Source organism: Bacillus sp. FSL L8-0152, from assembly GCF_038006365.1.
In the GTDB taxonomy this organism is placed as follows: domain Bacteria; phylum Bacillota; class Bacilli; order Bacillales; family Bacillaceae_G; genus Bacillus_A; species Bacillus_A cereus.
The window spans coordinates 417,844-475,514 of the sequence record NZ_JBBOVB010000001.1 but is presented as its reverse complement, the minus strand read 5'-3'; the positions used below and the strand labels follow the sequence as shown (position 1 = coordinate 475,514).

The following is a 57,671-nucleotide window of genomic DNA, read 5'->3' as shown; positions in this document are numbered from 1 at the left end:
TTATTAAACAAACTGGTAAACAATTTAATGCTGTAAAAAGTCAGCTACTTAGAAAAGATGTAAATGAAATTATTGTAGCAACAGACGCTGGACGTGAAGGGGAATTAGTCGCACGCTGGATTATCGATAAAGTTAAGCTAAATAAACCAATCAAACGTTTATGGATTTCTTCTGTAACCGATAAAGCAATTAAAGATGGTTTTGCAAATTTAAAACCAGGTAAAGCCTATGACAATTTATACGCTTCAGCAGTTGCGCGTTCAGAAGCTGACTGGTATATCGGTCTTAATGCAACTCGTGCTTTAACGACTCGCTTTAATGCCCAGTTAAATTGCGGCCGTGTACAGATGTATCCCGTCAATAGTTAGGGTGAAATTAATTTTACTAGTATTTATAAGACTTGTATGATTTCCTCCCAAATTTATATGGTTATAATGAGAATTTTAAGTAGAAAAAACCTCGATTTGCTTGTAAAACACCTCCCTTTTTATTAACAGAGTATTCCCGCAACTTAAAAATTGATTAAAAAAAGTTTGTAATTGCCACATAATAAAAAGCACCCGTTATGGATGCTATACTTATATTATTGTATAGATACATTCGATTTTACTTCCTGCATACTCCATCCCCTTTATGTATTTCAAACTCACTCTATAAACTCACCTACGGTTTCATTCGCTTCACTAAATCAAATTGATATGTCCTATTTCGCTTTTCAAGTGCTGAATCAATATAATACTTAGGATTTACCATAAAGTCATTGAAAGCTACTAGAGAAATATAATTATCTTTAGCAGAGTTCCATCTTCCTTCTGTTGGACAAGATTTATATGCTTTTTTGACGTTTAACATATTTTTTCGCACTAAGTTTTCAAAATCATTAATGGTCGTAACTTCGTCAGTTTCAGCCGAAATAACATAACTTTTAGCTTCTGGTGTATAAAGTGCAATTACTCCCTTAGTGCGATTCCCAATACGGTCTTCTAATGAATATCGTAATTCATCATAAAGCCAATCATCATAAACATTTTTATTAGACCATGTTTCAATATCAAAAACTTGCTTTGTATTGTAATTGATCGCATTTGGTGTTAATACAACTACCGTCAATGAACAATCTTCAAGTTTTTCATAAAGATATTTTTGAATAGTATCTTCACTCATATTCGAGCGGTCTTCACCTTCAGACTTATTGATTGTGTAGTCGAGCTCGGCAAATTTTTCAACAAGCTTATTTTTATAATATAGTCCATCAGAAAATCTAAAGGACACAAATACATTACTAGCCATAGAAACCTCCTTAGGGTTTAAAAATAAAAAGTAAAACTATTGTAATTAGTGTGATACTCCCATAAGACCATTTAAGGATAGGTCTCATGGCAGAACACATCACTTTTTCTGTGAAAATCGGTGTCATTCCAAAATCAATTTGGCTATCATTTTTGTTTCGCACTTCTTCATATAAATTCCTAAAACCACGCTCCAAATGCAAATAATAAGCGTCATGGAACCAGAACAAAAGTACAACACCAAAAATTAAAACTAACATCCAGTAATTACTTTTAGTAAGCCAATAAGCATACATTGCACCGATTGAAGTAACCGACCATCCTTTGATAATAAATGAGTTGGAACCCATACGAGTGATAACACCCTGAATCATTTCCATATGTTTATGTTTATTGTCGTTAGCCATCAATCCATAACCTTCACTTTCTCCTCGCTAAAGGCAAATTCTTTTTTACCAAATTTGTACTCATAAATCTGTTTATTTATCATACACCCCTCCAAATAAGCGATCATTACCACTATTATACTATTATTCTAAATAAAGTGGGTAATTAGCAAAAAGGAGCCACAAGTAGAGCCTCCCAAATATATTGTGATTATTCCCTGTTTGGGGTACAGACCCATCGCTATCAAGCTAACAAAACAAAATACCCCCTAAAATAAAAAAATACGCTATTCTTTCTATAGAATCAAAGGAAGAGTTAGAAGAATTATTTGACTCATCAACTGAAGTTTTTAATAGATTTGAAAATGAGGACAGAAGTACTATGAGCGAAGACACGATTCAGGAATACCTATACGAAAAACTGAAAAAAACCTCTGTTACAATTGTATTGTTAACTCCTAAAGCTGTTTCCAATCAGAAGGATATTTTTGGATCATATGATGATTGGTTTGTATGATGAGTTAAAATATTCTTTGGAGGATCGAAATGAGAATCGTACAAACGGTGTAGTTGCTGTTTACACAAATGAAAGTAAAGGCTTAATATTAAGTAAAAGCTCACATACTTGTAGTGTTTGTAATCAAGAATCAAATTGTGGGGTAATACTGGATTTTGATAATCTTGTGAGAAAAAATGTCCTAAATGTTAAAACTACCTATAAATCTAACCCTCGTAACAATCTATTTGATGAGGATAAAGGCTCTTATATTTCACTAGTCAATATAGATGATTTTAAGAAGGATTATGTGAAATATATTGAAGCAGCAAAAGAAAAACGGGACAGAAAAGATGAATTTGAACTAGTTAAGAAAATGTAAATCTAAGCTAATTTTTTATGGGCTTCAGCTTATTGAGCTACTAATCGATTGGAATACAGCAACAATTCATTTTTTCTGATGTCATAAAACATTAATTAGGAATTTAATAAGAAATCTCACTACGTTTTCCATTCGTCTATTATGTGTAGTTGTTTGATAAAATTACATATAGCATTGGAATAAAGTTTAATTAAATTAACCTAATAAACCTGGATAAAAGAGGAAAATAGAAAAGCGTGTTTTGAAAAAAGATTGATCAAAACACGCTTTTTCTATATTCAATTGAATCATCCTTTTATAAAAAAGTTTGATAATTTTTGTTATACTTGCTCCATTAAAGCGCCTTATAATGGAATAACTAAAACATGCTCTTCTAATTTACATGATTAATATACTTGCGACCCTATTACTTCAAATGCCCTTTGATAATGAAGCCGAAGAATTTCCATCTCACCATTTTATTTCTTTTTCAGCCTACAAGCCCATTTTATCAAGTATATCATTAGCCAGTGCACTGTAATCAAGGCTAACCATTAACTCATGATTAAACTCCGACGGTAAATCGTTTAGATTTTGATTCCAATCATCTGCATCCATCTCTGCAGTAATTTCTGCCGTTCGTCCACCAGCAGATCCTATAAGAAATACAGGCAGGCGTCGAGATCTTGCTAGTTTAATTTCCTCATCAATACCCGGAGGGATGCCGTGCCTTTTTGTCTTTCCTCCAATGACCACCATACACAATGCGTCTGGATCATCAATCATTGATTTTCTCATAGCTGATAAACTTTTGTTCCTATCTTTGTCCACTTCATCGACAGGCATAACTGTCGCATGTTTTCTACTTCCGATGACATCTTCCTCCTTTACGAAATGCCTTGAAACATACATCTTAACTGCGTCTTTGTAAGACTGTGAATTTATTTGTTTGGCCATGTCAAATATTAAATGTTGAAACGTTGGATGTGCCCCAAAAATAACCTTGCTATTACGAGTAAGTATAGCTTGAGTAAAAGCTCGAACCGCATCCGTTATATGTTGCTGATGTTCTGGTTCACAATCCGGAAAAGCACCTGAGATGATTATCCCTTTCATACTAGTTTGACTTTGTATAGGAAACCGAACATAATGTTCCAGACAATTTAAATACTCATCACAAGAATCAACTTTATGTGGTTCCTCTAATAATCTTTCATCATGTTGGGAGGCAATTGGAGCAAGTATTAAAGCCGTATCGTATATTGTTCCAAGTTGTGGGTGAGGCTCATAACCATACCTCGCCACACTTTTCAAAAATTGTTCATGTTCATGCTCTTTTGGTAACCGTCCATAAAAGCTAACAATATGAGTCATTGGACGTTGGAAATATCGAAATCCATGTCGAGGGATTTCGATCTGATAAGTAAAATATTTTTTATTCAATTCTGTCAGTTTTATAGTACCCCTTTTTGCTAATGCTCGAATTCGCTTCAAATGTCCTAAAACTTCTTTTGCATGTGCTCGAGAAATCTCGAAGGCTTTATGAATCACTTCGTCTACAATCTCAGGATCCACATATTCATCTAATGATTCAATATTTGGAAAATGAAAATGAGGTACTTCTGCAGGCTTAAACCAAAAATCTTTAGCACGTCCTTCTTCTGGACCAATACGTACCCATACAATCGGAACCCCCCTTGACAAAGCAACCTCTAATTCAAGAGCAATCCACTTGGACTCACCACTTCTTGGAGTGTCCAAGTATACAACGGCATCACATTGACGAAGATTCTCTTCTATCACTTCCTGGGCATCTTCTCCCACTAATACTTTATTGAGATCCCGAAATGCTTGTTGCGCTCTTAAAGCAAATGCATCGTAAAAGGCCCCGGCAATTTTTTCCCCATCAATTCGTCGATGACTTAGAAATAGGTACATATTATTTTTAGTAAGAGTTGGTTGGAGGATCGATATAACGGTCCTCGCTAACACAATTGCCACAGTTTCAATGTAGGATTCTGAAAGGCTACGTTGTCTTAGTTGTTCATTAACATCAAAACTTTGCGCCTTCTTCACGCATGAAGGCGGCACCCGATCATCTCTTCTCATAGCAACAGGTAGCAGTTCACTCCCTGCCGCAACAGCATCTTCTAAAAAGTCAATCACGAACACTGGATAATTCTGATTATTATTAAAAAATATCACTACATCTTCTTTTTGAAGCGTTATTCCTTCCATAACTTCATCAGTCAAGATGTTTTGAGTCGGGACGTGTTGTAATAATTCATCCAGACACTTTTCATAAAAACGGACAGCTTGTGGCGTTTCACTAAAAGTGATTTTGGGATGTATGATATAAGCAGTCATAACGAGTACTCACTTTCTTTGGGGAAATTTGTATACTTCAAATAATAACCATAATAGTCAAAATAAACGTTAATTGGATATTAGCTCTTATACTATTTTTTAAACGCTAACATGAATATCGATAAGTTTATGTTTTTCATACAGAATATCTAGCGCATGAGAATCTTCTTTTATATTAAAAGCCTTTTGCCATTCTAAAAGGTCATTTTTATCTATTTCAAACAGATGGTCAAGATCCAACTTATGTTTAACAGTTAATACTTGGGCATTTTCAAAATAATACCCCTTTTTTATTAAAGTAAATCTATTAGGTTCCTTCTTTCTAAGTACATGTGTCGTAGCTATTTCATGGAAAATCCAGGGAGATTTTGTTTGATTAATAACTTCATTAGTCTCAATGGACTCAGGAGTATTTAAGAAAATTAAACACTCAGTTTTGTCCATCATTTTAGTTAGAGCACCTGAAAGCATCATATGAACATGACTTGTAGAGAAATTTCTTTTTTCATAACTGTATGTATTACTGTGGGTATTCTTACAGTAAATATCATCAATTTTTTTAAGGAGATTATCTGCATATCCCCATACACAAGAATCAATAAAAACTCTTAATCCAAATGTATCATTTAACCAGCCAGCTAAAGCAATAGCCTTATTTTTATCACCATGGGAGTGAGAAAGAAAAATGTCAGTTTCTAACTGTGGAAACCAATCTTCTTGCAATCTTGTCCCATCAATACTTCCATCACTTAGAATAAAGCTATCAAGCTCTTTTTCAATATGTTTCTTACTCTCATTAAAGATATTATTCCCTTTATTACTATACAAAGAAATGAAATCATCATCCAAATCTGTTAGATTAAAACCAGCAAACATACTACTACCTCCCATTAATTGTTATTAGTAATTTATCAAACAAATACTCTTTTGTCAAAAAAGGTCAAACTCACACGAAATTTTATAGAAAGTAATATTTTGTCTCACCACATGCCCATTAAACTAAGGTAAACAATTACCCCATAGGAGGAAATACACGGTATCATTTAGATAAATCATCCAGTGTATCTACGAAAGAGAGGTACTGTATCATTTCGGAAAAATGGTGTGCCTAGACATATTACTAAAATAGTATAGCCGACCCTTTGTACGTTAAGGAGTCGACTATACTATTTTTAGCGATGAACCTTGTTCCGCAATATGGCCCGATTGTTGAATAACATGACTGGCGTTTTTTAAACAACTTTATTATATTTCAAACGACTTTATTGTAAATTAAGCAACTTTATTATCTTTGTACATTTTGATAAAATCACACAATATAATTATCAAACGGGCACAATTATGGAGAAAAAGTAAAAGGGTGATACATATTGGTCATGTATCACCCTTTATTTTTTATGGCCTCTTACAAATTAGGTCTTGATAAATTACAAGTGTCCAAAATAATTTAGAAAGAATGGAAAAAATACTGCAACTAAATAATAAATTTAGATAAAAAAGCTAATTCATGTTGAATTTCTTGTATGCTCAGACTTTTTGTTAGTCAAACTTCAATCCTTTTAATGCTTCTGCCAGTGCATTATTAAGCGGTTCTTCTTCTTTTTTCTGTTGTTTCATATATTTTTGAACGTCACGTTTATCAGCTTTGTTTCCAGATTCTTTTTTACGTCTCTCTTGGAATGTCGATAATTTCTCGCGATAGCCACATTTGCATGCGAAAATTTGGCCAGCGCCTTCACCACGTAATTCTAGTTTCTTCTTACATTGCGGACAACGAGCATTTGTTGTACGAGATACATTTTTACGGTGACCACATTCACGATCTTGGCAAACAAGCATTTTTCCTTTTTTACCATTCACCTCAAGCATAGGTTTACCACAGTCAGGGCATGACTTTGTAGAGATGTTTTCATGTTTGTATTTTTTGTCACTTGATTTAATTTCCTTCACGATGTCTTTAGCATGCTGTTTCATTTCATTAATAAAGGCATCTTTTTTCAGTTTGCCTTTTGCAATTAGTTCAAGTTTTTGTTCCCACTCTGCTGTCGTAGCTGGTGAACGTAATTCTTCTGGAACTAATTCTAACAGTTGACGACCTTTTGCTGTGATGTAAATATCCTTGCCACCACGTTTTTCGATTAGGAATGAATTAAATAGTTTATCAATAATATCTGCACGTGTCGCTACAGTACCTAATCCACCAGTCGATTTTAATGTATCAGCAAGTTGTTTATTTTGCGTATCCATATATTTTGTAGGATTCTCCATTGCTGAAAGTAAGGTTGCTTCATTAAAGCGTGCAGGTGGCTTTGTTTGGCCTGATGTTTGCATAATTAGTTTTATATTCAATGTATCGCCTTTTTCAATGCGAGGTAAAATCTGTTCTTTTACGTCATCAGTTGCATCATCGTCTTCAAAGCGATTTTCGTATACTTCCTTCCAACCAGCATGTAAAATTGTTTTTCCGCGTGCAATGAACGTTTCATTACCAACCTTTGTACGTAACGTTAGTTGCTCGTATTCGAATGCTGGGAATAAGACAGCTAAGAAACGTTTTACAACTAAATCATAAATTTTACGTTCTTTATCAGTGAAAGTTGAGAAGTTAACATATCCTTCTGTTGGAATAATTGCGTGATGATCGCTTACTTTACTATCATCAACAAATGATTTATTAGATTTTATCGGTTTATTTAAAATTTTATGTGCTAGAGAGCGGTATTCTCCTACACCACATGCCTTTAGACGCTCTGGAAGTGTTCCGACGATATCAGATGAAATGTAGCGTGAATCCGTACGAGGATACGTTAGCACTTTATGCTGTTCATACAACTTCTGCATAATATTTAATGTTTCTTTAGCAGAGTAACCGAACTTTTTATTTGCATCACGTTGTAGCTCAGTTAAATCATAAAGACCAGGAGAGAATGACTTCTTCTGCTTTTTATCAATCTCCACAACAGTAGCATTTTGCTTATCTAGGCTCTTTACGATACTATCAATTTTTTCTTTGTTAAAGCTTCGATTATTCCCGTTAGTGTCTTGCCAAGTTATTTTGACTGAATCAGTTTGTGCTTCAATGCCATAGTACACTTGTGGTTTGAAGTTTTTAATTTCATCTTCACGTGCAGCTATCATGGCTACAGTAGGCGTCTGAACACGCCCACAATTTAACTGTGCATTATATTTGGTCGTTAAAGCTCTAGTAGCATTTAGTCCAATGTACCAATCTGCCTCAGAACGAGCTACTGCAGCAAAATATAAGTTTTCGTATGCTTTACCAGGTTTTAAATTATTGAATCCATCTTTGATTGCCTTATCTGTTACAGATGAAATCCATAAACGTTTGATTGGTTTATTTACTTTAGATTTGGCAATAATCCAACGGGCCACTAACTCACCTTCACGCCCCGCATCTGTTGCGATAATGATTTCATTTACGTCATTACGATTCAACTGTGATTTAACGGAATTAAACTGTTTACCGGACTGTTTGATTACTGATAGTTTTAAACGATCAGGTAGCATTGGTAAATCTTCTAAATTCCACTTTTGATATTTTTTATCATACATTTCTGGATCAGCTAAGGTTACTAGATGTCCTAGTGCCCATGTTACGATATATTTATCGCCCTCTAAAAAGCCGTTCCCTTTTTTATTACATTTCAGTACATTCGCAATATCACGAGCGACTGATGGTTTTTCTGCTAATACTAAGCTTTTTGCCATATCTTCATGCTCCTTCAATATCTTGTACTTATACTATAACACAGTTCGAATTCATGAAATATGGTGTGGATTTGAAATAAAGTCACGATGTTTATAAGAAAGACGTTATGTTTTGAAGGAATTTATGACGTTTATAAAAAAGATGCGATGCTTCTTCTCTTCAATCAAAGAACTCTCAATGAGTTTTGATTAAACTTTTTAATAAAATTGAACGTTCATTTAAAGAGAAAAGGATTGATTTTAATTAAACGCAGAAGGCAGAATAATAAAAAAAGCATGGACCTGATTCCTTTGCCAAAAGGGTATGGACCATGCTTTTTTATGCAGATTCTACTTTATAAAACGGAATCTAAAACGGCTTTGATCTTACGAATAGCTTCTTTTTTAATTTTAATTCCATTTTCAGTTCCTAAATCTTGAATTTTCACTAAGGCATCAAAAGCTTCAACGGCTTTGAAATCACTCATTAATTCTTCTGGCACACCATCTATTTTTTCCCTATAGTAAACCCGATTAAACCAATTACAGCTGTAAATGAACTCTTTTCCGTCAACACATAGTTCGAATTCGTTATTATCGTAAGCTTGTGAAATATCATTTACAATATCCACAAACTCATCGATGCGTTCTGTCGGGATATGAAAAATTGATTTCTCTTCTGAAGTTCGTGAAAAATTAGCTTGAATAAGTTTAGCTTCTAAAAGTTTGAAGAAGCTCGAATATTTGCTGCCTTGACTTCTTTTTTGATATTCCGATACAAAAACTTTATCATTTTCGAAATAAACATAACAAAACCTAGAATATCCATCAATAAATTCTGCACTGTTATGATAAATGTGAAAGTTTTTTCTGGCTGTAACTAAGGTATCAAATCTACGGAATTTCATCTTCAATGGCTCAGGAAAAGCAGTCGCTTTTCCACCTACCAACATCGATCTCGCAGGCCCAGCATTAGAGCTTGAGGTAAATCGAGAATTCGAGCGATAAATAATGACTTTATCAAGAAGTAATTCAGTATCCGATTTAAGGCCTTGTTGTGTGAAAAATTTTGGTGTATCTCCAACTTTAAACATTTAATCACCCTCTGATTCGTTTTGTTAATTAACAGAATGCGTTCTATTCATTATAATAAATAACAGAATGCATTTTGTAAATAGTTGATGTGTTTTTTTGGAAAATAAAAAGCATATCTGTTTCTTACCGATTAAGGTAAGAAACAGATATGCTTTTTGTTAATAGATCATAAATAAACATAAAACACTGGTTTATCAATGTTTTCACAAAAAAAGATACCGTATTTTAATCAAACTTTATTTCAAATCCACATATGGATAAGTATTAGTTCTATTTTGAGGTCATTATTGTCATTGCTTGTTTAAGTATTTCTACTTCCTGTTTTAAACGTTTATTTTCTTTTTGAATAGCACTGAATTCTTTAAAAGAAATAGCCGATTCATCAGCATATAGTTTTATCCAAGAATAGATTGCTGTGGGTGACACTTTATATTCCTTACCCAGTTCAGTTGTTGCCCTTCCTTCAAGATGTAGTTGAACAATTTTCTTTTTAAAACTTTCGTCATATTTCTTACTAGACATAAAAAATCTCCTTCAAAAAATGTTTATTAATATTGTAGCATCACCTCTTTGTGATGACTATAGTCGGTCGATTAAATTAGTAGATTTCTTAGTTAATTAACTAAGAGGTGAGCTTATGGAGATATCAAAAGCTTTTGGTACCGTGTTAAGAAAACACAGAAAACTAGCTGGTCTTTCCCAAGAACAATTGGCGTTACAATGCGACCTAGATAGAACTTTTATTGGATTACTAGAACGCGGACAAAGACAGCCTAGCATTACTACGATATTTATTATTTGTGGGGTACTAAAAATAATGCCCCATGAATTGATTAAAGAAGTTGAAAGTTTATGCGTTATTTAAATGATGTATTTCACAAAATACATAGGGAAACTGAAGAGCGAATATACTATACGAAAGCATGCCTAAATTAAGAGAACCCATGCTAGTTGAGTAAGGTTCTCTTAATTAAAGCAAAATATATTTTTTATTTTTCCTCTTTATCGGAAGACTATAGATCTAAGTCTTCGATAAGTGTATTTTTTATCTTCGTTATTGTTACTACATTATCAATTGTATTATCAGTATTAAGCTCTAGTATAGCCTTATTAGGCCGTTCCTTAAATATATCCTTAAATAGTTGTTCCACTGTAGCAGATCTAGTTTTTCCAGTTGTAATTAAGTTTATTAAATTAAGATCTTTAACGCTTGATAAATTTGCCCATTGGAAAAGAACATTTTGATAGATTTCGTTATTGTCCTTAAGATTTACAATCTCAGCCTTAAGTTCGGCGATTTCTTTTGTCATCTTAGCTTCTTTTTCTTTGAGTTGATTGTAGCGAGTAGATATTTTACGATAGCCATACTCATTTACCTTCAGTTGATTAATAATTTTCTTTTTAGTAGCTGGAGTGTCTTGTGATAATCTGCTTATAACATCATTTGTTGAGATAATTTCAATGTATTGATCATTGTTTTCTATTAAAGCGCTTCTCTTTTTATTGATTTCATCAACGAGCAATTTTCCTTGACGACGAGGTTTTCTCCAAAAATCTTCACTCAGTTTAAAATCTAATATTCCTTTGTTATATTCCTCTAGCGCATAAAGAAAGATTTCTTTATATCTTATAATTTGAACATTTGCCTGATTTCTTAAGAAATCATCAATAATCTTTAGAAGAATATCTTTAGGATATATTTTAGGCTTACGCCCTCGACTTTTCATACATTTCAAACCTTTCCTTTAGTTTTGCCAATTGGTATAATGCATCTTTTACTTTCTTAGAACTTTCAATTAATTGATAATTGAATTGTGAATTTTTTTCATCATATACATCATTTTTATGATGTATGAGACCAGTTTTATGAAGCGCTAATAATTTATCAATGCATAATTTAAGAACAGACTCTTGATTAACAAGGATGTTTTGTAACTTATCATAATGTTTTTGGTAATCGTCTAAGGTTATTCTCCAATGCTTACAGAGATAGTGTTCATCTACGGGACAGTCTTGTAAAGAATCTGTACAATAACCGATTTCTAATGGAATTTTAACAACTTCAGAAACTTCCGTAGTGATAGTCATCGCATTTTTGAAAATAATTTCTTTGAAAAATTCGTTTGAAAGGTTACCTAAGTGTCTTTTTTGATTCGTTAATAATTTTATTAAATCTGAATCAACCCAATATTCCAAGTGGTTATGATAAGTCATTTGAGAATAAACAGAATTGTGTCCCCCTAATCTAGCAATCTCACTGGGATGATAACCTTGCAACATTAAATTCAAAAATGCAAAATGGCGAGTATCGTTTGGTCTTATTTTCCTATAGATATTGTAAGGTGATTGGGTATGGGGATCTGAACTGTTCTCTAATAATTTGAGACCATACTTCCCACAAACAATTTCCCTATAAAATTTGTCTAATAAATTCCTGAAATTTCTGTAATTAAAGATTTCTGGTTTTATATTTCGAACTGTACTAGACGTTTGTAATAATGTTTTAGACGGTTTAGCAGAATATATTTTTTGTTGATATAATTCGATTGATTTGGCAATTTTATCCGAAACCAAAATTTTGTCATAAGCGATTTTACGATTCCTTAAATTTTTGCTTCGAGGTAAAGATAAAAAATACCCTTCTTTATTAAAAGTTAAACAATCAAATTTCAAATTACAGAATTCGTTAATACGTACTGGGATAACATTTGTTAAATTCCACCATAAATAAATTGGATAGTAATCCAAATATACTTTATCAATGTCCTCATTAGAAAAGTATACTTCAACTATTAAAGAAAATTTAAGAACATCTTGGCTTGATGGTAATTTCCTTATTGCTGCTGAATTCTGTGTTTGATAGTATCCTAAAATTAGTTCCAGATACTCTTCTGGCACTATCAGGTCTTGGCAAAAATCTAGAAATTCTAATAGTAGAGATGCTTTATTTTGTAGAGTACTAGGTTTAAGATCTTTAGAAAAATAGTTCAGTTCAAATTCATCTATTGCTCCTAGATTAAATCCTTTACTTAGGATCAATGCATCCTTTGCCCTTCTGGTTTTCTTTGCTAAATGATGAAAACTGTTACCACCCTCTAAAAGTAGAATAAACCAAGATTTTAATAGCAAGATAAATTGTTCAGTATCAAACTTCTTTGATGAAAAAGAATCGAAGCTAAAGTCTACCAAATATGTTTGTGAAAAATATTCATCATAAATATTCCACCTGTTATTGGATGCTTCGGCTGTAAGATTTACACCCATGCCTTTAAGACTGTTTATCCTATCTTGTAAAGTGCCACGGAGGCTCTCATTATAATGAGTTGAGGTAGACGAAAAATCTAAACTATGGTTATTCTCCATATTAATTGCCTCCAATTATTAGATTTTCACTTATACTATCTAAGCTGCGTATGTTATTTAAGAAATCTGAGTAGTCCTTACCTAAAAATGAACTTAGTACATTTTCTCCAAATTGTTTTTTAGCAGTACTTATTAAGGAAATGTTTTTGTATAATAAATTAGCTAATCTAACCCTTTCGCCTTTATAAGAAATGTTTTGAATCTGTTCTAATTTAGGTATCAAATTATTTAGGTTGTGAACAGTCTTTGTTAATACATAGAAATGTGGGATTGCAAATGGGCAACTGTTACATTTTCTATCTAGATATAAACAATCACCAAGAATACATTGCCAAAAGGATTCTTTGGCCGGCAATTGATTCATATTTATTAAATCTAATACTTCTCTCTGTTGTTCTTGTGATAAACTCTTAACGAACTCGTATAAAGGTTTCTTTTGTTCTTCAATTGCATTTAACATTATGGATAAATTTTCAATTTTATATATGTCTCCAAAAACTGTGGCTAACAGATTTTTTTCATTGTTTTCCATAGAATTATTTTGAGATTCACCAATAACAATTTGTTTTAAATAATCGTAGGTATAGCCAAAATAGCCTTTATCAAATAATTGCTTACTAATTTTATTTAGATGTTCTTCATTTACATGTACATATCTGTTGGTAGTGTCTAAAGAATCATGATTTCTAATGAATTTAGTAATCTCCAAAGGATTACGATTGGTTTTTTGTTTTAGGATTGAATTCACAAAAGTTATAAATGTGCTGTTGGCCATGAGCGATTTAAATTTAAAATTATTTATAGGAAAAGTTTTGAAAAACTTATCATGCATGCTAGTATTCAATTCGTTTGAATTACCTAAATCAATCAAGTTATTTCTTTTTGAATTTATTAATTGGGCCTTAAGTTCACATAAAACGATAGCATTAGCTACAGGTACAATCATATCTTCAGAAATAAAGAAAAAAGCCCTTTTACCATTTTTGTTATGATAAACATTCATTAAATTCGATGTTAATTCCCAGATAATTTTTGTAGATTCTTCTAAGGTTAAATTGTAGTTTTCAAATGATTTATAATCCTGCACAGGGATAGACAAGGGGATACGAGGTATCTTTTCAATAAAATCAGTACTTCTCCACCCGTTATTTAAATGAAGCATTACGTATAACCAAATGGATTCATAATTCCCCTTTGTCTCACACATTGGTTTTTTCTTATATTCAGAAAGAGCATTATCTTTATGGCGTTGAATGTCTTTAACATAGTCCAGTAGTGTTAAAAACTCATTAATCGAATAGATTTTCTTATTGTGTTTAGAGTTTGCTAAACGCTCATTTTTTTCCACATATGGGTTATTAAGCTCTGAAACCAAGTACTTACAATTAGAAAACCTTAAAAGTAAGTGATTAAAAAAACTATATAAAACTTCTTTGTAAGTACTTGGAACTTTATTGTTTAAAAATACGAAATTAATCTCATTAGAAGTCATGTCCATAATTTCTTTTGAAATTAATTTTGACTGTAGTAATTCTGTTATTTTAATAAATCGAACAAAAAGTTTCTTGATCGTTTTAATATTTCCGTTTGAACTTAATAATTTTTTTGAAGCAAAATTATGCCATGCTGTTTCTGTCTCTTTAACTAAATCCAGAAAATTTAAGTCCAATTCTTTGACTACTTTTAAAAAAATTTTATCTGGAAGAGTATTATATTCTAATTCATTTTTATATCGTTCGATTAAATCTGAAAATTCTAACGATTTTAAGTAAATATCAATAACTTTCTTAGGATATACGTATTTAAGTTTTTTTAGGCGACCAAATCTTAAATGAGGTGGTATTTGAACCTTTTCTCTATTTTTATATAATACGGTGCTAGGGACTTTTGCAATTGCTTCAACATGAGTATAGTTTAAACCTAATAAATTGTTTTGCTCTTCACATAACTTTTTTAAAAGATTAGAACAATCCTCTAGCAAATAATAATTAAGATTTCCGTACTCCAACTTTAAGATGCGAAAGTGTTCGTTATTTTCATCAAACTGTTTCTTTGAATAGTCTAATTGGATTATTAAATCTTTTTCGGAAATTATGGTTTTAATTTTGTCATTTATAGAGGGCGTTGAATAGTTCGCTATTTCTTCTAAAATTTGTACGATTTTTTCATCATCTAAATGCCCAAGTACTTGAAGTGAACTCTTTATTTCTGAGGTGGTGTTTGAATTATGTTGTGTATCATTACTAGATTCTAAAACATTGATCGTTTGATGATTAGTAGTACTTTGTCTTTGTTTATCATTGATTTTTGCAAAAATGTTATCAATTTTATCCTTTGGAAAACCTAAATGAGATTTAGTGAATTTATTAAACTTTACCTCAATCGGTAATTCTTCAGCAGTAATAGGAATGTTAAAATCTGAACAAATACTGTAGAACTTACTTATGCTACATCCTAGTAAATATTCCACGTCACTAATTAAATAATAATTCGAATCGTAGTAGTTATATAGGTCATTTCTTCTTTTAACAAAATCATCAACCTCTTCCTTGTGCCAATAATTTTGACGTGATAAAGGGATTTTTATAGGGGAAATTCTAAATTTATCCATATACCTATTAATATTATTTGGTATATTGAGCAATTCCATTAATTGTTTGGAAGTATAATATTCAGTTAAAACATTATTAGTTTCAGCTAGATCGCGATATTGTTTCTTTAAATCGAGAAATTGTTCCTTATCATAGAAAATAACGGCGTTCGCAAACTTATATACGTTATCAATAGGTCTTGTGTGGATAGGGGTTAATTTACGAATAAGTTTTCTAGAATATCCTAAGGCTTTTATTTGACCACTGGTTATTTTGGTTTCAAGGTTATGTTCATAATTTTTATCTATAATATTTTTCAGGGAATCTATATTGGACTTGTCATAATAATTAATTTCATATTTCCCATTTGACGTTAATGTGATGCCATATTCTTGAATCATTTTTTTGAACTTTTCAGTATTTTTATAGCCCAAATGTTCTTTAGCATCCTTTTCGCAGATAGTATGATTTAGAAATTTTTTGAATTTTAATTTCCTCTCCACTTCGGTTTTATCATAAAAGGCAAGTCCCCCAGCTTCAGCATACTCATTAATTCTATCGATAGGTTCTGCCTTAACCTTTTGAAATACTATTCTATCATTTTTTTTAAATCCTAGTTCCTGCATTTGCTGAGTACTCAAACGATTGGCTTTATTGAATGAATACCTTTTTTTAACCAAGTCAATAAAGAACTTTATATCTGATTCCTTATAATACTTGAAGGAACTATATCCTCTTTTTACTTCTTTAATATTACAATCGTTTAATGCATGTTGAAGTTGTTGGAGTGTTTTAAAACCCACTAATTCCATTATTTGCAAAAGTGATAATAATTCAGAACCACAGCTTTTAGATGCTAAATATGCATTTACTTCTAATTTGTCATAGAAATAAGAGACTCCAGTAAAAGTCCTATATCTATCGAAAAGCGAAGTAGGTTCGCTCTTAAGAATAGCTCTATCGTGTCCAGTACATCCTAACGTGATAAGTTCTTTAGGAGTATATTTATTTAAGCAATTGTCTTTATATCTTTTTTCAAGAATATCCCGTAAATTATTTATAACATTGGTATCATAAACAATTTCTCTAGAATTATTAATACCTATTTTTTGTAGTGAGGCTTCTTTAAGAAATAATCTAGTTTGATATATCGATAAGTTAAGGAGGGTTGAAACCTCTTTTAATGTCATATGATTAGGCAAGTCCTACACTTCCTTTAGTATGTCAAAATTATTGATTGCTAAACTCATAGAGCTAAGTAATGTATTTTCATCTACATAACTTAATGCAGACTGTAAGCTTCTATCGCCTCTAGCTAATGCAATTTGGGTAGGAGTTAGACCCAAATCTATTAATATGTTCGTGAAAACGCCTCTGCCAATATGCGTAGACCATTTATTGTTTGTTAACAGTATATAATCTTCGACTTGATTTTTTGCTAGTAAGTCATTTAAAAACTGTTGTTTAATCTTATCAATTTTTGCTGAATATCTTTTGCCCCTTAAAGCTTTAAAATTCCTCGCTGAGATAAAAAGTGCTTCGGAAGTTCCTTTAGTTAATTTGGTTAGCATTTTTAGGTGTTCTTCATACAGGGGCTTTATAATTTCAGGGCAAATACATATTTGATCTCTTGGATATTTAACTTGAATATCAGCCTTATTTATTGCATCTGCAAATAAGATGTTTTGATTGTCTCTAATCTCAATTATTAGGTTACTATTAGCCCACTTTAAACTAGAGCATTTTAAGTTAATGACCTCAGAACGTCTTAATCCTCCAAAGAATTGTAAAGCTATACCTAATGCCATTAATGGTTCAATACGCTTTGCTGTCATAATAAAATCTATAATTAGTCTATTTCTATTTTTACCGAAGTCTTTAATAACATTATTTTGAATGGAATTTCTTATTGGTAAAATAATATCTAAGTCATTAGTGTTTTCAAAAATATTGGTCTCAATTTCCCGGCTTTTTCGACCGTAATAAACAGTCTGGTAATTTACACTAAAGACCTGGTTAATTATTTTTTCTGATTTCAACCAATGGAAAAGTTTGTTTAGATACTGTATCTCAGTTTTTACATATTCACTCTTTAATTCACCTGCTCTACTTTTTAATGATAAATAGGAGATATAATCCGCTCCATGTTGAAGAGTTAAACTGCTTAGTCCCCCTATAATTAATTCAGGATAATTATCTTTATTTTTATATAAATAATTTAAAAATCTTGTTATTGCATAAGCTACATTTCTTTGGCTATTAATAGACTTTCCTTTATTTTTATATTCTCTTTTTATAAAATTTGAAAGAGGTGAGGGAAATATTAGATAGCTATTTTCTTTAATTCCAATACCAATACTACTGAATATTTCTCCATTTCTTGAAGTTTCATCAAATTCCCTTACAACAAATCTCATAGTTTCCTCCCCTAAATTCTATTACTATGCTTATTTATTTTTTATACCCAAAATAAAAATGTACATGGGTGAAATTATTATTGATATCATTACTATTAAAAGAATATATTAAATTTCGCCCTAAAAACAGTATACATGTACAAACCCCTACTGTTGCTATGATTGCTAGTCGTGAGGATGAAATAAAGAACTTCAAAGCTCAAACTTACTACGGCATCGAAGCTCAAACGATGGAGAAACTCAAACTTACTTGGCAAGATGCAAATGGCAATAGCCGTAGTTTTAATAAAGAAAAAATTGATGGTATTGTAAAAAGTTTAGATAAACAACATGCTACTGTTGTGGAAATTGATAAGAAACAGAAGAAGTCATTCTCTCCTGGTCTTTACGATTTAACTGAATTGCAACGTGATGCAAATAAAAAGTTCGGTTACTCTGCTAAAGAAACATTAAATATTATGCAGAAATTGTATGAACAGCATAAAGTGCTAACGTACCCTCGTACAGATTCACGCTACATTTCATCTGATATCGTTGGAACACTTCCAGAACGTCTAAAAGCATGTGGTGTTGGAGAATACCGTCCCTTCGCACATAAAGTATTACAAAAGCCTATCAAACCTAACAAATCATTTGTTGATGATAGTAAAGTAAGCGATCATCATGCGATTATTCCAACAGAAGGATACGTTAACTTCTCAGCATTCACAGATAAAGAACGCAAAATTTATGATTTAGTTGTAAAACGTTTCTTAGCTGTTTTATTCCCAGCATTCGAATACGAGCAACTAACATTACGTACTAAAGTTGGTAGTGAAACGTTCATTGCACGCGGAAAAACGATTTTACATGCTGGCTGGAAGGAAGTATACGAAAATCGATTTGAAGACGATGATGTAACTGATGACGTAAAAGAGCAGCTTCTTCCTCGCATTGAAAAGGGCGATACATTAACTGTAAAGTTAATTATGCAAACATCAGGCCAAACGAAAGCACCTGCACGCTTTAATGAAGCAACTTTACTTTCAGCAATGGAGAATCCTACAAAATATATGGATACGCAAAATAAACAACTTGCTGATACGTTAAAATCGACTGGTGGATTAGGTACTGTAGCGACACGTGCAGATATTATCGACAAACTTTTCAACTCTTTCTTAATTGAAAAACGCGGCAAAGATATTCATATTACTTCAAAAGGCCGTCAGTTACTTGATTTAGTACCAGAAGAGTTAAAATCCCCTACACTAACTGGTGAATGGGAACAAAAACTTGAGGCTATCGCAAAAGGTAAGCTAAAAAAAGAAGTATTCATTTCTGAAATGAAGAACTATACGAAAGAAATTGTTTCTGAAATTAAATCGAGTGATAAAAAATATAAACATGACAACATTTCAACGAAGTCTTGTCCAGACTGTGGTAAACCGATGCTAGAAGTAAACGGCAAAAAAGGAAAAATGCTCGTATGCCAAGACCGTGAATGTGGTCATCGTAAAAATGTATCTCGCACAACAAACGCTCGTTGCCCACAATGTAAGAAGAAACTAGAATTACGTGGTGAAGGTGCAGGTCAAATCTTTGCATGTAAATGTGGCTATCGTGAGAAACTTTCTACATTCCAAGAGAGACGTAAAAAAGAATCTGGAAACAAAGCTGATAAACGTGACGTCCAAAAATATATGAAACAACAGAAAAAAGAAGAAGAACCATTAAACAACCCGTTCGCAGACGCATTAAAAAAATTAAAGTTCGATTAAACAAAAAGGTTCCTACCGCTCTCGGTAGGAACCTTTTCTTAGTGAATGATTTTACTTCCTTTTGCATTCTCAACAAATTTTTCACTTGATTTGTTAATTGGTGTTTTCAGTAATAACGCAGCAACAATCATAACTACTACGAAAACACTTAACACAAGTAAGTCTCTTATTACGATATCCCAAAGCATTCCGCCAACCGTTTCACGAATTGCACTAATTGCGTATGTGAACGGTAAGAACGGATAAATTGCTTGGAAGAACGCTGGTGTCATTTGGATTGGGAATGTTCCGCCCGATCCTGCTACTTGTAGTACAAGTAAAATGATCGCCATCGATTTCCCAACATTTCCGAAAATAGAAACGAGTGAGTATACGATACAAACGAAGACTCCACCAATAAATAAACTAAATAACACAAACCAGAACTTATCGACTACGTACGTACCGAGTAAGAATATATCTCCCATCGATACGATAAACGCTTGTGAAAGACCTATCGTTAAGAATGTTAATAAACGTCCGAAGTAAATTTCATGGCTCTTATAATTCGCGCCCTCTTCGTGTACTTCTACTGTTAATAATGAAACCATTAATAATGCGCCTACCCATAATGCAAGCACTGTATAGAATGGTGACATTGCTGAACCGTAGTTCGGCATCGCAAATAATTTATTCTCTTTTAAATTTACTGGATTCGCAAAGTAATCACTTTGCTTTTCAACATCATTTTTCAATAAACGTATGATGTCTTTTAAATCCTCTTCAGATTCAAAATCACGAATTTTATCTGCTAATTCTTTAATCTTTTTCTCAGTAGCTGGCATTTCAGCTTTAATGTCTGCTAATTTCTTTTTACCATCTACTAAGCCTTTTGATGAATCTTCTAGTAATTTTTTAACATCTGGAAGCTTTTTGTCTGCCTCTTTTAAAATTTGAGATGTGTTTTTAGACATCTCTTTTGTGCGAGCAATTGCTGCATTGAAATTTGGAGTGATTTCTGAGTCATATTTAGCTAAAATGTCACCAATTTGACCCGAAACACTTTTAGACACTTGATTAATACTTTCAATAACATCAGCTGCTGGTTTTTGACCTTTATTAATAGCGTCAATTCCTTTATCAGTTAACTCCATTCCTTTTTGCAAACCATCTTTTGCTTTATTTAACTTAGAAATTGTACCATTAAGGTTTTTATCACTATTCACATCAGCTAACACTTTATTTGTACTTTCCAGAACTGGAATCATGTCATTAACTAAATTCCAACTTGCTTTAAACTGCCCATTTAATTCATTTAAGGCTACTTTTGTAGAATCTAAGCCGTTAACACCTTTATTACTTAAATCTTCTTTTGCCTTTTCAAGACTGGTTTTTAGTTTTGCATAATCCGCTACAGCCTGATCATAGTTCTCTCTACCATTGTTTAATATCTCATTAGCCTTATTTATATCTTGATTTAAATTGCCTCTAAGCTGCTGAGCATCTTCTTTTACATTGTCAGCCTTATTTTTCAATTGCTCAGCTGTGCTTACTGCTTTTTCAAAATCTGCTACAAACGTCGCATTATAATCTGCTTCTGCTTGATTTACCAAGTTATTTATTGCATCTAACTTTTTATTAGCAGCATCTCTGACATCTTGTTTCACTTCTTGCCCTGTACCAATAATATTAGCGATATCTTTAACGCCGCCATTTGCATTTTCTATAGCTGATTTAAGATTCGTTAATTTATCTATTCGTTTTTGGAAGAAGTCTTTTCCAGAATCAGTTGGTGCAAATTCCTTAAATTTAGTAAAGACATCAATTAAATATGAAACACTATCTGCACGACCTTGAAGATTTTCAGAAACCTTATTAAGGTCTTGTTTTGCTTTTTCTGGATCAAAATTACCATTTTGCAATCCGTTTATAACGCCTTGTGCATAAGTTGTTCCGACACGTATTGAACTAAAAACATTATTTACAGTTTGATTAATATTTTTAGCAATATTTTTATATCCCTCGCCATTCACTTGCGGTAACTCTGGAAGTGTTGGTATTTGCGGGATGGTTATATTCGGTAAGTCTGGGAACTTGGATGGATCTGGAAGTGCCAGATTGAAATCCAATGATGGATTCTTTAAGAAATCCGTAATTGCCGCGGCACCATCTAAACCTTTTTGCATTACCATTAAATTATTCTTAATAGTTCCCGGAGCGCGATTCAATGTTTCATCATTTCTCGCAAAGAATTTATCTAAATTCCCTAACGCTTCTTGCCCATCATTCATAACAATCTCTACAACTGGCAACTCTTTTTGCGCTACTTTCACAACATCTTCTGCTCGAGTTGCATCATCTAATGCCTTATCCATAAGTGTATTCATTTCTGGGAACTGCGCTTCTAACTTAAATACAAGATCTTTTACTTTTTCGATACTTGGTAAGTTTGTTTCTAAATCGATTCCAAGGTCATTGAAAATTTTAAAAATCTCACCGTTTGCTGTTTTTACAAAGTTTTTACTAATTTCTTCTGTAATACCTGATGCACCTTTTGCTGTAATCTTCGGTGCAATCGCGTTTACTTTTTCATTCACATAGTAATCCAGTTCTGGTTTTTTAGGATTTTCATCCAGAACAGTTGCAATTTTTTCAGAGAAGTCTTTTGGAATCGTAATACTTGCATAATAATCCCCACGCTCAACTCCGTAAATCGCTTGTTTTTCATCTACAAATTTCCAGCCAAGATTTTTGTTTTTCTTAAGGGAGTCTACAATCTCTTTCCCGATATTAATATCTTTCCCTCTTAAATTAGAACCTGCATCTTGGTTAGAAACTGCAATGGGAACCTCTTTTGTATTTCCATACGGATCCCAAGAAGCTTTAATGTTAAACCATGCATATAACGATGGTAAAATCATTAATCCTAAAACAATAACAATTGCAGCCCAATGTTTGGCTACATTCCGTAAATCTGTCTTATAAATACGCCAAATCTGTTTCATAGAAGTTATCACCTAATTATATATTTTTCCTTCTTTAGAAAATGATACATGCATTTTGCAATTATATCACTTTCTACATCGTGTATTAACCAAAAACGTACTATTTTTTCCCATTAACTTTCACTTACTTTATTATATAACGAAGTGAGTCAAAGCATGAATACAAAATGACCAAATCGGTTTTACATTCAATAATAACAAATATATATGAAATGTCATAAAAAATACAAGTATTTTCTCTTGGAAATACTTGTATTCCTAAAAAAAATCCTCACAGCTTTTATTCTCTGTGAGGATTTCTTCTATTATATATCCAATTGAACCTCTACACCGAAATGATCTGAAATTACATTTCTGTTTGTACCATTAAAAATAACTTTTGAAGAATGAACTTTTTTACTTTGGTTACACAATATTAGATCTATTCGCAAATTATGTTTATTTTCATCCCAACCAGCAATCTCGCCTTGGACAGTCGTTCCTTCATCCTTCTCTATTGCTAATTCATATGTGTCATACAACCCTTTTTGCATCATATACTCATAACCTTCGCCTTCCAAGCGAGCATTGTTATTAAAATCCCCCATTAAGAAGGCGAGCTTATTGCTATCTACACGCCCCATCAAACGATTGATTTGACCTTTGAATGACTCTTCTTCATCATTCCACCAACCGAGATGGCAAGAGTAAAACGTTATATCTTTACCATTATAAGCAATTGTTGTACTTACAATTTTACGTGTTTTCCAATACGTTGTATCCTCGTTTTCTGAAATGAAGAACGTATCTTCTTTTATAATATTATGCTTCGTTATAATCGCTAATCCTTCTTCATACACGTCATAACCAATATGAGAGAAATCCCAAGTAATATTGTAATCTTTTACATGTAGTGCTTTTAACTCTTCTAATAGTAAAAGTCCAAAATTATCTTCTTTCTTGTTACCGCATACATTTTCAGCTTGTATGGACTGACTTACTTCTTGCAATGCGATGACATCGTACTCTTCTTCTTGAATTACTTTAGCAAGGTATTTTATCTTTTCTATTTGATTCTCTTCTTGCCAAGAATGACAGTTTAAAGTTAGCAATTTCATATTATTACGCACCTAACATATCTTGAATGTCTGACTTTAATACGTCAGCTTTCGGACCATATACCGCTTGTACACCTTTATCTTTTACAATAAGCCCTAAAGCACCATTTTGTTTCCACTGTGCTTCTGGTGCAACAACATCTAAGTCTTTTACTGTTACACGTAAGCGTGTCATACAAGCATCTACGTCAGCAATATTTTCTTTTCCACCTAATAAATCGATAACTTTTGTTGCTAATGAACCATCTTGTACATTTCCTGTTCCTTCTGATGCCTCATCTTCATTATCAATATAGTTACCTGCACGCCCTGGTGTTGGTAAGTTGAATTTTTTAATTAAGAAATTAAATAGTGTAAAGTTAAGACCGAAGAACACTAATGAAACAATAACAAAGTTGATTAAGTCTCTTGTTAAACCTGCGTTAACCATCATTGGTGTACGAGTAATTAACTCAATAAATCCAAATGCATGAACACGTAAGTTAATTAAATCAGCTAACGCGAATGCAAGTCCTGTTGTAATAGCATATACAACATATAATACTGGAGCAATAAACATGAACATGAATTCAATTGGTTCTGTTACACCTGTTAAGAATACTGCTAATGCTGCTGATAAAAACATTGGTTTATATTTTGCACGCTTTTCTTTATCAACGTTACGGAACATCGCAAATGCAATCCCCATTAACGCTGCTGTTGAGCCGATAACTTGTCCAGCTTTGAAACGAGCTGGTACAACGTTATTTAATAAATCGTTATATGCCTTCGTATCTCCATTTGCCAATAAATTATTTAAATCTGTAATCCATGCAAGCCATAATGGATCTTGTCCTGCTACAACTTGTCCAACTTTTGAACCAGTTAGCATCGTATATGTTCCGCCTAGCTCTGTATAGTTCATCGGAATCGTTAACATATGGTGTAAACCAAATGGTAATAATAAACGCTCTAACGTTCCATATACAAACGGTGCAACAACTGGTGCACTATCTTTTGAAGCTGCAATCCAGCGACCAAATTCATTTAACCCACTTTGGATGAATGGCCATAGAAGTGATAATACAATCGCAGTAACCGTAGACCAAAGAATTACAACGAATGGTACAAATCGTTTTCCATTAAAGAATGCTAATGCCTGTGGCAGTTTATTATAGTTATAATATTTGTTATATAGATTAGCTCCTAAGAAACCTGTGATAATCCCCACGAAAACTCCCATGTTTAATGCTGGTGCACCAAGTACAGAAGTAAAGTAATCTTTTACAAGTAAATCTCCTGCTATTACTGAAGAAACTGTCGCTTTTGAATCCGCTAACATTTGAGCGTTTACGCCAAATATAGCTCCTGTAATTCGGTTTGTTAAGACGAATGCTAATAGCGCTGCAAATGCACCACCTGCACGATCCTTCGCCCAAGATCCCCCAATTGCTACTGCGAATAAGATGTGTAGATTTGTAATGATTGCCCAACCGATGTCTTCCATTACGCGAGCAATTGTATGAACTGCGTTAACATCCCCAGCAGACATACCAATTAACTTACCGATGGAAATCATTAAACCAGCTGCTGGCATTACGGCTACAACAACTAATAACGCTTTCCCGAACTTTTGCCAAAAATCAAAAGACGTAATTTTCATCTGTTCTTCCTCCCCTTTATTTATAACAACATAATGATTTAAATTATAATTTCTGTTCCCTTTATGAAAACGATTCCTTATGTTACTTTATTTTTATCTTTACGCAACCGTTTTCATAAATCTATTTTAATAAAAGCGTTTTCACTTTGCAATAGAAATTTATTTTTTTTCATAAAAAAAGGATGCTCAAAGAGCATCCTTTTTTATTATGAAATGCGATAAACCCTTGTTTCATAAGGTTTTAAAGCAATTGTTGTTACTTCTTCATGTTCCGCAACTTCATAGTTATTTAAAAGCAAACGTTTGCGTTCTAGTGCAAATAAATCCTCATTATACACTGCTTCCTCTTTTGAGATATTACTAATTACAATGACTTTTTCATCCTGTAACGTACGTGTATATGCATAAATTTGTGGATCGTCTTCTAAAAGTAAATCGTACGTACCATAGTTCAGTACATCGTGCTCTTTTTTCAGGGCAATCATTTTCTTATAGAAATTGAAAATAGACTTTTCTTCATTTTTTTGCTTTTCAACATTAATTTCTTTGTAATTTGGATTCATGCTAAACCAAGGTGTACTTGTTGTGAAACCAGCATTCATCTCATCATTCCACTGCATAGGTGTACGTGAATTATCGCGGCAAGAAGCCCATATAATCTCCATCATATCTTGATGTGGTACGCCCTCTGCAATTTTCTCGCGATATAAGTTTTTAATTGCTACATCATCGTAATCTTCAATATTTGGTAACTGAACATTTGTCATACCAATTTCTTGTCCTTGATAAATAAACGGTGTACCGTGCATAAAGAAATACATCGCTCCTAGAGCTGTTGCACTTTCACGCCAATATTGTTTATCATCTCCCCATGTTGAAACGATACGTGGTTTATCGTGATTTTCAATATATAAAGCGTTCCATCCTTTATTCTCTAATCCTTTTTGCCATTTCGTTAATACTTTTTTCAATCCTACAACATCAAGGTCTTTCTTCTTCTCTGCATCCCATAAACTTAAATGTTCAAACTGGAATACCATATTGAACTTACCTTGCTCTTCTCCAACCCAAAGCTCAGCATCTTCAATCTTAACGCCATTTGCTTCACCAACAGTCATAATATCGTACTTAGAGAATGTATTTTCTTTTAGCTCTTCTAATAAAGGTTGAATACCTTTCACATTCATATGTTTATCAAAAGATGGCACATATTTTAACTCTTTTGGATTTGGCATATCCTTAAGGCCTTCTTCTTTTTTAATATGACTGATCGCATCAACGCGGAAACCATCAATACCTTTATCAAGCCACCAATTAACCGTATCATATAGTACTTCGCGAACTTCTTTATTCTCCCAGTTCAAATCTGGTTGTTTACGTGAGAATAGATGTAAATAATATTGTTCTGTTTCTTCATCATATTCCCATGCCGAACCATTAAAAATACTTTCCCAGTTGTTTGGCTCCGCACCATCTTTACCATCATGCCAAATATACCAATCACGCTTCGGATTATCTTTAGATGAACGTGATTCAATAAACCATGGATGTTCATCACTCGTATGATTAATAACTAAATCAATAATAAGCTTCATATCACGCTTATGAACTTCATCTAGTAAAGCATCAAAGTCTGCCATTGTACCAAACTCATCCATAATATCTTGATAATCACTAATATCATAACCATTATCATCATTAGGTGACTTATACATTGGACAAATCCAAATTACATCTATACCTAAATCTTTTAAATAATCCAGTTTTGCAATAATACCTTGTAAATCTCCAATACCATCACCATTTGAATCCATAAAGCTTCGTGGATAAATTTGATAAGCAACTGCTTCTTTCCACCATGTCTTATTCATAGTCCTTCTCTCCTTTTGCATCCCATCGGAATTTTATGCAAACGTTTTCGTAACACTATCATAACAAAATATGAACAGTTTGCAACTGTTTTCATTGAACTCTATGTAGATTCTTTATTCTTATGCTTTATTTATTTCTCACAAAGGTAAATCTCATTCTCCACCTCTCCTTGTCCACGCGTATTACAGACATTTTTCATATATTAATAAAAAGCTCTGATTATTTTAGAAAGGAGTAATAAATTGAAGCAAACAAAATTAACAGGTCGTATCGTTGTTCCCACAGATCCTGACTACAATGTAGCCCGAATGAATTTAAATTTAAGTATTCCAAAACTCCCTTGTATTATTGTTTTTTGTCAAAATAGCAAGGATATCTGTAACGCCTTAAAATGGGCACGTGAACGTCATATACCATTTCGGTTAAGAAGTGGACGTCATAGCTATGAAAATTTTTCTCTTTTAAATAGAGGACTTATTATTGATGTGAGTGAAATGCATCGCATTACTGTTAATACAGAGAAATTAACAGCAACAATTGAGGCTGGTGCAAATCTTGGCACTGTTTATAAAGAACTTTGGAATTACGGTGTTACAATTCCTGCTGGTACAAGTTCAAGCGTTGGAGTTGTTGGATTAGCACTTGGCGGTGGTATTGGTATGCTTTCGCGCTTATTTGGATTAACATGTGATCAATTAATGGAAGTGGAAATGGTACAAGCGTGTGGAAAATTTGGTGCAAAACTCATTCGTGCAAATGAACAAGAAAACTCTAACCTTTTTTGGGCATGCCGTGGTGGCGGTGGTGGAAACTTCGGAATTGTCACTTCCTTAACTTTTCGAGTCCACCCGATAAAAAATGTATCAATTTTCTCAATTACATGGGAATGGGAAGACTTTATTGCTGCATTTCAAGCGTGGCAAAACTGGGCACCTTATATAGATGAACGTCTCACTTCATCGATCGAATTATTCGCCAAGCAACGAAATAAAATTGAAGCACAAGGCGAGTTTGTCGGTTCTCCCTCTGAACTCCATTCCCTATTATCCCCTCTTCTTGAAACTGGTAGCCCCTCTCTCTTTATAGAAGAAGTTCCTTATATAAAGGCTGTCGAATTTTTTAATGGCGGTAACATCCCTGAAAATTTCAAGCGCTCTGGTTCCTATGTCTATAAACCTATTCCCCTTAAAGGCATTCAAATCATGCAATACTTTCTTTCTCATGCACCAAATAAAGATGCTAGTATTTGGCATCAATCGCTCATAGGTGCTGTTGAAAATATTTCGCCGAATGAAACGGCTTATTTTCATCGTAAAGCAATTATTGCTCAAGAATACATTACCTCTTGGAAATGCGATGATGAAGAAAATCAAAATATACGCTGGGTTAAAGATTTACGAGAAAGCTTAGATCCTTATACACTAGGTGACTATGTGAACTGGCCCGATATCGACATTAAAAATTGGCAAACTAGTTATTATGGCTCTAACTTTCACAGATTGCGTAAAGTAAAAACCATGTATGATCCTTGTGATGTTTTTCATTTCCAACAAAGTATTCCTCCTTTTCATACGTGAAACAAGGGGATAACATAAAAAATCATCCAATATACCGTTACCTTGCAGTATGTTGGATGATTCAAGTTGATTTTCTATATCGTTTCAAATTATTGCTCCTACTCATAAACTTTTACTTACAGATTAATTGTACTTCGTATCATTTTCATGCAATAAATGTAATTTAATATCTGGTACTTTATCTTTTTCAATACCATTATTATAAGAAACAGGAACTTGAAATTCGAATTGTTTTGTCTCGTGTTTTTGTAAATAGACTGGTTTCGGTACTGGATAGCTTTTTGAATTCTCGTTTGCATTATCATATAAAACAACTTTTAATGCTTGTGAATGATTACGATAATTTTTTAAAGTAACAATGCACTTCGGTTGGATATTATCTCCATTTTTCTCCATACTACACTGGCTATCTTCTTTTTTATATTCTATTGCTTCTACCCCTGTTTTTCCTGCGTAGTACCATGTTTTATTCAATGTCTGGATGATGTTATTTAAAATAAACGGCATCATTACAATCAATATACTAATGCCTACTACTTTTATCTTATTCATTTTTCTAAATGTACTAGACTCCTTTTTTCCTAGCCATTTTAAAAATAATATAAATGCAATTACATGTAGTATGAAAGAAACAATCAATATATTTGAGACTTTATAATTCATATAAACATACGTATGTATCGGAACCTTATAGACATTGAATAGTTTTTCCCCAATTAATTCATTATCATTTGGAATTTTTAATAATAACAAAACCCCTATACTGTAACAAATAGCTACTAATCGATCATACTCAATACGAATCATTCTTTCTCCCCTTCACTTTGTTTTTTATTATCGATTTTAGCTATTATTACCATACTATACAATCTTTTTATAGAGGATAACGTAAAAAAGTTCCTTATAAATATATAAAGAACCTTATTAATATACATTATGAATTAAAAAATTAATATACAATTTTCACATTGAGATTTCTTCAAAATATGTTGGATTGTGTATTGTAATTTTTTTATCTAAAATTGTAACAATGCTATCATTTTTTAATTGTTTTAATACGCTGCTAACTGTCTCTCGAGATGTTCCAGATATTTTGGATATTTCAATTGTTGTAAGTGGACATGAAATTACAATCTTTTCCCCACTCTGTTCTCCTAAATCCTGCATTAAATAATTTAACGTTTGGATAACACGATCTTGTGCATTAGGAATTGTAATATTTTGCACTCGATTTTCATTCAATTTTAATATAGATGATAATTGCTGAACAACGTACATCAATTGCGTTCTGCTGGATTTTACCATATCTTCAAAGATTACCGTTGGAATATAATATACCTCCACATCCGTCATTGCTTCTGCTGTATAGCTATATCCTCTGTCTGTAAACATACCACCATAAGGAAAAATAGAATACCGCTTTACATAGTCATCGTATAATAAGTTCCCATTTTGATTAACCCGCTCTAACTTTACAAAACCATCTAACATGAAGTAAATTCTTTCCCTTGAATCCCCTTCTAAAAATAAAAATTGACCTTTTTTATAAGTTCGCCAATAAACAAACTCTGTTAAGCCTTTCAATTTTTTTTCTGTTAAATGAGCAAATAATTCGAACTGCTTTAAGTCTTTCACTACGTTCCGTCTATTCATAAAATTCCCTCTCTCTTGCTGTATGTTGGAGCGAAAAATCAAGAAAGCGTATTCAATTTGAATTTTATCATAATTAACTTGTATATTCAGATTTCATCATGAAAACTTTATGAACAATGAATACAAAAAATATTAATAAATAAAAAGAATGAAGTTACTAACTCCATTCTTTTTTAATACTAAGTAGCGTACATAATAATTTTAAACACACATGCATACATTCTGTTTTGAAATAATAGTACCGGCTTTTTCTTCTAGTGCTTCATATACTTTTTCTAAAGACGTAATAATTGTTTTTCTTTTTGGATTTGTATTAACAAAATTAATAGCAGCTTCAATTTTTGGAAGCATGCTTCCCGCAGCAAATTGTTGTTCTTCAATATATTCTTCTAATTGATTTACTGTGACATACTCTAATTTTTTTTGATTCGGTTGATTATAATTTACATACACATGATCAACTGCAGTTAAAATAACGAGCGTATCGGCATCTACTAATTCTGCTAATTTCTGCGCAGCGAAATCTTTATCGATAACCGCTTCAGTTCCTTTTAACCCTTCTTCAGAATCAATTACTGGAATTCCACCTCCGCCCACAGCTATCACTATGTTTCCATCTTCGACCAAAGAATTAATCACTTTATGTTCATGAATACTTACAGGCTTCGGTGATGGAACAACACGTCTCCATCCTCTACCAGCATCTTCTTTAAATACTGCTTTTGTTTCATCCATTAATCTTCTGGCCTCTTCTTCTGTATAAAAAGGACCAATTGGTTTAGTTGGATTTTTAAATGCCTCATCTTTTTTATCCACAACAACACGTGTTATAACCGTTGCTACATCTTTGTTTATATTCCGTTTTTTCAATGCCTTTTCAATTGCATTTTCCATCCAATATCCAATCATCCCTTGGCTCATTGCCCCACAAGTATCTAATGGCATTGCAGGTGTCTTTTCCGTTTCTGCAGCTTTTTGCTGTAATAAAATATTCCCCACTTGCGGGCCATTTCCATGCGCAATTACTATATCCACATCATTTTCCATTATTTTCACAAGTTGTTCCGCCGTTTTTTCCAACGCTTCTTGCTGCGCTCCCGCAGTAGCCTCTCCAGACTGTATCGCATTTCCCCCTAGTGCAACTACAATTTTTCTTCGTACCATATTTCAGCCCTCCAGTTCATTTCGCTTTCACAGCGCTTTATAAAGTAATACTGCCTGTAATTAATCCATAAATCGCAAAGAATGCTAAAGCACCAATTGCTACGGATGATGCTAATTCCACTCGAGTAAATATTTGCTTCGAACTCTTTTGCTTTTGAACATTGTAAAAAATAAAAATACCTGGCGCATATAAAGTCATTGTTAATAATAAATACTCTAAACCGGCTGCATAAACTAACCACACGCCATAAATACTTGCGATCAAGCCAATTATTATATTTTTATTTCGATCTGCTTCTTCAGACTTTAAGCTATGCTTCAGTTGATAAAATGCTGAAAAAGCATATGGGATTAAAATAGCTGAAGATGCTAAAGAGAATGCAAAGTTATACGCCTGATCAGAAACGACGAATGTTAACAAGAATATTTGTATTAAACCATTTGTTATCCATAATGAATTTACTGGAGCCTTATTTTTATTTTCTTTTGCGAACCATTTTGGAAATACTCCATCTTTAGCCGCTAAATATGGAATTTCAGAAGCGAGCAAAGTCCAACCTAACCAAGCACCTAATACAGAGATGACCAAACCTAAATTTATAAAGATAGCACCCCATTTTCCAACAACACTTTCAAATAAATAAGCCATAGCTGGATTTTTCAAACCAGCAATATCTGCTTGCTGCATAAGTCCAAGAGACAATAATGTGATTAAAATGTAAATGATGAGTGTACCAATTAAACCAATAACCGTTGCTTTCCCTACATCACTTCTATTTTTTGCTCGACTGGATAAAACAACAGCCCCTTCTACCCCAATAAATACCCATAGAGTTACAAGCATTGTACTTTTAACTTGGCTGCCAACTGCTCCCCATGAAAAAGAACCAGTTTGCCCCCAAAATCCATCTAAGAATGTATCAATATGAAACGCGAAGATTCCTATGACAATAAATACAAATACAGGTACTAATTTTGCGATTGTAGTTACTAAATTCACAAGTGCTGCTGATTGAACTCCACGTAAAATTAACATGTGAACACACCACAATAATACGCTTGCACCAATAATGGATTCTACATTTTGACCGCCTTCAAAGATCGGGAAGAAATATCCTAATGAAGAAAATAATAATGTACCGTAAGCTACATTCCCAAGCCAAGCAGATAGCCAGTATCCCCATGCACTATTAAATCCCATAAAATTACCAAACCCTGCTTTTGCATAGCTAAAAATACCACCATCTAAATCTGGCCGTTTTACAGTTAGATTTTGAAAAGATAATCCAAGTGCAATCATCCCAATTCCTGTTATAACCCAGCCAATAATAATGGCTCCAGCACCAGCACCTTTTGCCATATCACTCGCTAAATTAAAGGCTCCACCGCCAATCATAGACCCAACTACAAGAGCCGTTAGTGTAAACAACCCTAATTTCTTATCTTCACCCATTCCACTCACCTCTCTTTAATTGTAATAACAATACAAAAGCAATAGTGAATGATAGTGTCTAAAGGAGGAGAAAGAAGAAAGGAAGACTCCCTTTCTTCTTTACTCCATGTTTCCTAAAGTAGCTGCCATAACCGCTTTAATTGTATGCATTCTATTTTCAGCTTGATCAAATACTTTTGAATGTTTACTGCGGAATACTTCGTCAGTTACCTCCATCTCTTTCAACCCATATTTCTCGTAAACTTCTTCGCCATACATCGTTTCAACATCATGAAATGCAGGTAAACAATGTAAGAAAATCACGTTTTCATTCCCTGTTTCTTTAATCATTTTCATATTTACTTGATAAGGTTTCAATAACTCGACACGTTCAGCAAATTTTTCTTCTTCCCCCATAGACACCCATACATCTGTATAAATTACATCTGCATTCGCAACAGCTTCTTCCACATTACTTGTTATCATTACCTGTTCATTATATTTTTTTGCTAAATCAATTACTTCTTGTGCAGGCCATAAAGATTCTGGTGTGCAAATACGTACATCCATTCCAACGATTGCTCCACCAACTAGTAAGCTATTAGCAACATTATTTCTTCCATCTCCAACGTAAACGAGCTTCACATTTTTCAACTTCCCTACATGTTCTCTAATTGTTAATAAATCTGCTAGTGTTTGTGTTGGATGCCACATGTCTGTTAATCCATTCCAAACTGGCACACCAGAATTTTGTGCTAAAGATTCTACAGTCTCATGATTAAATCCACGAAACTCAATTCCGTCAAACATACGCCCTAACACTTTTGCTGTATCCTCTACGGATTCTTTTTTCCCAAGCTGAATATCACCTTTCCCTAAATATTCAGGATTCGCCCCTAAATCTGTACATGCTACCGTAAATGCACAGCGCGTACGAGTGGAGGTTTTTTCAAATAAGAGCGCTACATTCTTATCTTCTAAATAATGATGCGGGATACCATTTTTCTTTTTCTCTTTTAATTCTGCTGCCAAATCTAGAAAATATAACAATTCTTCTTGTGTAAAATCTTTTTCTGCTAGAAAGCTTCTTCCTTTTAAATTTGGTCTAGTCATTAACATACTTCATCCCTACTTTCTCCGTTATTTATACTAAATATCTTTACGAACAATTGGCATACTCATGCAACGTGGACCCCCACGACCACGAGATAATTCCGAACTTAGCACTTCAATTACTTCTATACCGTGCTCCCGTAATAACGTATTGGATACATAGTTGCGATCATATGTAACAACTACACCTGGTGCGATTGCTAATGTGTTCGAGCCATCATTCCATTGCTCACGAGCAGAAGCAATTACATCTCCTCCTCCACATGGAATAAGAACTAATTCACTTAAGCCTAATACCTCTTTTAATGCTTCCATTAAAGAAGTACGATGTGTAATTTTAAGAGTTTCCTCATCTGATCCTTTTTCTAAAATATAAATATTCATATTCCCTTTTGGCCCTTGAATGGCTGGATGAATTGTAAACTTGTCATAATCAACCATTGTAAATACTGTATCTAAATGCATAAATGCTCGGCATTTTGGAATTTCTATCGCTAACACTTTCTTAATTTTATTTTGTCGGCTAAAGAGATTTTTAGCTAAACGTTCAATTGCTTTAGCTGAAGTACGAGCAGACACTCCAATCGCAATTGTTTCTTCATTTAAAATTAGCTCGTCGCCACCTTCAATTGGAAATTTATAATCACGATCTAACCAGATTGGTACATTATGTTTTGCAAATCTTGGGTGATATTTAATGATGTACTCCATGAATAATGATTCACGTCTACGCGCTGGTTCTCTCATCTTATTTATCGTTAAGCCATCGCCCACGCTAGCTGCTGGATCACGAGTAAAATATAAATTAGGCATTGGATCTAAGTAAAACGGATAATGATCTTCCATTAATTCATATAAATGTGTCTTCTTACTTGTTTCAATTTCGTTTTTCCGTACACCGCCCATAATTTTTTGAATTAATTCTTCATTTGAAAAGGAAAGTAAATATTCTTTTAAAGTTTGATGTGCAACATTTACGTCAGCCTGTCCTTCTTTTAAAATACGATCAACAAATTCTTCTCGAAGTTTTTTATCTACTAACGCCTCAGCGGCTAGTTTTTCTAAATAAAGAACTTCAACACCCCGATTGCGTAACGTTTGTGCAAAATAATCATGCTCTTTTTGAATAATTGGTAAGTATGGAATATCATCAAATAATAATTGCTGCAAATAATCTGGCGTCAAGTTTTCCACTTCTTTACCCGGTCGTTTTAATAAAACCGTTTGTAATTCCCCAATTTCTGAAGTAACATGTATCGGATGTTTCATTTGTTGTACCTCCTTTTAAATATGTTTGATGTCTTACAAGTACATAATAAATGCTCTGCACTTTTATCTTTGTGAAAGCATCCACATTATCATTGTGAAATATTAAACAAGTTATTTTTTTAAAATCATACGAATTTGTATTTTTATAACAAACTCTCTCGCTTTTTCAATAAAAAACACATATATTACGCATATATGTTGAATATTTAACTTCCGTATTTAAACAAAAATCCTGTTTTTAATTTTATTAAAAACAGGATTTTTGCATCTAAATAATTAAATTTAATCTTTCTTCTATAATCTCCCTATCTGATTTCGACTGTGAAATTATAAGGCATGTATCATTTCCACATATACATCCTATTTTTTCTTTCCAATCTAACTCATCAAATAAAACACCAATAACATGTGCATTACCAGGTAATGTTTTAATAACCATTAATTGATCTACACAATCAATTTTCACAACAACTTCTCGTAATTTTTTCTTTAACTTTATATCAGTTTGTAAATGCTCTTCTGAGAAAACTTTATATATCATTAATCCTTCTTGAGAAGGTACCTTCGTTAAGTTTAACTCACGAATGTCGCGAGAAACCGTAGCTTGTGTTACTAATACATCTTTTTTTGCTAACAATTCTACTAATCTTTCTTGCTTATCTATTTCATACTCCTTTACAAATTGTTTAATTAACCGTTGTCTTTTTTCTTTTTTCATAAAAGACACCCCTTTTAATATTATAGCTCGCTATAATTTTCATCCGAAAGGGAGAGAAAAGAATGTTGCGGAAACGTTCATAGTTTAACTGTAAATATTAAATCAAACTAAATAAAAAAGAGAAGAACAGCATTCTGTTCTTCCTTTTACATTGAAAATCGTTCAATTGTTTGTTTCAAATCAGTTGCTTGCTTCTCTAAATCTTTTAATAATTGATCGATTACTATCATATTTTTAGACTGTTGTAGCGTTACACGCGCCACTTCTTGCGAACCAGCTGACGTTTCTTCAGCAATTGCTGCTACAGCTTTTGTTTGTGCTCCTGTTTGATGAATGTGGCTCACTTGTTCATTCATATAACTACTAATTTGCTGAGTTGCATCGGCTACTTCCATAACACTTGATGACATTTCTTTTAAAATTAATTCCGTAGCTTCCCCACGTTTCGCCTCTTCTTTAGCTATTTTCACTTGTTCTGTCATTTTCATTGCAACTTGTTGTACTTCATCTTGCATATTCCGTAATAACTGAGATATGTTTCTTGCAGAATGATCACTTTCATCAGCAAGTTTACGTACTTCTTCCGCAACAACCGCAAAACCTCTTCCATGCTCTCCTGCGCGAGCTGCCTCAATAGAAGCATTTAGTGCTAATAAATTCGTTTGGCTAGCAATCGCACTCACAACAGACACAATATGTTCTACTTGTTTCATTCGTTCTTCTAACTTCTGTACATTTTGCATGGAATCTTCATTTTCTTTTGCCAATGTTTGAATACCTTGAATTAAAGACGTAAAGACACGAGTACTATGCCCTAAAGCTTGAACCATTTCTGAAGACAACGTATCAGACTGCTTCGCTTTTTCTTCTACTTCACTTGCAATAGACGTCGTTGTATCAACAGCAGAAACAATTGCTTGAATTGATGCTGCTGATTGCTCAGCGCCTGAAGAAATCTCTGCAAGAGTCTCAGATACACCTTGCGCTTGTCTCGTTGCTTCGCCTGTTTGTTTTCTAATCTGCTGTACTTGATTGTTTGTATAAGAAAATGTTGTATCAATATTTTTTACCATGCCCCTTAAGTTTCCTAACATCATATTAAATGCAACACTTAAAGATTTAATTTCATCATCTGTCTTCGGTAATGGAACATCTTCACGAATATCACCCTCAGCTGCTTTTCTTGCCGCCTCCTCTAACTTTCGAAGCGGTTTAATTAAAAATACGGCTGCTCCATATGCTAAAATTCCAGACCATACTACCCCTAATAACATAACGATAATATTATATACAGTTTGACTTACATAACTTTGAAAATAATCGTATATCACATAAATAAAAAATATACTTGTTGAATATGTAATGAGAGCTAAAACTGTAGTGAATAGCATAAGTTGTGTACGTAATCCAAAAGAAAATGTTTTCCTTTCTTTTTCCATCTTCCCTTTCCCCCTTTTTATAAGCAATATAAATACTACCTATATATTATTATCCATATTTTCATTATAGAAGGATATAGGGATTTTAAAAATTATTATTTCTTTGAATACCAAATTGCACGAAAAAATAAAGGATTCTGACAATTTGTGACTAATAACAGAAATAAGGGGCAACATTTGTAAAATATATTTTTAACTGGGGGTTTTGTATGATTCAAGTTCGAAATCTAGTAAAATCATTCGGTTCACTTGATGTGTTAAAAGGAATTGATTTAGAAGTAAAAGAAAAAGAAGTTGTTGTTTTAATTGGTGCCAGTGGTTCTGGTAAAAGTACATTACTTCGCTGTCTTAACTTTTTAGAAATGTACGATGAAGGCGAAATTCACTTACAAGGTGAGCGAATTGATCCAAAGCATTCAAATTTAAATAAAGTCCGTGAAAATGTCGGTATGGTTTTTCAGCACTTTAACCTCTTTCCTCATATGACCTCACTAGAAAACATCATAGAAGCACCTATTCACGTAAAAAAATTAGAGAAAGCAAATGCTAAGGATATTGGAAATCAACTTCTCCAAAAAGTCGGCCTTCAAGATAAAGCGGATGTAACTCCTCATCTTCTTTCAGGTGGTCAAAAACAGCGCATTGCCATTGCACGAGCTCTTGCAATGAGCCCTAAGATTATGCTATTTGATGAACCTACCTCAGCTTTAGACCCTGAACTTGTTGGAGAAGTATTGCAAGTTATGAAAGAACTTGCTGAAGAAGGGATGACAATGGTTATTGTTACTCATGAAATGAATTTCGCAAGAGACGTAGCTGATCGCGTCATCTTTATGGATGATGGAAAGATTGTAGAAGATGCTACGCCAGCACAATTCTTTTCAGCTCCATCACATGAACGAGCAAAACAATTTTTACGCAACGTTTTATAATGTAACTTCTGTTTCAAACGAAAAGGAATACATTCATACGGTGCACAACTAATCATCCAAATAAAATATTTCAATAACATACTAAAAAACCATCCGTATGATCAATATATAGGAGGGGTTTTATGAAAAGAAAACTATTAACCATTGTTGCGAGCATTACACTATGTACATCCTTCATACTAGGAGCTTGTAGCAAAGAAAGCTCTACTACTTCATCAAATGGTGAAAAAGAATTTCGCTATGCGATGAGTGGATTATACAAACCTTTTAACTATAAAGAAAATGACGGGAAACTTGTCGGCTTTGATGTAGAAATCGGTGAAGCTCTTGCTAAAAAGATGAACATGAAGGCTACGCCAGTTACAAACCCATGGGAAACGCTAATTCAAGGTCTTCAAGCGAAGAAATATGATGTAATACTGGGTAGTATGGCAATTACAGAGGAGCGCTTAAAAGCTGTTAGTTTCTCAAATACGTACTATCGTTCTGGCGCCCAAATTTTTGTAGCTAAAAAGAATACCGCTATCTCTTCTCCAGAAGATTTAAAAGGTAAGAAAATTGGTGTTGTAAAAGCTAGTACCTTTAAAAATCTTGTTGCAAAATATACAGATCAAATCACAGAATATGACAGCGATATTACTGCTCTTATGGACTTAGAGCCTGGGCGTGTCGACGCAGTAATTACGGATCAAATGGTTGGTCTACGTATGATAAAAGAAGGAAAATCAAATATAAAAGAAGCCGGAAAACCATTAAATCTTGATGAAATGGGAATTGCTATTCGCAAAGATGATAAAGAAATGGTTGAGAAAGTAAATAAAGCGTTAGATGAAATCATTAAAGATGGTACGTATGAAAAAATCAGTAAAAAATGGTTCGGGCGTAATATTCTTGGTGAAGAGGAAAAAACGAAGTAAGTAAGTTAGCCATTCAAAACATTCATAAACAGTGCCCCACTGATTAAGTGTTCATTTTATGTGGGGCATTTCATTCTCTACTAAAATCTATACAATATGAGGTGAAACGCATGTTTGAAATTTTTATCTCTACCTATCCCACACTCTTAAAAGCTACTATTGTCACATTACAATTAACATTAACTTCCCTAGTACTCGGTTCATTAATTGGATTATTATTCGCTTTCTTTCGAATCTCTAACAATAAAGTTTTAAATAGTATCGCTCATATCTATATTGCTATTATTCGTGGTACACCTTTAATCGTTCAAATCGCAATTCTCTATTTTGGCATTACATCTGTCATTGTTTTCTCCCCTTTTTGGGCAGGAGCAATCGCTTTAGCAATTCATAACGGTGCATATATTACGGAAATTTTCCGAGGATCCATTCAATCCGTCGACCGGGGACAATTGGAAGCCGCTCGCTCCTTAGGTATGCCTTACCCTTTAGCTATGCGCCGGATTATATTACCACAAGCATTTCGTCTGTCTCTTCCTCCTCTAGGAAATCAATTTATTATCGGATTAAAAGACTCTTCACTTGTCGCTTACGTAGGACTGTCCGAATTATGGGGATCAGGTTTATCAATTGCAGCAGGTAACTTCCAACAATTAGATACTTACATAATCGTTGGTGCATACTATCTCGTACTTGTTCTTCTATTTACTTATTTCGTTAATCTTTTAGAAAAACGATTACAACGAAAAGAAACTAACTCCGTCCAAATCCATAAAAAGAACAAAAAGGAAGTTTCTTTATAAGAAAAAGCAAGCCTGAGATGGCTTGCTTTTTCACTGCAAAAATATATTAATTTTACTGATTTACTTTTTTAATACTCTCGTCTTCCTCTATATGTTCCTCACGATATGAAATATTATGAGGATCTAGTCCATTTCCTAAAGAACCATAGAAATGCTCTCTATGCGGATCCACTAATTCACTTCCGTGATAATACACACGTGGTGTATTCCATAGGGCTGCTAATGCTTTTGTCATCGGCATTTCGTGATAACGTTCCGGCCACATTTCTTTAATCTTCTCTTTTACTAACGGATAGTATTTAGAGCTCATAGCAGGAAACAGATGGTGTTCTGTATGATATGAGAAATTGAAATGTAAAACGTCTACCCAGCGCGGCACTGTTACTGATAAACAGTTTGCTAACGGATCATTTACTGGAACAATTGGATTTAAGCGGTGATTTGTTGCGATATATGCCATTACAATAAAGTTAGCAATTAACAACGGAATGACATATGCAAATAACCATTTTCCAGGTCCCATAATAAACAATAAACTAATCCAAACTGTCCAAGGCAAAAGAAGTTGAAGCCATACAGATTTTTGATTGGATGACTTGAACTCTTTTATAAAATGAAAGAACATTCGAGTCGAATGCAATGTAAATTGAATTGTTAATGACAGAAAACTAAAGAATGAACGTACATGTAGAGGCATACGATATACCCAACTCAAAAACTTACTCTTCTTAAGTTTCTCAAGTGTCGGCCATGCATCCGGATCATTCTCTTCATGCTGTGTATGAACATGATGCGTTGCATTATGCCACTTTCTCCAAAGCTTTGGCCCTGTTGATAATGGCATAAATGCAATCGCGCCTAAGAAGTCACGAAGCCATGCCTTTCTTACAACAGTTCCATGTAAAATTTCATGCCCTAAAAATCCAAGTGAAGCAAAACATAATCCAAGAACAATCGCAATTCCTAGATTCGCCCACACATTCAATTCAAATACACCAATCGATATTAACCCCGCCAATGCCACAAGCAAATAAGCCAGTCCACCAAATAAACGAGTAGGCACTGGTTTAAATGCTTTTTTCGGCAAATGTGGTGATACACGTGCTGCATACCACCCAAACGTATGAAGCTCCTTCATCCTTTTGCTCCTTTCTTATGCCGCGCCTTGCGCAACTTACATATATCAATTCTTGCTTCCAGATTGATTTTACTAGATGATCCAAAAAGCATCTATTATAAGGAAAATATACTCACTCTATCGTCACTTATTTTTCGCTTTTATTATCAATGAAAAACATTTCTCTTTTTACTCTCTATCAACCTTTCCACATGATGAATCATAACAATAGAATTTCTATATTGTCAACACCTTTTATGACCTAGTAATAAAAGGTGGTTATATTTTTATAATCATACTTTATTTCACTAAAGAAAATGTATAGATTCCATAAGGATTTACCCACTATATATAGACATTTTCTTAAACGCCATAGACTCTATCTCATTCAATAACTCCCTATGTAATCAACAAACAGAATCACTTGAATTTAGTTTTATATAAATCCTACCACTTCATAATGCCCCATCTAATTAATTATATTAAAATAATTTATAACCTCTTTTAATAAAAATAGACTACTTCTAAAACAACACACATGAATTTCATATATTATGGAAATATTAAAAGGAAAATTGTTCTAAAATCAGGAGGTTTCCGCAATGACAAGTGATACATTTCCACAACTGCCGCTATCTTATTGGATTGAATCTACTCAGTTTCCTACTTTCCCTCGTTTATCCGAAAATATAAAGACAAAAGTTGCTATTATCGGTGCTGGTATTACAGGTATTACTACTGCCTATTTACTTGCAAAAGAAGGCATCGATGTTGTTTTAATTGATTCTGGTCGTATTTTAAACGGAACGACTGGGCATACAACAGCGAAAGTAACAGCACAACATGATCTTATTTATGATGAATTAATAAACCATTTCGGTGTAGAAAAGGCCGGGCTTTACTATGAATCAAATAATCAGGCTCTACAATTCATAAATGAAACTGTTCAAACATATAAAATCGACTGTAATTTCTCAAATGAAGATTCATATTTATATACAACTACCGATAACGGATTAAGAAATTTATCGAAAGAATATGAAGCTTATCAAAAATTAAATATACCTTGTGACTATGTTCAATCTCTATCGATTCCTATTCCAGTACAATCTGCGCTTATAATGAAAAATCAAGCACAATTCCATCCCCTTCTTTATTTAAAAACACTTTTAGAAAAGTTTGTGGAGATGGGCGGAAAGCTCTACGAACAAACAACAGCTATGGATGTGGAAAAGGGAGATCATCCACAAATAATTACAAAGGAGGGCCATCATATCACTTGTGAATATGTCGTCTCTTGTTCACATTTTCCTTTTTATGATGCAAATAGCTTTTTCTTTACGCGAATGTACGCAGAACGCTCCTACGCTCTTGCAATAAAAGCAAAAACGGATTATCCAGGTGGCATGTATTTAAGTATTGATGATCCAAAGCGCTCCTTACGCTATATAACAAACAATGGAGAAAAATTAATTTTGATTGGCGGAGAGAGTCATAAAACAGGACAAGGAATAAATACGATGCTTCATTATGAAGCACTCTATTCTTTTGCTGAAGCAACTTTTGGAATAGACGAGGTTCCTTATAGATGGTCAGCACAAGATTTAATCACTCTAGATAAGCTTCCTTATATCGGACATATTAACGAAAGAAATCCAAATATCTTTGTTGCAACTGGATATCGCAAATGGGGCATGACAACTGGAACTGCTGCCGCTCACCTACTGAAGGACTCCATCTTAAAAGTCCACAGTCCCTATAAAGAACTGTATGCACCATCACGCTTCCATGCAAATCCAGATATAAAAACGTTCCTCTCCCAGAACATTGATGTTGCGAAACATTTAATTGAAGGAAAGATTGAAACCGCATTACGTAAGCCAGAAGATCTCGAAGTTGGTGAAGGATCTGTCGTACATGTTAACGGTAAACGAGCAGGTGCTTATAAGGACAAAGAAGGAAATTTACATATCGTCGATACAACTTGTACACATCTCGGCTGTGAAGTTGAATGGAATAATGGTGATTGTACTTGGGATTGTCCTTGCCATGGTTCTCGTTTTTCAATTGAGGGAGACGTTCTTGAAGGCCCAGCAGATCAACCGTTAAAACGCGTTGATAATGAGTAAACAAATAAAGAAGTTCAACAGAATTACGGTTGAACTTCTTTATTTGTTATAAAACCTGTTCAGATAAATTTCGACACAGGAAGGAAAATATTAACATTAAATAAAATAATATATTCATCTACAAATTAAAAGGGGTGAATATTATGCAACCTTCAGCTCCACCTCATCTAGAATCTACAGAAACTATCTTTTCAAGCTCTATTACAAAACTTGTTGTTTTTATTTGTTGGCTAGCCATTTTAGCTGATGGATATGATTTAGGTATTTACGGTGCCGTTCTACCAAAGCTCCTAGAAGACAAAAGCTGGGCGCTATCACCAGCGCACGCTGGTACAATTGCAAGCTATGCTTTATTTGGGATGTTTATTGGGGCTATTCTAGTTGGAACGATTACAGATCTAATTGGGCGTAAATGGACGCTTATATGCTGTTTAGCACTTTTTTCTATCACAATGGGTTTAGCGGCTATCGCTTCTTCTCCTGAGTTATTTGGATTATCTCGATTTATAGGAGGAATCGGATTAGGCGGTGTTATCCCAACGGCTTCAGCACTTACTGTTGAATATTCACCAAAAAAAAGGCAATCTTTTATTTATGCTCTTATGTTTACTGGCTATCCTTTAGGTATCGTATTAGGTGCTATTTTGTCTATGTTTATGTTAGAAGATTTCGGATGGAGAATTATGTTTGGTATCGGAATGATTCCACTACTCCTCATTCCTTTCATTATTCGCTATTTACCTGAGTCCATTCAATTTTTATTATCACGTAATCGCCAAGAAGAAGTGAACCAAATTCTTAATCGTTTTCAAATTGAATTTCATGTAAAAAATAAAACTCATCAAGCTCCATCTACTATACGAAAGAAAAATGGATTTTTTACTTTATTCTCAAAAGAATACATAAAAGCAACACTACTTTTTTGGATCACTTATATAATGGGAATGTTTTTAATATACGGTTTAAACACTTGGTTACCACAGATGATGCGCCAGGCGGGATATCCTCTTGGATCTAGTCTGTCTTTTCTACTTATGCTAAATATTACCGCAGCTGTTGGTGCGTTATTCGCTGGAGCAATTGCTGATCGTATAGGCGCAAAAATTGTTATTAGCATCTCTTATCTTATGGCAGCCATATGTATCGGACTATTAACAATTAAGCCATCTGTTACAATCATTTATCTTTTAATTGGCCTTGCTGGTATTGGATCGGTCGGTATTACTCAAATATTAAATGCATATGTAACACAATACTTCCCATCACATATCCGAGCTACCTCCTTAGGCTGGGGACTGGGACTTGGCCGAGTTGGTGCAATTGCTGGCCCTATTCTCATCGGTATTATTATGACAATGCAATATGACTTAGCATGGAATTTTTACTTATTCTCCTTTGCAGGTCTTATCGCAGCTATATCTGTTTTCTTCATTCCTACAAAATAAAAAGAGCACAAACTTACTGAAGTGACCCCTAAAAGTTAGACACGGTTATTTCATTAGGCAGCTTGATAAAAGTGAGTCCGGTATTGTACTGGGCTCATTTTTAATTTTGCCTTAATCCGTTTCGTATTATAATAATCTATATATTTTTCTAATTCTATTTTAAAGTGCTCTACATTTTCAAATTCTTTTATGTAGAGGAACTCCGACTTCATAATCCCAAAGAAATTTTCTATTACTGCGTTGTCGTAACAGTTGCCTTTTCGAGACATACTCTGAACGATAGCTCTTGATTCAAGTGTAAGGACGTACTGTCTCATTTGATAATGCCATCCTTGATCCGAATGCATCAGTAGCTGGTGGGTTTCAGGTAAACGTTCCAATGCTTTCTCTAACATGTCTGAAACAAGCGAATACGTCGGTCTAGAACCAATTGTATAGGTAATAATTTCACCATTATACAAATCTAATACAGGTGATACATACAGTTTTTCTCCAAACAATTTAAACTCTGTGATGTCTGTTACCCACTTTTGATTCGGTGCATCTGTATAAAAATTACGCTCTAAAATATTAGGTGCAATTCTACCGACTTTTCCTTTATAGGATTTATATTTCTTCATACGCACAACACACTTTAACCCAAGCTCTTTCATAATGCGCTGAACCTTCTTGTGGTTCACTTTCTGGCCACGATTCGTTAATTCATCACGAATGCGACGGTAACCATAACGACCTTCATTTTCCTCATAAATCGCTTTAATCTCAGCTTTCAAATCGGCATCTAGATCTGGACGATTCATTTTCTTTACTAAATCATAATACGTGCTTCGAGGAATAGTAGCTAGCTCCACGAGTGCCTTGACCGAATATTTATGCCTTAATTCGTAGACTACTTGCGCTTTGTCTTGTTTTGTGATTTTTCCTTGTTTTGAACTAAGGCATTTAACTTTTTTAAGTACTCATTTTCCATCTCAAGCTGTTTAATGCGTGCTTCAAGTGCTTCGACTGACCCTTCAGCTAAAGGTTGTTTTAATTGTTTATTTGAATCTTTTTTCATGGATGGACGCCCCTTTTTCTTAGATTGAAGGGCATCAATTCCTTGTGTTTCGAGCTGTTTTTTCCAAACAGAAATCGTTGAAGGGGCAGGAATATTAAAGATAGCTGCCGTCTCAAATAAGGACATACCGTTTTCAATCATAAAGTTTAGTACGTCTAGTTTAAATTGTTGTGTGTAATTTGTACATCGTTTTAGAAAAGCTTCCAGACCATTCTGTTTATATTGGTTTACCCAATTCAAAATGATTGTGTCACTTATACCGAGCGATTTACCTATTTCTCGATAACTTTCATTTCCGTTCAAATAACGTAGAACGATTTGTATTTTTTCATCAGCTGTAAATTTAGCCATAGAAAAACTGCACCCCCAATTGTTAGACTGTGTCTAACAATTGGGGTGCAGTTCATTACTTGTGCTCTTTTTCATATGCTCCAAACAGCATGTCTCGAAATAGTGTATTTAAAATTTCAATATCGATCCCTGATCCCTTTTCAATTCCTTTTACATATTGCCCATAGTAATGAATTTGTTCTTCTAAAAATTGATTTAGCACCTTAATTTTCAATCCAACATCTAATTCAGTACCCGCTTTTTTCTTTATTAACAACTTTTCAATCTCATCTAATACACTACGTTCTAATGGTAATTCTGTAATCAATCGATCAAATTCTACAGGTGGTAAAGTTGCTTTCTCTTCTAGCCACTTACAAGCTAAAATAGGACGTAATACATAAAAGTACTTTTTCAGCTTTACATTCTCACCTTGCAAAAATTCACGATAATTTTTCGACGCCATATGTAAATAATGATATATCGTTGCTTTTGGATCAAAATTCTTCTCACTCATCTGTTGAAGTAGTTCTGGAAAATTAGAGTTTTCCGAATAAAAAATTGGTGATCGAATCCACTCAAGTAAAGCTGGGTTCGACTTCGCGAATAGTTGCAACGCCTTTTTAATATCCCAACCACTTATATCTAAATCATCACTAATTGGATATTCAATTACATCACGTTTGTCATGAATTGATAAATACCATTCTACCGGATGTATATAAACAAACCTAACATCATAATCGCTATCTTTCGATGGAAATCCCCAAGCACGACTCCCTGATTCCACCGCAAATAAAATTTTTACATCATTCTCTTTTTCAATTCTTTCTAACTCCAACTCGATTTTCTCTCTCATTTCATAACATCTCCATTTTTTGATTATTTCCTTGGAAATTCGACAATACACTATTAATTTTACTACATACTAAAAAAACTGTCAGAAATTACTGACAGCCTAATAAAACTTCTATTGTTGCTTTTCGATTACAGTAGCAGCAATTCGTTCAAACTCTTTTTGAATCTCCTCTTTATATGCATCTACTATTGAAAAATCCATAGCAGCAATATAAATTCGTTCTAATTTATCACGAACCGATTTTGCTTTCGCTAAGAAAGACATTGCCTCATTCATTTTTGCTTTATACTGAATGGAAACATCACGAATTTCCTTCGCATATTTCTCATCCGTCCCTGGCGTAACAATAAGGGCATACATATCAACAATTTCATCACCTTCGCGACTTGGAAAATATTCATGCGGTGCGGTGCTATCAAAAATTGCAAAGCCTAATTCTCTTACGATAACCATATCAAGACTATTCGGGTCAAATCCGCAATGATATACTTCAACTTCAAATCCTTTTTCTTCAGCTGCCTTAGCTAACTTTTTGAGCATCGTTGATTTTCCAGAGCCTGGGCGGCCTTTTATAAAATAACGATGTGGTAACCCTTCTGTTAAATTAGGAACAAAGTCAACTGCTCCTTTCGGTGTTGCAGCTCCTAAAAAACGATGTTTGACAAGCGATTGTCTCCCGCTTTTATCTGCAAATAATTTCTGGATTAGCTGATCGGTTAGTTCATTTGCTTTATTAAAATCTATATTATCAATATATATCTTCTCCCACTCATCATGTATAACCAATGCCTCTTTAAAACGTGCGTAAGCAGACTGAAAAGCTTTGCTTGCTTCTGAAACAAATCTTTCAATTTCTAACTTCTGCTTTCTTAGTTTATCTGAGTCCCAAGCAATTCCTAAATTTATATACTCTTCAACAACTCCTGGCATTTTTGGCTCAATAACATGCGGTGATGTCCCATCAACAATTCCTACTTTTAATTGTGGGATAATTACACCATCAACCGATTTATTGTCAGAAGAACAATGTAAAAATTCAATATCATATCCTTTTCCAACCCATTCACGACCTATTGCCTTTATTAAAGAAGATTTTCCCGTTCCTGGACCACCCTTTAAGATAAATAATCTGTCTAATCCTTTTAAATTCTCTTCGTATAAATTGTGAAATCCCCTAGCTGTATTACCACCAGCATAATAATTCAATACATTTCCTGTCACTGCACTCACTCCTTCGCAGCATTGTATTTACATAAGCTACAATATGCGAGCGGCTTTATTTGGGTGAATACCTATTTTGTATTGCACACAAAAAGGAAATGAATTACAATTTAACTATCAGAAAATTAAGATTTTGAAACTGAATACTTCTTTATCAAGAGAGGCAGAGGGACTGGCCCTTTGAAGCCCAGCAACCTCAGTTTATACGAACTGAATAGGTGCTAATTCCTGCAAAATGCATTGCATTTTGGAAGATAAAACTCAACTAGCATGTAAGGCTCATCTTTCTTGATACTGAAGGATGAGCTTTTTATTATTTGAAAAACATATATTGGAGGTATGTAAAATGAAAGTAATTGATTTATCACAAACATTTGAAAATAATATGTCTCAATTTCCTGGAACACCTAAAATACAACTAGAAGCTGTTACACGTGTTGAAGAATCAGGCTATCAAGTTACAGATTTTCATTCTGTCGTTCATGTTGGCACGCATTGTGATGCTCCTGCGCATTTTATTTCAGGCGCAACGACCATCGATCAATTACCGCTGGATCAATTTGTAGGTGAAGCTGTTCTTATTGATGTAACTCATGTACAAGAACGAAAACTACCTAAAGAAGTACTGCACGATGCTGATATAAAAGAAGGAGATATTGTTATTTTCCATTCCAATCTATCTACTAAATGGAACACGGGGGCGTATGAGAAAGAAGCTTTTTATCTTTCTGAAGAATTAGCCGAGGAACTAGTACAATTAAAAGTAAAATCTGTCGGTTTAGATTTTATTTCTCCTGATGAGGTAACGACAGAAACATCACCAATTCATCACATACTACTTGGGAATAATATTTATTTAATCGAAAACTTAACAAACTTAGATGCCATTCACACGAAACGTTTCTTCTTCTCAGCAGCACCTTTAAAAATTAAAGATAGCGACGGTGCTTTCGCAAGAGCATTCGCTGTTATTTTTTAAATGAGGCTACAAAAAAAGCAAAGGTCATTACTGACCTTTGCTTCTATATTTTCTATTTAAATTAAGAAAGAATTGTTCCACACGAGGACGCACCCAAGCTAAACAGTCTATCTCTTTCTTCTTTGTGCAAGCTATCTCTTCACCATCTACCATTTCAACAAGTTCCAGCTCTAACAGTTGCCTCGTGAACGCTAACATATTTACTTCTTCAGCTGGATACTCTTCTTTTAATTTCTCCTCAATTTCTCCCAATAAAAAACCGTCACGCATCATTGCTAGTGCATCAATCCAAAGTGGCGGCATTTCATATTTTTCTCCTGTAATTGTATCTTTTACAATATAATTCTTTTGCTCTTTTCTAAATTGAATTGTATGTAAACATACAGTCGAATTTAATGTTAATTCCATCATACCACCTCTTTCATAATATCTGCATAGAAAAAAGGATGCGCGTGCACCCCTTCTTATCTTTTCATAACACTACTGAACCGTTACATGAGCAATCAATCTCATGTCGATATTTTCCTCCATTATAAACGAAGTATTTTATAAAAAAAACCCTTCTTGAAACATTTTATAAAATGTTTATATTTACACAACAAGAACACTTTTCTGAAAAATCTTTTCTCTCAATACATTAAACGCTCGGAAGAAAAATTTCTACTTTCGTTCCTACTCCTACACTACTTTGGATTGTGATACTTCCTTGATGTTCCTTAATAATTTTATATGTAATCATTAATCCAAGTCCTGTACCATTCTCCTTTGTTGTGTAAAACGCCTTGCCGATTTTTTCTAACTTCTCATTTTCTATACCAAATCCTTGGTCTTCAACAGAAATACACAAATGTCCTTGCGTTTTTTGATATGCACGGATATAAATTTCTCCACCCTCTGGCATTGATTCTATTCCATTTTTAATGATATTTAATAACACTTGTTTTAATTGCTTATCATCACCGTTTATAGCCGGTAAATTCCCATCTACTTGTAAATGACATTTAACTCTATATTGCGTTGCATAACTTTCCATTAGATGCACAACATATAGAAGGATGTCTCGTATATTACACCTTTCATAATTTGTTGGCTTTGGTTTTCCTAACAACATCAATTCACTAACAAATCCATTAACCCTTTCAATTTCTTGTAGCATAATGTCGTAGCTCATCGTATCAGTTGGATTTCTTTCTTTTTGCATTTGCGTAAACCCTTTTAACGCTGTTAGCGGATTTCGAATTTCATGGGCAATTGTTGTAGACATAGTCCCAATCACAGCTAAATTTTCCGTCTCTTTCATATTGTTCATCATTTCAACCACTGTTCTTACATAAGATTGAAATCGTTTTAATAAAGAATGTGAAATAATGAAATAAAATACACATAAAACAAGTGGAATTATCACTTTTAAATCTTGTAATAGCAATGTGAAAAATACGTACTTTCCAATTACACTAAAGGACACTAAATAAAAGTATTTCCTATTCACGAAAACTGGGGCAAATAAAATTAATAACATTTCTACCATACTACCATGTTCAAAAGGTCTATCCGTTCGCAAATAAATCATTAAATTATTAACAAGATTGATAAACATGTACCCAAATAAAAATAAATATTTTACAGAATATACATACCCTCTTTTTTGAAGATATATAGAAATAGGAAATAATGCTATTACAAATATAGGCACACCTATCCCAAGACTACCTTCTGGCCACCCTACCGCTGTTCCACTAATATTCATAGCAGGATATACAAAATAATATATAGCGTCATATAAAAAGAATATAATATAGAATAATAATATAAATACCTTTAAGGCTCTTCTTTCTTCATAAATCAAGCTCTTGTATTTGTTCATATAAAAACTCCCCTTGATCGATACAAAAAACTTTCATTGTTATCTCCTTAAAGTATAAGTATGAAATTGCTTTCAGGGCAATATTTAACCTTATAATACTAAAAGGAAGGAGATTTCTCCTTCCTTTTGGTAACAACTTACATCCATCTTACCCTATCATGTAACAATCCATCAGTAAATTTATTATGCCCCATTACAAAATCCTTCATATATAAATTTAAATACTCACCGTACTTACTTTCTGTATTTAATAACAACTCCTCGACGTAATAAGCACCTTGTTCAAATTGATCTAAAAGTAAACTGCACAAGCCCGCATAAATCCCGCACCCTACCTGGAAATACGTTGCATTTGTTTTATACTTACGAAAAACTTGGCTACTATTCATCACATTATACATATATGTCTCACTATTTTCATAAACGAGTAACACACCGACCAGGTCCTCTCCAGCAATCTCTTCTTCCGCTGGATTAAACACTTTACGATTCCAGTTCCATAAATCTTCTACTTGATCTAAGTTCTGTCTAATTATATTTGTTGTATACTCATTAATTCGGTAAAGAAAACCAACTTCCATATTGAAGTTTTTCCCTAAAATTAATACTTCCTCATGTGGCATTAAACAACCATAGAATTCTTTTTCTCCTAACTTCACTTTATACTCTGAAGCGTATACATCTTCATAAAAGTAAAGAGGACGATGATGACTCATATACATCGGATAACTCCAGATCGCTTCATCTAAAAATCGCTCTACTGCCCATGAAGCATAAAGTGTATGTGGCTTTATAAGTGCTGTATCATTCAAAAACGACGTATCATGTTCTACAATATAACATGCTCTTGGCCTTTCATTTGGTCGTTCCTTCATAAGTTCAACAACCATCCATTGAACAACACCTGGATTCATCCCTGAACCTATAATCGCTTTTGTATTTGTAAATTTCTCTTTCTCCTTCTCAAACCTTGTATATCTTTCCGTAAGCTGAAAGCCGATTAAACTATCGTCCTGATCTACCGCCTCATTTTCCAAGGCTGAATTAATATAACAAATTCCAAGTTCATTACAGCAGCTTAATACTCGAATTGTATCTGCCCCTGAAACATCAATAACAACACTCGTCCTTTTTTCTTTTAAATGTTGTTTAAATTTCACTACATCTTGAAGGTCTATTTCGTATAAAAACAATTGATCTTTCAAATTTGGAAACAACTCATCATAATAAGTCCTATCTTTTTGTTTTATATCAACCAAATGAAATTTGACATTCTTTATCGATTCATAAATTGGATCTTTTTCATTTACTATCGCTTGATTTAAAATTGCTAAAACTGCTTTTGCTGCTCCACCAGCACTACCAAGCAATGTAATTGATAACGAATTAGGAAACTGCTCCACAAACAAAACCCCTTTAATAAATTAGTTGAGCAGCTCCTCCTCAAAAAATAAATTGAATACATAAAAAGATAGCTCGTACACATTTCTTTATAAATAAGTGCAAAATTTTTTTAAAAAATCACACCATAGTATATTTATATTCAATTCATTTTCCCCTCATATTCAAATCGAGCTAAACAAATAGGCTCGACCTTTTCTTCTGCATATAAAAGAAAAAGCCAGCCCTTTCAACTAGCTTACGGACAATGGACAGATTTTACATGTTGAATATTCACATACATTTTTGCATCACGTGCTTTTGATATTTCAATATGACCTTCATCAATTTTCGCCATTTTTCCAATTTTATTGGACTCCTCACCTAAATCGAACACCATAATTTTCCCTGTCATTTTAATAAGCTGTTCTTCAAACGTTCTAGCTAACGTAATATTTAACGGATTTACGGGGAGTTCATTTTTATTGAGGGCATACGGTACTTGGTTTTCTTTATACGGAATTAACCATTTTAAATGCTTTAAAGATATATATACCGTTTTATAAACCGGACTATAAAAAACAATATAATCGTTCATCACACTTGTAACATAACCATGTATTGGAGCATTTCCTGCTACATAAACTTCTGTAAAAATCCCTTTAGAAGTACTTAATACTTTTCTCAAAGAAATTGAAGGGGATTCCCTCTTAATTACAGAATCAACATCTGGTTTTAATATTTCTTCGTCATATGGTCTTAAAAATTTATAGTATTGTACATGATATAAAGATATATATACGTAATCTTGTCCATTGTAAAGAACAACGATATCATTTCCTACATCAATTAATACACCTTTAAATCTTTTTTCACCGATTAATTTAACATATATATTTTCTCCAATACTTTTGTTTAACTCATTCATCTATATCCTCCTTCCTATGAATTTCTTCTTACCTGTCTTCCATTTCTAAAAAAATAATCAGGGCAAAGTTCTGTTTTAATAGTAAGTAATTCCTTTTCATACTATCGAAATAAGAAATTGTTCTTCTCTTTCCCTCATAATGCCCCTCTTATTTATTAAACATTATTCATCTTCATTCTTTTTACATTTAACTACTTGACTCACACTCTTAATATGAGACTTAATTACATAAATAACTTCATCGCCGTTTACTAGTGTAATACAGCCATGGTGTACCTCACTTAATAAACCTTCCACACACTCTGGACCGCCACGATTAATTTTTATCCACTTATACTTCAAGTCTTTTAATATATCTAAAAAAGTATCCTCATCAGAGCAGAAACATGAACTATAGCAATCGCCACATTTACTTTCTTTCACTTTCTTCACTAGACTCTTCACATGTTTCAACTGATAATATACTAATTCACCATGAGGTAGTTGTAATGTAAGATAGTCTTTTCCTAACGATACCAGTGTCCCTACTCGACTTTCTGGTCCGCGAAGATTTACTTTTACATTCTCACCAACTAAACATTTAATTTGGTCACAGCATAATACGTTCTCCAATTTTGTATCCCCCTTTCTTATTATCTTCCTCTACTTGATTGTCTTTGTGCGCGAGCGCGACCTGAATTATCGCTACTTTCCTTACTATCGTCGCTCTCATCGCTCTCTCCGCATGCTAATGCATTATAGTTAACACTTTTAATATGCTTTATTGCAATTAATATAACTTCTTCTTTTACAATTAATGTAACGAAGTCACAAGAAACATCTTGTAAAATTCCTTCCACTTTCTCTGGACCACCGCGATTAATTTTCACCCAGCAATATTTGAAGCTTAGAAGTAGTGCTTCAAAGTCGTCTGCACATTCGCAATCTTCCCAATCGCAATCACTTGATCCACAGTCTTTTGCATTTTTCGTAATACTTTTCAGATGGCTAAGTTGATAGTAATAAAGCTCACCTTTTTCATTCTTCAATACGAAGTAGTCCGGACATACTGATATTATTGTCCCTTTTTGAGATTCTGGACCACCCCTGTTTACTCTCACAAAAGATCCAATTAAGTCTTTCAGAAAATCACAATGAAATAAACTCACGAGAAAACCCCTTCCATTAATTTATAAGCTTTTGCACTGATAGTATATGTATCTGTACAGGTTACGTTCTCTATGTTTGTCCTAGCTAGAAAAAAATATGCTTTTAACATGGTAGACTACTACCTATCAAAATTTGAGGAAAGGCTAAGAACTCCTTATGTTTTTGATATCTTCAAACAAAAAATCCCTTATGAATATACATTTCTGCATATCTTCATAAGGGATTTTCCATAGTTTAATCTTCGTCTTTAACATCCATATCTTCTGGAATTGGTTCGTTCAATATTTCTTCCACTAATTGCTTATATTTCTCCATTTGTTCTAAATGTGTATTAAATTGTTCTTTATTTACTAAATATTGCTCTCCATCGAATAGCGCACGAATTTTCTTTTGCTGAATTAACTCTTCAATATACGATTTTGGTAAATTCAAATACTCCGCAGTCTCTTCTACTGTTATATACAATGCGTTCATTCCTTTATTATTTTTTCATCTATACTGTATCTTACTTTACTTTATTTTTGTAAACAAATAAAAAAGATTTTGTAAATGCAGTTCAAAAAGCAGGTAGATGCATTCCATATATTGTATAGTATTATATAGTAAGAATTTTTTAAATATAGAATGGTATTACCCATTTACACAAAGGAGAGTTAACATATGGCTACTCGTCACATCATTACAATGTTAGAAAAAACACTACAAGTTGAAACAGAAAACACAATTTCTCATTTGAATGTATCTTTATCTGATCGTTTTCTTTCTCAAAGCACAGCAATACATGAAAACAATTGTTATCATACAATTGGTGAATGGTACAAAAATCATTTCTTATTCCAACAAGATGATTTCCTTTGGGCTAAATATGCTTTCTATGACGCATATTGTGAAGCCATCAAAAAACAAGGCCATCTTACAAAACGCGTCCGTCAAATATTAGAATCATTGGCTCGAAAACATGGAAAACAATATATTGCTTCTATACTAAATATGCCATTTCCTAATGAACGCGCTAAAGGGACAGCGTAATTTAGCCATGTTCTGCGCAAGCAAAACATAGCTAAATTGTTTTCTAAGATGCTTTACCAATAAAAATGTTCATATCATATGAACTGATGAAACCGGTGTCATTATAATGATTGAAAATATAGTAAACAGGAAAACCCCCACGTACATCTCTCATCCATTTGAATAGAGAAGTATGTGGGGGTATACTTGTTCCTTATTATTTTATCATCTGCTTAATCAGTTCGCGATTTCTCTTCTTAAATACTTCATTATGAGAAGAAACCATTCCGTACTCACTTGCATCTGGTTGGATAAATTGCTTTGCTTTATTCACAGCATTTCCAGCATCTTGGAATGCACCTGCAATTAAGTGTAGTTTCCCTTCATGCTTTAAAATATCTCCAGCAGCATATAATCCATCTACTGAAGACTCACTATTTGCATTACCTGCAATATAATAATTATCTATAATTGCAACGTCTAACTCACTATTTTCTAATAATGTAATGTCGCGTTCATATCCATGATTAATAATAACTTCATCAATAGGTAAGTGAGAAACCTCACCTGTTTCATGATTTGTTAATTCTACATATTCGATCGCTTCATGATTATCACCAGCAATTAATTTTGTAATCGATGTATTAAAGAAACACTCCGCTGAGCTGTTCATAAGTTGTTTTACTTGTGCTTCATGACCAGATAATTCTTCTTTTCTATAGGTTACATACACTTTTTTCGCAATTGGTTCCAATTCATTTGCCCAATCAACAGCAGAATTGCCTCCACCGGAAATAATAACTGTTTTACCTTTGAAACGCTTTAAAGATTTAACTGTATAATTTAAATTCGATACTTCAAATCGCTCAGCACCTTCAATAGATAACTTTTGCGGTTTCAATATACCACTTCCTGTTGCGACGATAACTGTTTTTGAAAAGTGTTCTTCGCCATTACTTGTTTTTAATGTAAAAGTACCATCTTGATTACGAATAATCGATTCTACTTTTGTATCTAATACAACTTCCGGCTTAAATGTTAACCCTTGCTGTACAAGTTGTTCAATTAACTTATCACCTGTAACTGGCAATAGTCCTCCTACATCCCAAATCATCTTTTCCGGATACACATGTATTTTTCCACCTAAATGTGGTTGAAATTCTATTATTTTTGTTTTCATTTCTCTGAGTCCACTATAAAAAGCTGAATAAAGCCCTGCAGGTCCTCCGCCTATCACGGTTACATCAAACAATTCTTCTCGATTCATTCGTGCTCACTCCTCAGCTATTAATCATTGATTATCATTCTCAATAAAATATAACCTGTTTCCGCAAAATTTACAATCAAAATTACTATTGACAATACACCTATATAAAATTATATTATTTAAAGAATCAATAGTGATAATCATTATCATTTTGTTAATAATTAGCAAATTTGAGATTACATCTTCTTTCATTAATATGGTTAATACTATATTATAAAATCTCATATTCAAGATTTTTAATAAATCATTTTGCTTTACCACTACTCTTTCAAAAAGATTACAGTTAAACAAATTATTGTATACACATATCATCTATGTTAAAGGAGAAAGACGATGAAAAAGTTATTTATTTCACTAACAGTTCTTTTCGTTCTTGTTATGAGTGCTTGTAGCAATGGCTCTACAGACAAAAAGAACGATGCAAAAGGTAGTAAATCAGAAACAATTACATACCAATCTGAAAATGGTAAAGTAGAAGTTCCTGCAAATCCAAAAC

Annotated in this window: 46 protein-coding genes, 3 pseudogenes and 1 riboswitch (2 of these 50 only partly in view); of the genes and pseudogenes, 13 read left to right on the top strand and 36 right to left on the bottom strand. The window is 33.4% G+C overall.

The window, feature by feature from the left end; genetic code table 11:
* Positions 1-347: pseudogene (gene topB, locus MHH27_RS02520) on the top strand (DNA topoisomerase III); its annotated part reaches 229 nt to the left of the window's first position; the annotation flags it as partial.
* 316 nt (positions 348-663) lie between these two features.
* Here the strand turns inward: topB (MHH27_RS02520) and MHH27_RS02515 are convergent.
* Both MHH27_RS02515 and MHH27_RS02510 read right to left on the bottom strand, forming a co-directional pair.
* Positions 664-1,290, bottom strand: coding sequence for a TIR domain-containing protein (locus MHH27_RS02515; protein WP_016103248.1), 627 nt, complete (start codon positions 1,288-1,290; stop codon positions 664-666).
* Positions 1,291-1,300: 10 nt separating this feature from the next.
* Positions 1,301-1,696 (bottom strand): hypothetical protein, encoded by a 396-nt coding sequence (locus MHH27_RS02510; protein WP_340941566.1) that lies wholly within the window; start codon positions 1,694-1,696, stop codon positions 1,301-1,303.
* Between the two features lie 467 nt (positions 1,697-2,163).
* On the opposite strand from MHH27_RS02510, the gene MHH27_RS02505 reads away from it, so the two are divergent.
* Entirely contained in the window at positions 2,164-2,553 is a 390-nt protein-coding gene (locus tag MHH27_RS02505; RefSeq protein ID WP_016103245.1) for a hypothetical protein, read from the top strand.
* A gap of 474 nt (positions 2,554-3,027) precedes the next feature.
* Here the strand turns inward: MHH27_RS02505 and MHH27_RS02500 are convergent, their stop codons facing one another.
* From MHH27_RS02500 to MHH27_RS02480, 5 genes are all read right to left on the bottom strand, one after another.
* Complete coding sequence (locus tag MHH27_RS02500; RefSeq protein WP_340941564.1) at positions 3,028-4,899, bottom strand: SLOG domain-containing protein; 1,872 nt, start codon at positions 4,897-4,899, stop codon at positions 3,028-3,030.
* A gap of 99 nt (positions 4,900-4,998) precedes the next feature.
* Positions 4,999-5,775 carry a hypothetical protein gene (locus tag MHH27_RS02495; protein WP_016103243.1) on the bottom strand — a complete coding sequence of 259 codons (777 nt, stop codon included), beginning with the start codon at positions 5,773-5,775 and terminating at the stop codon, positions 4,999-5,001.
* 663 nt (positions 5,776-6,438) lie between these two features.
* A complete protein-coding gene (locus MHH27_RS02490) occupies positions 6,439-8,628 on the bottom strand; it encodes a DNA topoisomerase III (RefSeq protein ID WP_340941561.1) in 2,190 nt (729 codons plus the stop codon).
* 335 nt (positions 8,629-8,963) lie between these two features.
* Positions 8,964-9,701: a hypothetical protein gene (locus MHH27_RS02485; RefSeq protein ID WP_340941559.1), complete on the bottom strand. Its 738-nt coding sequence runs from the start codon at positions 9,699-9,701 to the stop codon at positions 8,964-8,966.
* 271 nt (positions 9,702-9,972) lie between these two features.
* Positions 9,973-10,224 carry a transposase gene (locus tag MHH27_RS02480; RefSeq protein WP_002169259.1) on the bottom strand — a complete coding sequence of 84 codons (252 nt, stop codon included), beginning with the start codon at positions 10,222-10,224 and terminating at the stop codon, positions 9,973-9,975.
* A gap of 115 nt (positions 10,225-10,339) precedes the next feature.
* On the opposite strand from MHH27_RS02480, the gene MHH27_RS02475 reads away from it, so the two are divergent.
* Positions 10,340-10,567 carry a helix-turn-helix domain-containing protein gene (locus tag MHH27_RS02475; protein ID WP_016103240.1) on the top strand — a complete coding sequence of 76 codons (228 nt, stop codon included), beginning with the start codon at positions 10,340-10,342 and terminating at the stop codon, positions 10,565-10,567.
* A 148-nt stretch (positions 10,568-10,715) separates the two neighbouring features.
* Here the strand turns inward: MHH27_RS02475 and MHH27_RS02470 are convergent, their stop codons facing one another.
* From MHH27_RS02470 to MHH27_RS02455, 4 genes are read right to left on the bottom strand one after another with little or no spacing between them, the layout of a single operon-like run.
* Positions 10,716-11,429, bottom strand: a complete 714-nt coding sequence (locus tag MHH27_RS02470) for a hypothetical protein (protein ID WP_340941557.1) — start codon at positions 11,427-11,429, stop codon at positions 10,716-10,718.
* Positions 11,410-13,065, bottom strand: coding sequence for a tyrosine-type recombinase/integrase (locus MHH27_RS02465; RefSeq protein ID WP_340941555.1), 1,656 nt, complete (start codon positions 13,063-13,065; stop codon positions 11,410-11,412). Before MHH27_RS02465 ends, MHH27_RS02470 begins: the two co-directional genes overlap by 20 nt.
* Position 13,066: 1 nt before the next feature.
* Entirely contained in the window at positions 13,067-16,846 is a 3,780-nt protein-coding gene (locus MHH27_RS02460) for a hypothetical protein (RefSeq protein WP_340941553.1), read from the bottom strand.
* A 15-nt stretch (positions 16,847-16,861) separates the two neighbouring features.
* The gene (locus MHH27_RS02455; RefSeq protein ID WP_317460490.1) at positions 16,862-18,073 is read right to left on the bottom strand and encodes a site-specific integrase; all 1,212 of its coding nucleotides are present in this window, start codon (positions 18,071-18,073) and stop codon (positions 16,862-16,864) included.
* Between the two features lie 68 nt (positions 18,074-18,141).
* Between MHH27_RS02455 and topB (MHH27_RS02450) the strand changes: the two genes are divergently transcribed.
* Positions 18,142-19,830, top strand: a complete 1,689-nt coding sequence (topB, locus tag MHH27_RS02450) for a DNA topoisomerase III (protein ID WP_445687303.1) — start codon at positions 18,142-18,144, stop codon at positions 19,828-19,830.
* Between the two features lie 38 nt (positions 19,831-19,868).
* Here the strand turns inward: topB (MHH27_RS02450) and MHH27_RS02445 are convergent, their stop codons facing one another.
* The 4 genes from MHH27_RS02445 to MHH27_RS02430 all read right to left on the bottom strand — a co-directional run bounded on the left by MHH27_RS02445 (position 19,869) and on the right by MHH27_RS02430 (position 27,424).
* On the bottom strand, positions 19,869-22,814 hold the full coding sequence (locus MHH27_RS02445; RefSeq protein ID WP_340941547.1) for a YhgE/Pip domain-containing protein: 2,946 nt from the start codon (positions 22,812-22,814) through the stop codon (positions 19,869-19,871).
* Between the two features lie 305 nt (positions 22,815-23,119).
* Positions 23,120-23,911, bottom strand: coding sequence for an endonuclease/exonuclease/phosphatase family protein (locus MHH27_RS02440; RefSeq protein ID WP_071731322.1), 792 nt, complete (start codon positions 23,909-23,911; stop codon positions 23,120-23,122).
* A 4-nt stretch (positions 23,912-23,915) separates the two neighbouring features.
* Entirely contained in the window at positions 23,916-25,553 is a 1,638-nt protein-coding gene (locus tag MHH27_RS02435; RefSeq protein ID WP_000705569.1) for a PTS transporter subunit IIBC, read from the bottom strand.
* A 206-nt stretch (positions 25,554-25,759) separates the two neighbouring features.
* A complete protein-coding gene (locus MHH27_RS02430; RefSeq protein ID WP_001044701.1) occupies positions 25,760-27,424 on the bottom strand; it encodes a glycoside hydrolase family 13 protein in 1,665 nt (554 codons plus the stop codon).
* Between the two features lie 243 nt (positions 27,425-27,667).
* On the opposite strand from MHH27_RS02430, the gene MHH27_RS02425 reads away from it, so the two are divergent.
* Entirely contained in the window at positions 27,668-29,002 is a 1,335-nt protein-coding gene (locus MHH27_RS02425; RefSeq protein ID WP_340941544.1) for an FAD-dependent oxidoreductase, read from the top strand.
* A 123-nt stretch (positions 29,003-29,125) separates the two neighbouring features.
* Here MHH27_RS02425 and MHH27_RS02420 read toward each other — a convergent pair whose 3' ends face one another.
* From MHH27_RS02420 to MHH27_RS31945, 9 genes and pseudogenes are all read right to left on the bottom strand, one after another.
* A complete protein-coding gene (locus tag MHH27_RS02420) occupies positions 29,126-29,809 on the bottom strand; it encodes a hypothetical protein (RefSeq protein ID WP_069354891.1) in 684 nt (227 codons plus the stop codon).
* A 156-nt stretch (positions 29,810-29,965) separates the two neighbouring features.
* Positions 29,966-30,655 (bottom strand): Crp/Fnr family transcriptional regulator, encoded by a 690-nt coding sequence (locus tag MHH27_RS02415; RefSeq protein ID WP_097924654.1) that lies wholly within the window; start codon positions 30,653-30,655, stop codon positions 29,966-29,968.
* Between the two features lie 201 nt (positions 30,656-30,856).
* Entirely contained in the window at positions 30,857-31,819 is a 963-nt protein-coding gene (gene arcC, locus MHH27_RS02410) for a carbamate kinase (protein WP_098236019.1), read from the bottom strand.
* 37 nt (positions 31,820-31,856) lie between these two features.
* Positions 31,857-33,272 carry an arginine-ornithine antiporter gene (arcD, locus tag MHH27_RS02405; RefSeq protein WP_000503412.1) on the bottom strand — a complete coding sequence of 472 codons (1,416 nt, stop codon included), beginning with the start codon at positions 33,270-33,272 and terminating at the stop codon, positions 31,857-31,859.
* Positions 33,273-33,371: 99 nt separating this feature from the next.
* Complete coding sequence (argF, locus tag MHH27_RS02400) at positions 33,372-34,370, bottom strand: ornithine carbamoyltransferase (protein WP_016083685.1); 999 nt, start codon at positions 34,368-34,370, stop codon at positions 33,372-33,374.
* Positions 34,371-34,400: 30 nt separating this feature from the next.
* Positions 34,401-35,633 (bottom strand): arginine deiminase, encoded by a 1,233-nt coding sequence (arcA, locus tag MHH27_RS02395; protein ID WP_000682331.1) that lies wholly within the window; start codon positions 35,631-35,633, stop codon positions 34,401-34,403.
* 268 nt (positions 35,634-35,901) lie between these two features.
* Complete coding sequence (gene argR / locus MHH27_RS02390; RefSeq protein ID WP_000711826.1) at positions 35,902-36,351, bottom strand: arginine repressor; 450 nt, start codon at positions 36,349-36,351, stop codon at positions 35,902-35,904.
* Between the two features lie 146 nt (positions 36,352-36,497).
* Positions 36,498-37,070 (bottom strand): annotated as a pseudogene (locus MHH27_RS31950) (methyl-accepting chemotaxis protein); the annotation flags it as partial.
* A 369-nt stretch (positions 37,071-37,439) separates the two neighbouring features.
* Positions 37,440-37,625: pseudogene (locus MHH27_RS31945) on the bottom strand (HAMP domain-containing protein); the annotation flags it as partial.
* 374 nt (positions 37,626-37,999) lie between these two features.
* Here MHH27_RS31945 and MHH27_RS02380 point away from each other — a divergent pair.
* The 3 genes from MHH27_RS02380 (at position 38,000) to MHH27_RS02370 (ending at position 40,442) form a co-directional block, all read left to right on the top strand.
* On the top strand, positions 38,000-38,722 hold the full coding sequence (locus tag MHH27_RS02380; protein ID WP_053565361.1) for an amino acid ABC transporter ATP-binding protein: 723 nt from the start codon (positions 38,000-38,002) through the stop codon (positions 38,720-38,722).
* Between the two features lie 122 nt (positions 38,723-38,844).
* Positions 38,845-39,639, top strand: coding sequence for an ABC transporter substrate-binding protein (locus MHH27_RS02375; protein WP_340941543.1), 795 nt, complete (start codon positions 38,845-38,847; stop codon positions 39,637-39,639).
* Positions 39,640-39,686: 47 nt separating this feature from the next.
* Positions 39,687-40,442 (top strand): amino acid ABC transporter permease, encoded by a 756-nt coding sequence (locus MHH27_RS02370; protein WP_340941540.1) that lies wholly within the window; start codon positions 39,687-39,689, stop codon positions 40,440-40,442.
* Between the two features lie 52 nt (positions 40,443-40,494).
* Here the strand turns inward: MHH27_RS02370 and MHH27_RS02365 are convergent, their stop codons facing one another.
* Positions 40,495-41,580, bottom strand: coding sequence for a fatty acid desaturase family protein (locus MHH27_RS02365; RefSeq protein WP_000661219.1), 1,086 nt, complete (start codon positions 41,578-41,580; stop codon positions 40,495-40,497).
* Between the two features lie 581 nt (positions 41,581-42,161).
* Between MHH27_RS02365 and MHH27_RS02360 the strand changes: the two genes are divergently transcribed.
* Together MHH27_RS02360 and MHH27_RS02355 are read left to right on the top strand one after the other, a co-directional pair.
* Positions 42,162-43,688: an FAD-dependent oxidoreductase gene (locus MHH27_RS02360; RefSeq protein ID WP_340941538.1), complete on the top strand. Its 1,527-nt coding sequence runs from the start codon at positions 42,162-42,164 to the stop codon at positions 43,686-43,688.
* A gap of 143 nt (positions 43,689-43,831) precedes the next feature.
* Positions 43,832-45,133 (top strand): MFS transporter, encoded by a 1,302-nt coding sequence (locus tag MHH27_RS02355; protein ID WP_001183092.1) that lies wholly within the window; start codon positions 43,832-43,834, stop codon positions 45,131-45,133.
* A gap of 53 nt (positions 45,134-45,186) precedes the next feature.
* On the opposite strand, the gene MHH27_RS02350 is transcribed toward MHH27_RS02355, so the two are convergent.
* From MHH27_RS02350 to MHH27_RS02340, 3 genes are all read right to left on the bottom strand, one after another.
* Positions 45,187-46,541 (bottom strand): IS3 family transposase gene (locus MHH27_RS02350; protein ID WP_097822715.1). Its coding sequence is split into 2 segments (ribosomal slippage): positions 45,187-46,088 and positions 46,088-46,541, totalling 1,356 coding nucleotides; the frame shifts between segments, so codons are not numbered across the junction.
* 55 nt (positions 46,542-46,596) lie between these two features.
* Positions 46,597-47,379 (bottom strand): nucleotidyltransferase domain-containing protein, encoded by a 783-nt coding sequence (locus MHH27_RS02345; protein ID WP_340941536.1) that lies wholly within the window; start codon positions 47,377-47,379, stop codon positions 46,597-46,599.
* Positions 47,380-47,490: 111 nt separating this feature from the next.
* The gene (locus tag MHH27_RS02340; protein ID WP_340941534.1) at positions 47,491-48,600 is read right to left on the bottom strand and encodes a PRK06851 family protein; all 1,110 of its coding nucleotides are present in this window, start codon (positions 48,598-48,600) and stop codon (positions 47,491-47,493) included.
* A gap of 148 nt (positions 48,601-48,748) precedes the next feature.
* Positions 48,749-48,861, top strand: a riboswitch (SAM riboswitch).
* 85 nt (positions 48,862-48,946) lie between these two features.
* Here MHH27_RS02340 and MHH27_RS02335 point away from each other — a divergent pair.
* Positions 48,947-49,579, top strand: coding sequence for a cyclase family protein (locus MHH27_RS02335; protein WP_340941532.1), 633 nt, complete (start codon positions 48,947-48,949; stop codon positions 49,577-49,579).
* 27 nt (positions 49,580-49,606) lie between these two features.
* Here MHH27_RS02335 and MHH27_RS02330 read toward each other — a convergent pair whose 3' ends face one another.
* The 7 genes from MHH27_RS02330 to MHH27_RS02300 all read right to left on the bottom strand — a co-directional run bounded on the left by MHH27_RS02330 (position 49,607) and on the right by MHH27_RS02300 (position 55,374).
* Positions 49,607-49,987: a hypothetical protein gene (locus MHH27_RS02330; RefSeq protein WP_016083694.1), complete on the bottom strand. Its 381-nt coding sequence runs from the start codon at positions 49,985-49,987 to the stop codon at positions 49,607-49,609.
* A 229-nt stretch (positions 49,988-50,216) separates the two neighbouring features.
* Positions 50,217-51,443: an ATP-binding protein gene (locus MHH27_RS02325; protein WP_090978200.1), complete on the bottom strand. Its 1,227-nt coding sequence runs from the start codon at positions 51,441-51,443 to the stop codon at positions 50,217-50,219.
* A gap of 137 nt (positions 51,444-51,580) precedes the next feature.
* Positions 51,581-52,846 (bottom strand): S-adenosylmethionine decarboxylase related protein, encoded by a 1,266-nt coding sequence (locus MHH27_RS02320; RefSeq protein WP_098236027.1) that lies wholly within the window; start codon positions 52,844-52,846, stop codon positions 51,581-51,583.
* A gap of 236 nt (positions 52,847-53,082) precedes the next feature.
* A complete protein-coding gene (locus MHH27_RS02315) occupies positions 53,083-53,751 on the bottom strand; it encodes a hypothetical protein (protein ID WP_053565369.1) in 669 nt (222 codons plus the stop codon).
* Positions 53,752-53,913: 162 nt separating this feature from the next.
* Positions 53,914-54,363: a spore coat protein gene (locus MHH27_RS02310; protein ID WP_065229680.1), complete on the bottom strand. Its 450-nt coding sequence runs from the start codon at positions 54,361-54,363 to the stop codon at positions 53,914-53,916.
* Between the two features lie 20 nt (positions 54,364-54,383).
* Positions 54,384-54,899, bottom strand: coding sequence for a hypothetical protein (locus MHH27_RS02305; RefSeq protein WP_053565371.1), 516 nt, complete (start codon positions 54,897-54,899; stop codon positions 54,384-54,386).
* Between the two features lie 235 nt (positions 54,900-55,134).
* A complete protein-coding gene (locus MHH27_RS02300; RefSeq protein WP_001998970.1) occupies positions 55,135-55,374 on the bottom strand; it encodes a helix-turn-helix domain-containing protein in 240 nt (79 codons plus the stop codon).
* A 186-nt stretch (positions 55,375-55,560) separates the two neighbouring features.
* Here MHH27_RS02300 and MHH27_RS02295 point away from each other — a divergent pair, with 186 nt between their 5' ends.
* Entirely contained in the window at positions 55,561-55,929 is a 369-nt protein-coding gene (locus MHH27_RS02295; protein WP_000235474.1) for a hypothetical protein, read from the top strand.
* 196 nt (positions 55,930-56,125) lie between these two features.
* Here MHH27_RS02295 and MHH27_RS02290 read toward each other — a convergent pair whose 3' ends face one another.
* Complete coding sequence (locus MHH27_RS02290; protein ID WP_088023190.1) at positions 56,126-57,175, bottom strand: NAD(P)/FAD-dependent oxidoreductase; 1,050 nt, start codon at positions 57,173-57,175, stop codon at positions 56,126-56,128.
* Between the two features lie 333 nt (positions 57,176-57,508).
* Here MHH27_RS02290 and MHH27_RS02285 point away from each other — a divergent pair, with 333 nt between their 5' ends.
* Positions 57,509-57,671: the 5' end (the start) of an iron-hydroxamate ABC transporter substrate-binding protein gene (locus MHH27_RS02285; protein ID WP_098251208.1), read on the top strand. It continues 755 nt past the right edge of the window; 163 of the gene's 918 nt are visible here — the first part of the coding sequence; its start codon is at positions 57,509-57,511; its stop codon lies off the right edge, out of view.

Excerpts from the sequence above, each read along its gene's own strand:
- MHH27_RS02515 (WP_016103248.1), bottom strand. The coding sequence starts at position 1,290 with ATGGCTAGTAATGTATTTGTGTCCTTTAGATTTTCTGATGGACTATAT.
- MHH27_RS02510 (WP_340941566.1), bottom strand. The coding sequence starts at position 1,696 with ATGGCTAACGACAATAAACATAAACATATGGAAATGATTCAGGGTGTT.
- MHH27_RS02500 (WP_340941564.1), bottom strand. The coding sequence starts at position 4,899 with ATGACTGCTTATATCATACATCCCAAAATCACTTTTAGTGAAACGCCA.
- MHH27_RS02495 (WP_016103243.1), bottom strand. The coding sequence starts at position 5,775 with ATGTTTGCTGGTTTTAATCTAACAGATTTGGATGATGATTTCATTTCT.
- MHH27_RS02490 (WP_340941561.1), bottom strand. The coding sequence starts at position 8,628 with ATGGCAAAAAGCTTAGTATTAGCAGAAAAACCATCAGTCGCTCGTGAT.
- MHH27_RS02485 (WP_340941559.1), bottom strand. The coding sequence starts at position 9,701 with ATGTTTAAAGTTGGAGATACACCAAAATTTTTCACACAACAAGGCCTT.
- MHH27_RS02480 (WP_002169259.1), bottom strand. The coding sequence starts at position 10,224 with ATGTCTAGTAAGAAATATGACGAAAGTTTTAAAAAGAAAATTGTTCAA.
- MHH27_RS02475 (WP_016103240.1), top strand. The coding sequence starts at position 10,340 with ATGGAGATATCAAAAGCTTTTGGTACCGTGTTAAGAAAACACAGAAAA.
- MHH27_RS02470 (WP_340941557.1), bottom strand. The coding sequence starts at position 11,429 with ATGAAAAGTCGAGGGCGTAAGCCTAAAATATATCCTAAAGATATTCTT.
- MHH27_RS02465 (WP_340941555.1), bottom strand. The coding sequence starts at position 13,065 with ATGGAGAATAACCATAGTTTAGATTTTTCGTCTACCTCAACTCATTAT.
- MHH27_RS02460 (WP_340941553.1), bottom strand. The coding sequence starts at position 16,846 with ATGACATTAAAAGAGGTTTCAACCCTCCTTAACTTATCGATATATCAA.
- MHH27_RS02455 (WP_317460490.1), bottom strand. The coding sequence starts at position 18,073 with ATGAGATTTGTTGTAAGGGAATTTGATGAAACTTCAAGAAATGGAGAA.
- MHH27_RS02445 (WP_340941547.1), bottom strand. The coding sequence starts at position 22,814 with ATGAAACAGATTTGGCGTATTTATAAGACAGATTTACGGAATGTAGCC.
- MHH27_RS02440 (WP_071731322.1), bottom strand. The coding sequence starts at position 23,911 with ATGAAATTGCTAACTTTAAACTGTCATTCTTGGCAAGAAGAGAATCAA.
- MHH27_RS02435 (WP_000705569.1), bottom strand. The coding sequence starts at position 25,553 with ATGAAAATTACGTCTTTTGATTTTTGGCAAAAGTTCGGGAAAGCGTTA.
- MHH27_RS02430 (WP_001044701.1), bottom strand. The coding sequence starts at position 27,424 with ATGAATAAGACATGGTGGAAAGAAGCAGTTGCTTATCAAATTTATCCA.
- MHH27_RS02420 (WP_069354891.1), bottom strand. The coding sequence starts at position 29,809 with ATGATTCGTATTGAGTATGATCGATTAGTAGCTATTTGTTACAGTATA.
- MHH27_RS02415 (WP_097924654.1), bottom strand. The coding sequence starts at position 30,655 with ATGAATAGACGGAACGTAGTGAAAGACTTAAAGCAGTTCGAATTATTT.
- arcC (WP_098236019.1), bottom strand. The coding sequence starts at position 31,819 with ATGGTACGAAGAAAAATTGTAGTTGCACTAGGGGGAAATGCGATACAG.
- arcD (WP_000503412.1), bottom strand. The coding sequence starts at position 33,272 with ATGGGTGAAGATAAGAAATTAGGGTTGTTTACACTAACGGCTCTTGTA.
- argF (WP_016083685.1), bottom strand. The coding sequence starts at position 34,370 with ATGTTAATGACTAGACCAAATTTAAAAGGAAGAAGCTTTCTAGCAGAA.
- arcA (WP_000682331.1), bottom strand. The coding sequence starts at position 35,633 with ATGAAACATCCGATACATGTTACTTCAGAAATTGGGGAATTACAAACG.
- argR (WP_000711826.1), bottom strand. The coding sequence starts at position 36,351 with ATGAAAAAAGAAAAAAGACAACGGTTAATTAAACAATTTGTAAAGGAG.
- MHH27_RS02380 (WP_053565361.1), top strand. The coding sequence starts at position 38,000 with ATGATTCAAGTTCGAAATCTAGTAAAATCATTCGGTTCACTTGATGTG.
- MHH27_RS02375 (WP_340941543.1), top strand. The coding sequence starts at position 38,845 with ATGAAAAGAAAACTATTAACCATTGTTGCGAGCATTACACTATGTACA.
- MHH27_RS02365 (WP_000661219.1), bottom strand. The coding sequence starts at position 41,580 with ATGAAGGAGCTTCATACGTTTGGGTGGTATGCAGCACGTGTATCACCA.
- MHH27_RS02360 (WP_340941538.1), top strand. The coding sequence starts at position 42,162 with ATGACAAGTGATACATTTCCACAACTGCCGCTATCTTATTGGATTGAA.
- MHH27_RS02355 (WP_001183092.1), top strand. The coding sequence starts at position 43,832 with ATGCAACCTTCAGCTCCACCTCATCTAGAATCTACAGAAACTATCTTT.
- MHH27_RS02345 (WP_340941536.1), bottom strand. The coding sequence starts at position 47,379 with ATGAGAGAGAAAATCGAGTTGGAGTTAGAAAGAATTGAAAAAGAGAAT.
- MHH27_RS02335 (WP_340941532.1), top strand. The coding sequence starts at position 48,947 with ATGAAAGTAATTGATTTATCACAAACATTTGAAAATAATATGTCTCAA.
- MHH27_RS02330 (WP_016083694.1), bottom strand. The coding sequence starts at position 49,987 with ATGGAATTAACATTAAATTCGACTGTATGTTTACATACAATTCAATTT.
- MHH27_RS02325 (WP_090978200.1), bottom strand. The coding sequence starts at position 51,443 with ATGAACAAATACAAGAGCTTGATTTATGAAGAAAGAAGAGCCTTAAAG.
- MHH27_RS02315 (WP_053565369.1), bottom strand. The coding sequence starts at position 53,751 with ATGAATGAGTTAAACAAAAGTATTGGAGAAAATATATATGTTAAATTA.
- MHH27_RS02300 (WP_001998970.1), bottom strand. The coding sequence starts at position 55,374 with ATGAACGCATTGTATATAACAGTAGAAGAGACTGCGGAGTATTTGAAT.
- MHH27_RS02295 (WP_000235474.1), top strand. The coding sequence starts at position 55,561 with ATGGCTACTCGTCACATCATTACAATGTTAGAAAAAACACTACAAGTT.
- MHH27_RS02290 (WP_088023190.1), bottom strand. The coding sequence starts at position 57,175 with ATGAATCGAGAAGAATTGTTTGATGTAACCGTGATAGGCGGAGGACCT.